Source organism: Bradyrhizobium sp. B117 (assembly GCF_038969555.1).
Taxonomy (GTDB): Bacteria; Pseudomonadota; Alphaproteobacteria; order Rhizobiales; family Xanthobacteraceae; genus Bradyrhizobium.
Genome location: NZ_CP152414.1, coordinates 1252204 through 1306682 on the forward strand (window position 1 = coordinate 1252204; position 54479 = coordinate 1306682).

The following is a 54479-nucleotide window of genomic DNA, read 5'->3' on the forward strand; positions in this document are numbered from 1 at the left end:
GCCGGTGTTGGTCCACAGGTCGAAATGGCCGACCCATAATTGCTCGTTGACCGCGGCGACGAGCCGCTGCACCTCGCTCCGGCGCGGAAGCGGAATCTTCATGTCGAACGCGCACGCCAGATGCAGCGCCTCGATCTCGCCCATCCAGGTGAAGGAGATCTGATAGTCGGTCCATTGTCCCTTCGAGACAATGGTGAGCTCGTCCTCGCCGGAGCGTTCGAACGGCCAGTTGTTGCTGGCGGCGATATCCTCGACCACCGCGAGCGGGTGATTTCGGGAATCGATATTGCCTTCGAGCAGGGACATGCCGTCTCGACCTCTTGCCTTCTTGTTGTCTTTGATACGCACGCGGTTGGGTCCGGCGCGCGCTCCCTAAACGTCGTCGATCCCGGGAGTCGCTTTCGCGATCTCCCTCGGATCGGCGCGGCCTGTCGCGGATCAAGTGATGTGATTTGCGGAATCTGCGCAACGGGGTCGCGAGTCCGTCCACAAGCCAGGACTCCTTCGTCCACAGCTCATCTGTTGGCCACAATTGTTAACGACGAGAACAAACCGGAATCGGATTCCCTGAAAGCGCCAATCGTTAATTCCGCCGCGCGATGTCCGGGCTGCCATCGCGGCATGGGACCATGCGGATTTTCCGTGCGGAACACGCTTGCTGCGGCCCCGAACCGGCGTCATATTTCCTTCTAGGTCGCTCAATCCCGAGCGGCCGATGTTCTCAGGGCGGGGTGAAAGTCCCCACCGGCGGTAAGGGCCGAAAGGCCCAAGCCCGCGAGCGCCTTCCGTGAGGGTTATCCCGAAGGGAAGGGTCAGCAGATTCGGTGCAACTCCGAAGCCGACGGTTAAAGTCCGGATGAAAGAGAACGGTCGGTGGCAGACGCATCGCAAGATGCGGCTGTTTGTCGTTCCGTGTGCCCTGATTCTGGTCCTTAACTGAGGAAAGCCATGAATCAGATGTTGCAAGATCCCCAAACCGAAACGTCCCAAGCGAAGACGTCCGAAGCCACCCGACCGCTGGTTCCACAGGACCCGGTGACGGAGCATCCGCGCTTTGCCAAGCCGCAGCGGGTGGCCTTCGTGCAGGCCTGCTGGCACCGCGACGTTGTCGCGGAAGCCCGCATCGCCTTCATGAAGGAGGCCGAGGCGCGCCACCTCACCCATGTCGACGTGTTCGAGGTGCCGGGCTCGTTCGAGATCCCGCTGCACGCGCAGATCCTCGCCAAGACGCGGCGCTACACCGCGATCGTCGCGGCCGGCCTCGTCGTCGACGGTGGCATCTATCGCCACGAGTTCGTCGCCGACACCGTGATCAAGGCGCTGATGGACGTGCAGCTGCGCACCGAGGTGCCGGTGTTCTCGGCGGTGCTGACGCCGCAGCAATTCCACGAGACCGAGGTGCACTACGATTTCTTCCGCAGGCACTTTGCAATCAAGGGCGTCGAGGTCGCGGCGGCCTGTGCAGAGACGTTGCATGGCCTGGAGCGTCTACGCGGCCAGGTCGCGGCGGGGATCGTCGGCTAGGCAGGCTGCCCTCGGGTGGGCAAAGCGGCTTGTCCGCCGTAGCTCGAGGAGCGAAGGCGGAAAGCGTGCCCACCATCCTCGCTACTGAAGTCATTTCGGGGCTCGCGAAGCGAGAACCCGGAATCTCGAGATTCCGGTTCGGCGCTGGCGCGCCGCCCGGAATGACGGTGGTAGATCAAATCAGTCGAAGAGGCTCGACACCGACTCTTCCGCGGCGGTGCGCGCGATAGCGTCGGAGATCAGGCTGCCGATCGGCAGCGTGCGGATGTTCGGCGCCTTGGTCACCGCTTCCGTCGGCAGGATCGAGTCGGTGATCACGAGCTCCTTCAGCCTGGAGCCGGCGATGCGCGCCGCCGCGCCGCCGGAGAGCACGCCATGGGTGATGTAGGCGTAGACGTCCTTGGCGCCCTTGGCGATCAGCGCGTCGGCCGCGTTCACCAGCGTGCCGCCGGAATCGACGATGTCGTCGACCAGGATACAGGTGTGGCCGGCGACGTCGCCGATCACGTTCATGACCTCGGACTCGCCGGGGCGCTCACGGCGCTTGTCGACGATGGCGAGCGGTGTGTTGATGCGCTTGGCAAGGCCGCGCGCGCGAGCCACGCCGCCGACGTCGGGCGAGATCACCATCACCTTGGAGAGGTCGAACTTCTCCTTGATGTCGCGCACCATCAGCGGCGCCGCGTAGAGATTGTCGGTCGGGATGTCGAAGAAGCCCTGGATCTGGCCGGCATGGAGGTCGAGCGTCATGACGCGGTCGACGCCGGCCTGCGTGATCAGATTGGCGACGAGCTTCGCCGAGATCGGCGTGCGCGAGCCGGACTTACGATCCTGCCTTGCGTAGCCGAAATAGGGCAGCACCGCGGTGATGCGGCGCGCCGAGGAACGGCGCAGCGCGTCGGTGATGATCAAGAGCTCCATCAGATGGTCGTTGGCCGGGAACGAGGTCGACTGGATGATGAAGGCATCCGAGCCGCGGACGTTCTCCTGGATCTCGACGAAGATCTCCATGTCGGCGAAGCGCCGGACCACCGCCTTGGTCAGCGGCAGGTCGAGGCCTTGCGCGATCGCCTGCGCGAGAGCCGGATTGGAGTTGCCGGCGACAAGCTTGATGGAGCCGTTCTTGGCCGACATGGACGCTTCCTCCCGCGCTTTGCTGGATACGACGTTCAACATCAGAGAATACCCACTGGGAGCACGGTTACGACGAGCGAGCAAATATCAGGCCGAAGCGTGCAATGGCAACCCGGGATGCTACGTTTTCCCTTCGAAAATCCTGAGTCGGGCCAACGGCTTGGCCGCAAACTGAGCCCGTGGTTTAGCGGGGGTTATTGCTCGGCATAGCCGAGTGCCGAGGCCGGCATGTCCGGCACCGGGACTGGGCCCTCCTTGATCGCGCTCGCCACCGCTGGTCCCCGCGGGGCTGGAGCGGCGCCCGGGGCATCCGGCGTGCCGTTGATCATGTTGGAAAGTCCGCTGAATCCGGCCTGGGCGATCTTCCGCAGCACCAGGTCGTCGGCCGCTTGCCAAGGGTCACGGGCAGCGTCGCGGCCGCCCTTGGCGGAGGTCGGTTCCTCGCCGGAGAGGCGCAGCGCCCGCTGCTGGTTGGCGTCGTAGACGTCCCAGACCCAGGCGATCACGGTCTTGCCGCGCACCACCTGGGCGGAGAGGTAGCTGCGCACGCGGTAGGCGGCCGTCCCCTCGCGGGAGATCACGGACAGGCTGCGCAGCTTGGATTCGCTGTCGAGCACGCCGACCATGCGGTCGAACACCTGCGGCGGCGGCCCGTCGATGGATTCGAAGGCGACCGTCGCGCCGGAGCCGGCGCTCGGCGCCATCGCATAGGAGTTGGCGGCACCGCCGCCACCGGCGCAGCCGCCGAGCGCGGTCGCCGCGGCCAGCAGCATGACCGCCAGCACGCGCGAACCCGCGCGGCCCAAGATGAATGACGCATCCCTCATTATGGAGGGCAGCGATATCGTTAAAATGCATTAACGTCTAGGGCAGCGGCGACATAGACCACTGTCGTCGCGTCTACCCACACTCATTCCGGGCGTCTGACGGACGGACTATGGTGCGCAATTGCGCACCTGAGAATCTCGAGATTCCGGGTTCGATGCTTCGCCTCGCCCCGGAATGACGCGGGGTTGCCCTTGTGTTCACCCCTCCAGCGCGATCGCGTGGATGTGCCGGCCGTAATCCGGCTCCTTGCGATGCACCGAGCGGCGGTAGCTGAAGAAGCGTTCGTCGGCGTAGGTATCGAGGCCGAGATCGTCGATCATCAGGATGCCGGCGGCCTCGAGCCGCTTGCGGATGAAGCCGGCGAGATCGAACATCGCGTGTCCGTCGCGGATTGACGGGATGAAGAACATGGCGTTGTCCGCATCTGCCTCGATGAAGCGCGCCACGAACTCGTTGCCGACCTCATAGCTCTCTTGCCGGATCAAGGGACCGATCGCGGCGATGATGCCGCTGCGCCTGGCGCCGAGTTTTTCCATCGCCGAGATCGTTGCTTCCAGCACGCCGGTGAGCGCGCCCTTCCAGCCGGCATGGGCGCCGCCGATCACGCCCGCGTTGGGATCGACGAACAGCACCGGTCCGCAATCGGCGGTGGAGACGCCGAGCGCGATGCCCGGCGTCTTCGTCACCAGCGCATCGCCCTTCGGCCGCGGGCCGCTCGGCCACTGCGCGTCCGCAACGCGCACGTCGGGCGAATGGATCTGGTGCAGGCTGAGAAAGCGCTCCGGGGCGACGCCGACATGCTCGGCCATGCGGCGGCGGTTCTCCGCAACGAGGGCCTGATCGTCGTTCGAGCCGAGCCCGCCGTTCAACGCCGAATAGATGCCGCTGGAGACGCCGCCTTCGCGGGTGAAGAAAGCGTGGCGCAGGCCGGGCACCGCCGACAGCAGCGACGAAGTGAGGGTCATCAATTGCCTCCGGCGTGCTCGAGGTCGCTGAGGCCGGCGATGCCCCTCAGCCGCGGCTCGGAGATGCCGAGCACCTTGAACATGGAGCCCATGCCGCTGCGCCCGGTATCGGTCAGGCGCTTCAGCGCCACGGAAATGTCGGTGGCCACTTCCGGCGTCGCCTTCTGCATCAACGCGGCGGCCCGGGTGTCGATGCCGACACGCTTGAGGAAATCGCCTTGCGTCACCGGACCGTGCACGCGCGCGCCGACGTCTTCTGCTGCACGCGCCAGCGCCTGGAAATCGACATGGGCGGTGACGTCGGCCTGGCCCGGTGCCTTCAAGGGGTCAGTGAAGGTGTGGCGCGCGATCGCCTGGAAAGTGTCGCCGGCGTCGCTGCGCAGATGGCCATAGTCGATGATCAGCGCCGCGCCGTCCTGGTCGCGCACGCGCGTGGCGAGCTTCATGATCTCGGCGTCCGGCCGCCATTCGAACACCGCGCCGATGGGCGCGGCGCGCACCAGCGGCGGCAGTAGCACATCGAAACGCGGCGTCGGCTCGGCCGCCGCGCCGAATTGAAGCTTGCCGTTGGGGTCGAGCTCGATCACGCGCTCGTGCCAGCCGCTCTCGTGGCGAACCATCTGGTGGATCGGCAGCACGTCGAAATATTCGTTGGCGAGGATGACGCTGGGGCCTTCGGGCACGTCGTCGATGCTGTCGTGCCAGGCGATGTTGCGCACGCCCGACAGCGTCGCGCTCTGCCGCTCGCGCAGCACGGGATTGACCTCGACCATGTGGATATGGAGCGCCTGATACAGCGGCGGCAGCACGCGGAGCGCGCGCAGCGCATCCGCCATCATGGTGCCGCGGCCGGGGCCGAGCTCGATCAGACGCAAAAATTCCGGCGAGCCCATCTGCTTCCACACCGAGGCTGTCCACAGGCCGAGCAGCTCGCCGAACATCTGGCTGACCTCGGGCGAGGTGGTGAAGTCGCCTTCACGCCCGAGCGGGTCGCGCGAGATGTAATAGCCGTGGCGCGGATGCATCAGGCACAGTTCCATGTACCGCCAGACCGGCATGGGGCCTGAGGATTTGATCAGCGCCTTGATCTCGTTGAGTAGCGGCTGGTCGGTCACGGCGTGCTTTCTCGAAATGAATTAACGAACGGCCTTGTTCGGCCTCGGCGCACCGCGCCGCACTGCCCATACAATAAGTATGCCCCCGACAATAAGCATCGGGATCGACAACAGCATGCCCATGGTTAACCCGCCCCAGAGGAAGCCGAGCTGGACGTCCGGCTCGCGGAAGTGCTCGCCGGCGATGCGGGTCAAGCCATAGATCAGGATGAAAGCGCCGAGGATCATGCCGGGCCGTTTCAAGGCACCGAAGCGGATCATGATCGCGAGCACGGTGAACAGCAGGATGCCCTCCATGCCGGCTTCATAGAGCTGGCTCGGATGGCGGGGCAGCTGGGTGGGATCGTTCGGGAAGATCATCGCCCAGGGCAGGCTGGGATCGGTGGCGCGGCCCCACAATTCTCCGTTGATGAAATTGGCGATGCGCCCGAGCAAGAGTCCGATCGGGGCGACCGCGGTGGTGATGTCGCCGAGCGACAGGATCGAGATGCTGTTGCGATAGGCAAACCACATCACCGCGACGACGCAGCCGAGGAAGCCGCCATGGAACGACATGCCGCCCTCCCACAACCGGATGATCGCGGCGGGGTGCTCCATGAAGAAGGGCAGATTGTAGAACAGCACATAGCCGGTGCGGCCGCCGAGGATGATGCCGAGCGTGACCCACAGGATGAAGTCGTCGATCTGCGCCAGCGAGATCGGCGCCGGTCCGCCCCACAGCCGCTGGTTCTTCAAGAGCGAGCGCGCATAGAGCCAGCCAAACACGATGCCGCAGATATAGGCCAGCGCGTACCAGCGGATCGCGAACGGACCGATCTCGATCGCGATCGGTTTGAAGGCGGGGAAGTCGATCAGCAGAAAGGGCATCAGGCCTTCTATGTCTAGACAAGATTGCGGCGATAGAGCGCCAGTAGGCGCTCCCAATGCCGCTCGGCGGCGTCGCGGTCGTAGACCGGGCGCTTGGGAAAGGCAAAGCCGTGATGCGTGCCGGGATAGATCTCGACCTCGGCTTTGGCGCCGCTCATGCCCTGCCTGACTTTCTCGATGATCTCCGTGGGCGCGTAGATGTCGGTCTCGGCGCAGGCGAAATAGAGCTCGGCCTTGGTCTTGCTTGCCGCAAGATGCGGGCTGTCGTCCTGGTCGGTCGCAAGCTGGGTGCCGTAGATCGAGGCGGCGGCCTTGACGCGATCGGGGAAGTGCGTGGCGGCGTTGACCGCGTAGCGGCCGCTCATGCAATAGCCGACGGTGCCGACGATTTTGGTGTTCGCGGCGGCCTGGCCCTCCGCATAGGTGAGCAGGGCGCGGGTGTCGTCCATGATCATGGGAATCGTGAGCGAGCCCATCAGGGCGAACATGCGCTTGCGCTCGGGCGCGTTCGGATCGGCCGGCAGCGGGCCGAGCTCCATCACGCCGGAGCGATAATAGAGGTTCGGCAGCATCACGTAATAGCCTGAGGTCGCGAGCCGGCGCGCCATGTCGCGCAGCTCCTCGCGGATCGCCGGCGCGTCCATGTAGAACAGGATGACCGGAAACGGTCCGGCGCGTTCGGGATGGGTGATGAAGGTTGCGGTGTGGCCGTCCTTGGTGGGGATCGCGATCTGCTGGTCGATCATCTCGTGCGCCTTCTGATGCTTCTTATGGCGGGACGTTGAATACGATTGCAAGTAAACCGCGGCGTGACAAGGATACCGCCGCTTCGCTCTTGAACCGTGCGGCGCGGATTGCCATTGTCTTCTCGCGAGTTCGCGCAAAGTTTATCGGCGGCGCCAGGAGACCGACATGACCCAGACCAGCAACCGGTTTTTCGACGAGATCGGCCGCCTGATGAATGACGCCGCCGGTGCCGCCCAGGGCGTCAAGCGCGAGTTCGATACGGTGATGCGCACCCAGGCCGAGAAATTCCTGCGCGACATGGACCTGGTCAAGCGCGAGGAGTTCGAGGCGGTCAAGGACATGGCCCGCCTGGCGCGCGAGGAGAACGAGGCCCTGAAGGCGCGGATCGCGGCGCTGGAGGCCAAGCTCGGCGGGTAGGTTTTGTCGTTCCGGGGCGCGACGAAGTCGCGAACCCCGGTGCGCAATTGCGCACCTGGGAACCTCGAGATTCCGGGTTCGGTCGCTGCCGCGACCGCCCCGGAATGACAGCTGATCCGGTCCCTTCCGGTCGCCCATTCTCCTTGTCATTTCCACATCTTCCGGGTAAAAGCCCGCCACGTCCGCGGCCCCCGCACCCCTGGAGGCTTGCTGTGGACCATGCCATGGGCCGCGCTGCGGCCCATTAACTTTTGCAAAAACAAGGACTTAACGACATGGCGACGACCGTCAAGGAATTGAAGGCGACCGCACGTCCGAAGAGCGGCAAGGGGGCCGCCCGGGCTGAGCGTCGCGCCGGGCGAGTTCCCGGAGTGATCTATGGTGACAACCAGCCCCCGCTGACGATCTCGATTGCAGATCGTGAACTGCGCCAGCGCATCCTCGCCGGCCGGTTCCTGACCACGCTGGTCGACATCGACCTCGACGGCAAGAAGCACCGCGTGATTCCGCGCGACTATCACCTTGATCCGGTCAAGGACTTCCCGATCCATGTCGACTTCATGCGGCTCGGCGAAGGCGCCACCATCCGCATCAGCGTGCCCTTGCACGTGGTGAAGGCGGAAGGCTCCCCGGGCGTGAAGCGCGGCGGCACCGTCAACATCGTCGCCCACGCGATCGAGCTCGAATGCGGCGTCGAGAGCATTCCGCAGTACATCGAGGCCGACGTCGGCTCGCTCGAAATCGGTCACTCGCTGCATCTGTCGGACGTCAAGCTGCCGGCCGGCGTCAAGGCGCTGACCCGCGAGGACGCGACCCTCGTCACCATCGTGCCGCCGTCCGGCTACGCCGAAGAGCAGAAGGCCGCGGCTGCGGCTGCTGCTGGTGGCGCGGCTCCGGCTGCGGGCGCTGCTGCTCCGGCGGCCGGCGCGGCTGCTCCGGCGGCTGGTGCTGCTGCTCCGGCGGCTGCCAAGGCTCCCGCCGGCGGCGACAAGAAGAAGTAATCTCTCAAAGCTGGCGCGTGGTCTCTGACCGCGCGCCGAGCGAGGGGCGCGCCGCGTCATGCGACTCTTTGTTGGGCTCGGCAATCCCGGCGCGAAATACGCACGTAACCGGCACAATATCGGCTTCCTGGCCGTCGACGAGATCGCGCGGCGTCATGGTTTTTCACCATGGCGCCGTCGTTTTCAGGGCGAGACCTCGGAAGGTGCGCTCGGCACTGAGCGCGTGATCCTGCTCAAGCCCACGACCTACATGAACGATTCCGGCCGCGCCGTGCAGGAAGCGGCAGGCTTCTTCAAGATCGCGCCGGGCGACGTCACCGTGTTCCACGACGAACTCGAACTGCCGCCGGGCAAGGTGCGGGTGAAGATCGGCGGCGGCATCGCCGGCCACAACGGCCTGCGCTCGATCTCCGCGCATATCGGCAACGACTACCGCCGGGTGCGGCTCGGCATCGGTCATCCCGGCGTCAAGGAACTGGTGCACGGCCACGTGCTGTCGGACTTCGCCAAGGCCGACAACGACTGGGTGACGACGCTCTGCGACGCGGTCGCCGAGCACGCGGCACTGATCGCCAAGGGCACGGACGCGACCTTCGCCAACAGGGTGCATCTCGCCATGCAGGCGAAGGGATTTTTGACCAAGGACGAGAACGGCAAGGAATAGGGGCGCCGTTTTGTCCGTCATGCCCGGGCAGAAGCGCGAAGCGCGTCTTCGCGCTAGATGTCCCGGGCATCCACGATCTTCGTTCCGCGCGTTAAGGCGTGGATGGCCGGGGCAAGCCCGGCCATGACGAATACGGATAGAGGACGACCATGGGATTCAAATGCGGAATCGTCGGATTGCCCAATGTCGGCAAGTCGACCTTGTTCAACGCGCTGACCGAGACGGCCGCGGCGCAGGCTGCGAACTATCCGTTCTGCACCATCGAGCCGAATGTCGGCGAGGTCGCCGTGCCCGATCCGCGGCTCGACAAGCTCGCGGCGATCGCCAAGTCGGGCCAGATCATCCCGACCCGGCTGACCTTCGTCGACATCGCCGGCCTCGTGCGCGGCGCCTCCAAGGGTGAAGGCCTCGGCAACCAGTTCCTCGCCAACATCCGCGAGGTCGACGCCATCGCGCATGTCGTGCGCTGCTTCGAGGACTCCGACATCACCCATGTCGAGGGCAAGATCGCTCCGCTCGCCGACATCGAGACCATCGAGACCGAGCTGATGCTCGCCGACCTCGACAGCCTCGAGAAGCGCGTCGACAACCTCAGCAAGAAGGCCAAGGGCAACGACAAGGACGCCAAGGAGCAGCTCGACCTCGTCAACCGCACCCTGGTGCTGCTGCGCGACGGCAAGCCCGCACGCCTCGTCGAGCGCAAGGCCGAGGAGGAGCGGGCGTTCTCGATGCTCGGCCTGTTGTCGTCCAAGCCCGTGCTCTATGTCTGCAACGTCGAGGAAGGCTCGGCCGCGACCGGCAACGCCTTCTCCAAGGCGGTCGAGGAGCAGGCGGCGAAGGAGGGCGCGGTCGCCGTCGTCATCTCCGCCAAGATCGAATCCGAGATCGCCACCATCTCGCGCGAAGAGCGCGCCGACTTCCTGGAGACGCTGGGTCTGGAAGAAGCCGGCCTCGATCGCCTGATCCGCGCCGGCTACTCGCTGCTTCAGCTCATCACCTATTTCACGGTGGGCCCGAAGGAAGCGCGCGCCTGGACCATTCATCGCGGCACCAAGGCGCCCGGCGCGGCCGGTGTGATCCACACCGATTTCGAGAAGGGGTTCATCCGCGCCGAGACCATCGCTTATGACGACTACGTCGCGCTCGGCGGCGAAGCCGGCGCCCGCGATGCCGGCAAGCTGCGCCTCGAAGGCAAGGAATACGTCGTCGCCGACGGCGACGTGATGCATTTCCGGTTCAATACGTAAGGCACCAACACCGGTGCCGTAGGGTGGGCAAAGCGAAGCGTGCCCACCGATCTCTCAAATCGCGGAATGATGGTGGGCACGGCGCTTTGCGCCTTTGCCCACCCTACGGCACTTGCGACTGCCTCACTTCATCCCGCCGCCCTGATCCCGGATCGCGCCGAGATGCTCGTTGATGCGGAATACGATCAGGATCAGCTCGGCGGCGATGCGCGAGAACACGACGCCGACGACGACGCTGGCGATCGACGACAGCAGCACCAGGAAGCCGCCGAACGGACTGATCGCCATCGTCGCCAGACCCGAGAAGATGCCGGAGAGGCCGAACAGGCAGATCAGCGCGATCACCAGCCAGTAGAACGTCTTGATGATGGTCGGCGTGATGAAGCGGTCCCATTGAAACAGGTCGCTGAATGAAAACATTGCTCTCCCCAGGGCAAATCGGGACTTTCGGATCGGGACGTCACTCGGGCCTCGGCCTTGACCCGACTCAAATCAAGACAGCCGCCTCCTGTGTAGCACGAGCCATGCGGGCCGGCGGGTTGAGATTGCCGCAAACTGCGGCCACAATCTGTCATTTCCGCAACGCACTCCCAAGATGACCCTGACCTTCGAAGACTTCCCGACCGGCCGGTTCGGCACATTCGGCCCGCGCCATGTCACCCGCGACGAGATCCTGGCCTTCGCCGCCGAGTTCGATCCGCAGCCGATGCATCTCGACGAGGAGGCCGCCAGCAGGAGCATGCTGCGCGGCCTGTCCGGCTCAGGCTGGCACCTCTGTTCGCTCATGATGCGGATGATGGCCGACGGCTTCATCACCCGCGCCGCCTCGCTCGGCTCGCCCGGCGTCGACGAAGTGCGCTGGCTCTCGCCGCTGCGGCCCGGCGACGACCTCATGCTCGACGTCGATGTCGTGGAGGCGCGCGCCTCGAAGAGCCGGCCCGAGCTCGGCATCGTCAAGTTCAAATGTACCGTGTGCAACGCGGCGGGGGAGGCGCTCGCCGAGATGACCTCGCCGATCCTGATCAAGCGGCGCGAGGGGGCAGCCTGATGCGGTTCTTCGAGGACATCGCGATCGGCCAGCGCCGCGAGCTCGGCGCCTATACGTTCACGGCCGAAGCCATCAAGACCTTCGCTGCAAAGTTCGATCCGCAACGCTTTCACCTCGACGAGGAAGAGGGCAAGAACTCGCTGTTCGGCGGGCTCGCCGCCTCTGGCTGGCATGTCGGCTCGGCCTGCATGAGCTTGGTTGTCGCCGACGGCCAGCGTCTGGCGCGCGAGGCCGCGGAGCGCGGCGAGGAGGTTGCGGTATGGGGCCCATCGCCTGGCTTTCGCGACCTGCGCTGGATCAAGCCGGTGCTTGCCGGCGATGTCATCTCTTTTGCCAGCGTCGTCATCGACAAGCGCACCTCCGCCTCGCGTCCCGGCTGGGGCATTCTGACAGCCCGCACCACCGGCACCAACCAGCGCGGCGAGGAGGTCTATTCGATCACTCCCTCGGCCTTCGTGCCGATGCGGAAGACGGGCTGATTTAGAATCGATCGAGCCGGCTGCCTCTTCACCTCTCCCCGCTTGCCGGGAGAGGTCGGATCGCTCTTGCGATCCGGGTGAGGGGGTACAGGTCCTTCGATGAATCTCATCCGCGGAGAGAGGCCCCGCACCCCAACCCTCTCAGCGCGAGCGAAGCTCGTCGCGGCCCCGTAAGAACGGGGAGAGGGAGAGGAGAAACCGAGCGAGTGTTGCCCCCGCGCTATGGACGCGATTCCGGGTCGCTGCCATAAGCCTGCTCAACATGGTTACCCGCGAAGCAGTTGGCGGAACCATCGAGTTGCTAACCAATTATGAACCTGTCGCTGTCTAATTGAAACGAATTAGCAGAGGACAGGGGACGAGGACCATGGCAGACCGCGGCGCACTCAAGCTGGTCGGATTCATTTTTGCTACTGCCACGCTGGCCGTGATGCTGGTTGCCGGCATGGTGGTGAAGGGCTACGCCGACGGCGCCTACACCCTGGAAGCCTCGACCGTGGAAGCGGCCAGGTAAGATCTCCAGTAAGATCTCCAGGTAAGATCTTAAGTCTTCGCGGCCGGGATCGGCCTTTCGCTCAGCGACTATAGACGAACGCCAGGACGGCGATCGCAACCACGAGCAGCCCGACAAAGCGCAGCATGATCGTGCCGAACTGGTTCGGCGCGGGCTGCAGCGGGATGGGGTCCGTGTTGTCGGGCCGAATGCTTTCCATCTGACATGTCCCCGGCCCGGCCGTGACGGCACGGGCGCCTGGCATTGGTCGCGGGGGAGGGGGCGTGGGTTCAAAGCGTACACTGCTTCACCTCTCCCCGCTTGCGGGGAGAGGTCGGATCGCTCTTGCGATCCGGGTGAGGGGGTACAGGTCCCACGCTTATCTCGCGTGTGGAGAGAAGCCCCTCACCCCAACCCTCTCCCCGTAAGAACGGGGAGAGGGAGAGAGACATCCCTCCAGAATCAAAACCGCCGCGCTCCCTTCCGGGAACGCGGCGGCCGGTGATGCTTGGCGCTGGTGCTTAGCTGTTACGCAGGCCGTCGGCGGCGCGCTTCCACTGCGCGACGTTGTCGGAAATCATGCGGGTCGACTTCATTGCGGCCTGGCTGAGCTGGGCGTAGCCGGAGATCTCGCGCTGGACGCGCTGGCCCTCGGCATGGAGCAGGTCGCGCAGGCTCTCCAACTCGGAGATCAGGTTCTCGATCTCGGCGAGCGAAGTGCCGGCGACGCGCTGGATCAGCGAGTTGACGTTGGTGACGGTGGCTTCTGCGCTCGGATCGAGCGGCGGCGCGTCGGTGGTCGGCGTCGCCGGGCGGCGCAGATAGGCGATGTCGTTGCGGACGAAGTCGCGAATGCCGGCCTCGACCTCGGTCACGGCGGCGAGGTCGTTGTCGACCGTCTCGGTCTCGGTGGATTCGATCTTTTCCGGACGAGTAGCGTTCATCGTTGTTCCCCTGATCGCGTTGAGCGCAGCGCGAGTGTCCCCGCACGACGGCGTTCTGTGAGGGGACTAGGGCGCCCGATTTTGGCCGCAACTGGGCCAAGATGCGGCAAGGGCGGACCATTCGGGGGCTTTGCCGTGGCGTATGGTTAGGGAAGTGTGAACGACTGCTGTGAAGATGATCCTATCTCTCATCGCGCCTCGATCCTTCGAGACGCGCTCCTTCGGAGCGCCCTCAGGATGAGGGGAAAGAAAGAGTGGAGGCCTACCAGCTCTTCTTGAAGCCCGCCGTCACGCTCTTGTTGATGGTGCCCTGCGAGGTCTCGCCGACCGAGCCGGAGACGGTGACGTTGTCGAACAGTTTTTGCTCGGCGCCGACCTTGCGCAGCCATTTGTCGTCGGTGGTCGACAGCGACTGGCCGGCGCTGATGCTGGTGCCGGTGTCGGTGATGGTGACCTTGGCGGTCTGGTCGGTCTCGTAATTGCGGGTGATGTGGCCGCCGATGCCGGGCACCGCGGTGGTGCCGTGCTGATTGACGCTGTAGCCGTTCTGGAGCGTCAGCGAGGTGTCGCCCGACAGCGGCACCGACTTGGTCAGCGACGCCCCGAGCTTGCTCTGCTCGGAGCCGGGATCGACGCGGGCTTCCACCGCAGTCTTGTCCCAGATCGAGCCCGCGCCCGGCGCGGTCGCGGTCGCCCAGGCACTGCCCGAGGATTGCGGCAGGCTGCCGCCATTGGCGGCCTTCTGTGCCAAGAGCTCGGACATCGTCCTGGGCTCGCTCGTCACCGTCATGTCGGCGCCAATTCGCGTGTCCCAGAACTCGAACACCGACTGCTTCACGGTCACCGCCGAGGAGCCGTTGGCGTTGGCGTTCGACGACCAGTTCAGCCCGCTATTGGCCGCGGCCTGGGCGCGCTTCTTGGCGGCGATGATGTCGTTGAGCGTGCCGGCGTCGATCGCGAGCTGGCTCCAGTCGAGCTTGTCGACGTCGATGCCCTTCATCACGTCGGGATCGTTGACGTCTGGGGCCTCGGCCGCCTCAGCCTCCTCGTCGGGCGCTGCGGCCGGGCCGGGCGAGAAGGGCGGAATGATCTGCGCCGAAACCGTCAGCGCCGAGCCAAAAATGAACACGGCCGCCAGCACCGGCAGCCTGGTCCAGCCAAAACCTGTCGAGAATTCCATCGTCCTGCCCGCGAGCCCCGGCGCATGCCGTCCGCCAATAATATAAGGCGGCCTTCGGTGATGACCATGCGCCATTCGGTCCGCCGGCATAGATGCTGATCTATCGTTGCGAAATTGTGGCAACTCGCGTGAGGACGCGAACCAACGGGCCGCGCGAAAAGGCGCGCGCCCAATGACGAGCTCGTGACACGACGGCATCCGGCGGGGCTGGAGGCCAGGACGTCGCGTCAAGCGTCGTCATCGGTCCCGGAGAGCGGGACCCGTTGGCGTCCCCCTCAGCCGGCGCTGGTCATCTTCGGCAGATGAATGGCGCGGCCGAGTGCCTGCTCGACCAGGTCGAAGGTGTCGATCAGCACGCGCATGCTGATCAGCTTGCCCGCCCTGAACTGCGCGAATTGGGCGACCCGCAAGGAGATCGGCTTGTTGGAATCGAGCGCCGTCAGCGAATAGCGCAGCATCGACGCCGCGGAATCGACGCCCAGCATGATGCTCTCGCGGTCGAAGCGGCGGACCTGGAAATTGTCGGCAAGCTGGCGGATGACCTCGAGCACGGCATCCCGGCCCTGGCGCGCGCCGAGGAACGGAAACATGTCGATCGGACCATAGAGCGCCCACTCGACGTCCTCGTCGATCAGGGCCTCGATGTCATCGAAATGCCGGTCGTTGATCGCGCGGTGCAACGCGCGCGAGAAACGCCAGAGGCTGTGCTCTGTCATTTGGGGCAATCCTGAAGCTGGCTTGCAGAAAAAACGGAAAACAGCCCCATGCACCGCAATGTGCCCCGGGGCGTTCAACTCATTTGTATGCGAACAAGGTACGGGATTTCGGCCAAAACGCAATTCACGTTTTTGCAATGCACAATTGATTGCGTTTTGTGAGATTTACAACAGAACCCCGTAGTTTCCCGGTTTCTGCCTCACCTCTCCCGCTTGCGGGGAGAGGTCGGATCGCTCTTGCGATCCGGGTGAGGGGGTACAGATCTCACGGCGACCTGATACGTGGAGAGAGCCCCTCAGACTCAGTCCACCCGCTGCCCCATGATCAGGGGCCCGATCTCGCGCTCCAGCACCTGCTGCACCAGGTCGTAGGAATCGATGATCTCGCGGATCTGCGAGACCTGCCCGCCGCGGAAGGTGTAGAACACCGCCATGTCGAACTGCACGATGCGGTCGTTGCTGCGCTTCTTGAAGTAGCCGTGCAGGTAGGTCGCGACCTCGTCGCCGTCGGCGAGGATGTGCGGCGCCTTGTAGCGGATCTCCGAATAGCGCGACCAGATCGTCTGCCAAAGCTCGCGCAGCTCGGCCTTGCCGTGACGCGGCACCATGTGCGGCAGCACGTCGATCGGCGCATGGGTGAGGAAGTCGACGTCCTCGGTGCAGCACGACAGCGCGGTCTCGAGATCGCCGCGCGCGAAAGCGTCGAGCAGATGCAGCACACGCTGCTTGTTCAGCTTTTCAACCGTCATGCCGCGCCGCCTTTCCTCGGCCGTGGATTGCAAGGCTATCGCGCGGTGCGCGCGCTTCAATCCGCAAAAACACAGGAAAAAAACAGGACAAGCACACAAGGTATGACGCGCGAGCACAATGCCCGGTTCATGGGGTGCAATTGCGGGTTGCCTCTGCATTCACATGCGCGAATTCGGCCGCGCCCCGTGACACCCCTGCACACACCGGCGGGCGCGCCGCGTCAGGGAACCCGGCCCGCTTGCGCCCGTTGAGAACTGGACATCGCATCCGGAGACATCGATCCATGAAATCCCCGCTTCCCGCCATCGCCGCCGCACTTCTGATGCTCGGCGCGAGCTCCGCCGCCAACGCTAAGGGCTGCATCAAGGGCGCCGTCGTCGGCGGCGTCGCCGGCCACTATGCCGGCCATCACGGCATGCTCGGCGCCGCTGCCGGCTGCCTCTATGGAAGGCATCATGCGAAGGAGCAGGCGAAGCAGCAGCAACAGCAGGGTCAGGTGAACGGGCAGGGCAAGCTGTAGCGCTGGTCGTTCTCGTGCGAGTCAGGCGGCCACCACTCTCTCACTCCCTCCCCCCTTGCGGGGGAGGGGCGGGGAGAGGGGTGGCCACGAACGCTGACCTCTCCCGGAGCCACCCCTCTCCCTAGCCCTCCCCCGCAAGGGGGGAGGGAACGCAGCGGAGTTCGTCGCTACATTCGCGCGAACGGCGAAGCCGTAAGACTCTGAAGCATCCACACTTGTTCGGCGCCCAAAGGCACGTGACCCATCTCACATCACCTCTCCCGTGGAGCAGCTAACGTCACGTGCATGTCATCAGGGAGACATGCCATGGCCGCCACCATCGCCGCCGCGAGAAAGTCCCGCCTCCACAACGCGCTCGAAGGCCTCGCGCTGACCGCGACGCTGCAGAGCTTCCCGACCTTCGCCGCTGCGGCCTTCCTGCTCAAGCTCGTCGGCAACCACGACCTCGTCGGCGACCCCGGCGTCGCCATCTTCGTCGCCGTGGCATCGCTCGCCCACGCGATGTTGGCTGTGACCCTCGGCCCGAGCTTCCCGGCCTTCTTCAAGACCGTCTACGAGCCGAAATTCTTCGAGGCCCATCTGTCGCTCTCCGACAAGATCACCGCCTGGCGCACCCAGCCGGTCGCCTCGCTCCAGCTCGTGACCATCGTGCTTCTGCTGTCGGTGATGGCCGTGGTGACGGCGAGCGTGGGGTGAACGCGAAAATCTGTGCGCCCGTCATTCCGGGGCGCCGCGAAGCGGCGAGCCCGGAATCCATAACCACGACTGGCGCCGCTGCGCCCCCTACCTCTTCTTCCACCCCCCGCGTCGCCCCGGGGCACCACCTGTCGACTTCGGCGCCGGCCCGAACTCCGGCCCCGATTGCCTCGAATCCGTCGGCTGGATGATCCGGCTGGTGGTGCCGAACGGCTTTGCCGGCAGCGCCGGGCTTGGCCGGTAGGGCAGGGACTCCGGGCCGTGCATCTCGTCGAGATGCGGCTTGTGCACGCGTGAGCCCTTGCCGCCGCCGGCCTTGAGGGCTGTTGCTGCGCTCTTGTTCTTCATGGCGGTGACCGGCAAGTTCGCGGCGTCGCCGTACTTCTTGGTGCCCGCATAGGCGCCGGCCTTGCTCTGCACCGCGCGCTGTTTTGCGGTGGGATCGTCCACCACCGCGAGCTCGGTGGCGCGCAGGCGCTTGACTTCGTCGCGCAGGCGGGCGGCTTCCTCGAAGTTCAGGTCGGCGGCGGCCTCGCGCATGCGCGTTTCCAGGTCAGCGAGCACGGCTTCAAAATTGTGACCGATCGAGATGACGTCGTCGGTCATGTCGTGGCCGCCGACCTCGACCAGCACATGGTCGCGCTCGTAGACGGAGTTGAGGATGTCGCCGATCTGCTTCTTCACGCTCTCCGGCGTGATGCCGTTGGCGTTGTTGTACTCGACCTGCTTCTCGCGGCGGCGGTTGGTCTCGGCGATGGCGCGCTCCATCGAGCCGGTCATGCTGTCGGCATAGAGGATCACCTTGCCGTCGACGTTGCGCGCGGCGCGGCCGATGGTCTGGATCAGCGAGGTCTCGCTGCGCAAAAAGCCTTCCTTGTCGGCATCGAGGATCGCGACCAGCGCGCATTCGGGGATGTCGAGGCCCTCGCGCAAGAGGTTGATGCCGACGAGCGCGTCGAACGCGCCCAAGCGCAGATCGCGGATGATTTCGATGCGCTCGATGGTGTCGATGTCCGAGTGCATGTAGCGGACGCGAATGCCCTGCTCGTGCAGATATTCGGTGAGGTCCTCCGCCATGCGTTTCGTCAGCACCGTGATCAGTGAGCGATACCCGGCCTGCGCGGTGGCGCGCACCTCGCCGACGAGATCGTCGACCTGGGTGCGGGCGGGGCGGATATCGACCGGCGGGTCGATCAGCCCGGTCGGACGAATGACCTGCTCGACGAACACGCCGCCGCTCTCGTTGAGCTCCCAACCGCTTGGCGTCGCCGACACCGCGACGGTCTGCGGACGCATCATGTCCCACTCCTCGAAACGGAGCGGGCGGTTGTCCATGCAGGACGGCAGGCGGAAGCCGTACTCCGCCAGCGTCGCCTTGCGGCGGAAGTCGCCGCGGAACATGGCGCCGATCTGCGGGATGGTGACGTGGCTCTCGTCGGCGAAGATCAGCGCGTTGTCGGGGACGTATTCGAACAGCGTCGGCGGCGGCTCGCCGGGGCGGCGGCCGGTGAGATAGCGCGAATAGTTCTCGATGCCGGCGCAGCTTCCGGTCGCCTCCATCATCTCGAGGTCGAAGGTGGTGCGCTGTTCCAGCCGCTGGGCTTCCAGCAGACGACCCTGATCATGCAGCTGGTCGAGCCGCTGCTTCAATTCGAACTTGATCGACTTGATCGCCTGAACCAGCGTCGGGCGCGGCGTCACATAGTGCGAATTGGCGTACATCTTGATGAATTCGAGCTCGTCCTGCTTGTGGCCGGTGAGCGGGTCGAACTCCTCGATCTGTTCGATGGTGTCGCCGAACAGATTCACGCGCCAGGCGCGGTCCTCATAGTGCGCCGGGAAGATGTCGATGACGTCGCCGCGGACACGGAAGGTGCCGCGGGTAAAATCGGCCTGGGTGCGCTTGTACTGGAGCGCGACCAGGTCGGCGATCAGCTGGCGCTGGTCGATGCGCTCGCCCTTCTTCAGCGCGAAGGTCATCGCGGTGTAGGTCTCGACCGAGCCGATACCGTAGATGCAGGACACCGACGCCACGATGATGACGTCGTCGCGTTCGAGCAGCGCGCGTGTCGCCGAATGGCGCATGCGGTCGATCTGCTCGTTGATGGACGAATCCTTCTCGATATAGGTGTCGGTGCGCGGGACGTAGGCTTCCGGCTGGTAATAGTCGTAATACGAGACGAAATACTCGACCGCGTTGTCCGGAAAAAAGTTCTTGAACTCGCCATAGAGCTGGGCGGCGAGCGTCTTGTTCGGCGCGAGGATCAGCGCGGGACGCTGCGTTGCCTCGATCACCTTGGCCATGGTGTAGGTCTTGCCGGAGCCGGTGACGCCGAGCAGCACTTGGCTGCGGTCGTTGCGCTCGATGCCTTCGACCAGTTCCTTGATCGCGGTCGGCTGGTCGCCGCGCGGCTCATAGGACGACTTGATCTCGAAGCGCACGCCGCCCTCGGACTTTTCCGGGCGCGGCGGGCGGTGCGGTGTCCACACCTTCATGGAGCCGTCGTCCTTGCGGAACTCCGGCCGGCCTTCGCGGATCAGCGATTCCAGCGCATCCGCGGTCGCCTTGACGCCAAGCGCCTCCATCTTGGAGCGCGGCGGACGCGCAAGCGCTTCGGCGTCATCCTCCTCGGTGGGCAGGCCAAGCTGCCGCGCCAGTTCCGGATCGAGCGTCGGGATCGTGGCGGCGGTGCCGTAATTGGCCTGCGGCGCTTCTTCAAATCCTTCGGTCGAGGTGCGGGCCCCTGGCGGCTGCGGGTTGGGCCGCAGTGGCATCGGCTTGGCCGTATCTTTGGCGGTGTCTTGCGGAAACTCCTTCGGCGTCGAGGCGCGCGCGCGATGCGCGGCGGCCTCGCCGCCGGCGCGGCGGTCGCGCGAATTGTCCGGCGGCGGCTGCAGCCCGGTGCCTGATCCCAGCCCGGCATCGCCGCGATTGATCGCGGGATTGAGCAACTCGGCCAGCGCCGGCCCGATCGGCTGCACATCGGGCCGATGAGCCTTCGAATTCGGTGCTTTGGATTTCGGGGATTTCGGGGGAGCAGGTTTCTTCGCCATGAGCCGAATATGGGACGAGTCCGCCCCTCAATAAAGGGCGAATGACCCACCATGCTCAGGCTGCTGACAGCAGGTTGGCAGCAGGACCCGCTCACGCCGCCGGCAACGGGCCCTCGTCGCCGCCGGCCGCCTGATGCGGTTTCAGGATGTCGAGGTGGATGCCTCCGCAATCGGTGCAGCGCATGGTCCAGTACTCGCATCCGGCGCGGCCGCCGATCACACGGAGCACCGCGAGATCGCCGTCGCATTCCGGGCATTTCGACAACACGCTGCGGGTGTGGATCCGAGGCCGCGGTGTGTCTTCGAATTCCATGACTGACATGACCGGTTCCCTGCTTTACCCCGCTGCTGGTCCCTCGGAAATCCGCCTATTCGTCGTCGCTGTCGGCGCGCCGGCGGAAGCGATCGATGTGGTGCTTGGCGTCGGCAATCGCGGCGTCGCTGTTGGGCCAGGCGAAGCCGACTTCCATGGCCGGAAACAACACGCCGTCGATGGCAAGCGGGCTGAAATCGGCGCGCCGGATCCGGGCATGCCAGAGGCCTTTGCCTGCCTCGAAGGATTCAATGTCAAAGCCGTCGTAGAGGGTCGTCATTTGTAGTCCCCAAATGCTCTTGTCGGAGGGTTAGAGGACCACGTTTGCCGATTTCGGTATGTGAAGCCGTTCACATGCGGTCCGGCTTTTTCACCCGTACGGGTGAGGGGCCGGAGCGTTTGGAAGCTGGAACTAGCCGCGTGCGGTAGCCCGGCCGAGCCGCCGCGGCCGGGCTGCGGGTTCCGATGCGGCGCGCATGATCCAGCGGCGGAACGCGGCGAAGTCGCGCTGCTCGGTCTGGAAGCTGCGATAGACGAGATACCAGCGCATGCCTTTGGGCACCGAGAGATCGAATGGCGCGACCAGCCGGCCGGCGGCGATGTCGTCGTCGATATAGGGCCGGATGCCCATGGCGACGCCGAGCCCGTCGGCGGCAGCTTGCAGCGCCTGGCCGTAGAACTGGAACTCGGGTCCGCGTGGATTGATGCGCGTGAGGTTCGCGGCCTTCAGCCAGATCGGCCAGTCCTCCGGCGAATGTTCGACGCGGATCAGGCTTGGACCTTTGAGGTCGGCCGGGCGCTTCAACGATGTGGCGAGGCGTGGCACGCAGACCGGCGTAAGGTCGCCGGCGAACAGCGGCTCCGCGACCAAGCCCGGCCAGTCGCCGGTGCCGAGCTTGATGCCGCAGCTCCAGTCCTCGCCGAACGGCACCGAGGCGCCGCCGGTGGTGAAGCGCACCTCGATGTCGGGCTCCTCGTTGCGAAACTCCGACAGGCGCGGGATCAGCCAGCGCATCGCGAAGGTGTGGCCGACACCGATGGTCAGCACGCGCATGCCGGACGGCGCCGTCACCTGCGCGGTGAGGCTGGCCAGCGCGTCGAAGATCGGCGTCAGCCCGCTTTGATAGGAGCGGCCGGCCTGCGTCAGCACCAGCCGGTTGGCCTTGCGCTCGAACAGCGCGACGCCGAGCCGCTCTTCGAGCAGATGCACCATGCGGCTGACCGCGGCCGCCGACACGCTGAGCTCGAGCCCGGCCGCAGCAAAGCTGCCGGTCCGCGCCGCCGCCTCGAATGCCTTGATGCCGTTGAGAAACAGCAGCCGCCGCAAATGACCGACCCTCAGGAAAGCTGATGCCAGGCCAAGATAACTCAGTTTGCGCGAGGTGAGCAAGCGAGGCAGAAATATCAACGTAATTCGGGCTGATTTGTTGAAGGCGGAGCGCGGCCCCTTCGCCTCTCCCCGCGCGCGGGGAGAGGCCGGAATTTGCGCAAGCAAATTCCGGGTGAGGGGGACTCTCCGCGAGTCTCACTGCTTCCGTCCCCGCGGAGACTCCCCCTCACCCCACCCTCTCCCCGCAAGCGGGGCGAGGGAGTGAAACAGTCTGCGTCCCTTACGTGCCCTCTACAGGAGAACCCCTACGTGACGCCCATCATGATCGCTGCCCTTGGATTGCTGATGGTGGCCACCGCGTTCCTGTCGGGGCTGTTCGGCATGGCGGGCGGCCTGATCCTGATCGGCGTGCTGCTCGCCTTGATGCCGCTGCCGACGGCGATGGTGCTGCATGCGATCACGCAGATGGCCTCGAACGGCTGGCGCGCATTCCTGTGGCGGTCGCATATCCGCTGGCGGCCGGTCGCGAACTATATGGTCGGCGCTGCCATTGCGCTCGCGGCCTGGTCGATCACGCGCTACGTGCCGGACAAGCCGGTGGCGCTGCTGATGCTGGGTGCGACGCCGTTCATGGCGCGGCTGCTGCCGTCGAACATCAAGCCGGACCCTAATAGGCTCTGGCAGGGAACGGTCTACGGCACGATCTGCATGGGCCTGATGCTGATGACCGGCGTCTCCGGCCCACTGCTCGACACCTTCTTCCTCGGCGGCGATTTCGGCCGGCGCGAGAAGGTGGCGACCAAGGCGATGTGCCAGCTGGTCAGCCATTTCACCAAGCTGATCTATTTCGGCGGCGTGATCGACCAGGCCGCAAGCCTCGACCCCGTGCTCGCCGGCGTCGCGATCGCGGCCTCGATGCTCGGCACCACGCTGGCGCGGCGCATCCTCGAAGCCATGACCGATCAGCAATTCGTGGCCTGGTCGAACAAGCTGATCACCACAATCGCCTGCTATTATATCGCCTATGGCGGCTGGCTCCAGCTTCGCGCGCCGGTGCTTGCCGCCTTTGCCAAAGGTGGCTTGCAGTAAAGGGAGGTTTGCAATGAGCGGTAACGCCGATCCGCTGGTGCTGGACTTCGTCGAATGGGTCGCGCGCGAGCCGCGCGCCTATGCCGAGGTGATCGCGACCTGGAAGACCTCGTGCCCGCGTCTCACCATCTGGGAAGACGCCACTGAGCGCGGCTACGTCGCCCGCGAGACGCTGCCCGGCATCGGGCTGGTCATAGCCGTGACGGAAGGCGGCGAAAGGTTGCTCCGAACGAACGGGCGGTGAGCGCGTTGCTTCCGACGGGCTCTTGCCGGAGTGCTAGCGCGAAGGCGCCGCCAGCCGTGGCCGGATGATCTCGACCATGCGCTCCGCCGAAGTGCCCGGCGGAAAGAAGCCGAGATATTTTCCGTCGCGGTCCATGAGATAGATGAAGGACGTGTGGTCGACCGTGTAGTCGCCGGCATCCTTGCCGATCGGGACCTTGGCAAAATAGACCTTGTAGGCCTCGGCTGCCGCCGCGATGGCGTCGAGGCTGCCGGTCAGCCCGAGCAGCCGCGGATGAAACATCGGCACGTATTCGGCGAGATGCTCGGCCGTGTCGCGTTCGGGATCGAGCGTGATGAAGACCGGCTGCACGGCGTCGGCATCCGGCCCGAGTTGCTCGAGCGCCTGTCCAATCGCCATCAGGTCGGTCGGACAGACGTCGGGGCAGTAGGTGAAGCCGAAATAGACCAGCATCAGCCGTCCGCGAAAGTCGCGATCGCTGCGATGCTTGCCGGTCTGGTCGATCAGCTCGAACGGCCCGCCGACCGGCTCCCGATTCCACATCAGGATGTCCATGGTCTCCGCGGCCGAGCGCGCCTGCGCCACTCCCGCGCAGGCGAGCGCCAGCATCACGCAAAGCCAGCGGCTGGCGCCTCGCATCACAGCCCGAAGGTGAGGCGGCTGCCCGTCGTCGTCACCACCACCTTGCCCTCCATCTGGGCATTGGCCTCCTGTGCGAAGTTGAGCCCGCTGCAATGCATGGGCACCACGACATCAGGATTGAGCGCCTTGATCTCGCTCACGACCTGCGTGAGGTAGTCCTTCGGCGCGGGGCCGAGATGGAAGCCGCCGACGATGGCGTGCACCTTCTCGACGCCCGACACCTCCTGCGCCTGCTTCACCGAGTTGACGATGCCGACATGGCCGCAGGACGAGATCACGACGAGGCCGAGATCCCGCACGTTGAAGCAGGTGGCGTGCTCGTGGATGTGCTCGTCCGGGACGATCTTGCCGTCCATCTCCGCGGGCAGATAGTGGCCGACATTGCAGCCCAGCCCGTCCTTGATGCCGAACTCGACCAGCGTGTTCGGCAACACGCGCTCGCTGCTGCGGCGGGTGATCTTGCCGGTGGTGAAGGCATGGTCCGCGATCACGGTCGGCGTTTCGCACAGTACGGTCGTCACCTTCTGCGCCGCGAGCTGGCGGCGGTCGAGGGTGCCGAAATCGGCGAACTGCCCCTGCGTCGGCGTCGGGGTGACGCGGTGGCAGAAATTGTCCTCGCCACCTGCATAGAGCTTGAGGTCGGCGGGCAGCTTGTCGCGGAACTTGTCGAGGAAGCCGTTCAGTCCGCCGAAATGATCGTAATGGCCGTGGCTGACGATCAGCGCATTGAGCTTGGCCGGATCGACGCCGATCAGCGCTACGTTGTTGAGCAGAACCTCCGGCGTGTAGCCGTAGTCCAGCATCAGCGTGCGCTGATTGCCGCCGCCTTCGGATTCCAGCCAGAGCGACAGGCCCCATTCATTGTGCAGCGACTTGCGGAAATCTCCGCTGCGTGCAGCCGGCGCGATCGAGACGCCATTGATCTGCTTGGGGCGGAAGAACAGGTCGAAGCTCGAATCCACGAGAACGCGGATCGAGAGCTTGTCGACGGTCGGAACGGCGATCGGCGCGGCGCGCGCGATCTCGACACAGGTGAAGGCGTTTGCGGCTGCGGCTCCGGCGAGGGCCGCTGAGCCGAGAAGGAAATCGCGCCGTGGAAGGGTCCTCGTCATGGCAATGCCTCCCGCTTTATGAAATGCCCGAGCTTAGGTCCAATCCGGGGCCGGCTCAACAAGCAGCGGCCGGTCCGGCGCGAGGGCGAGGCCATCGGTTTGCCGGGTCACACCCCGACACCGGCGACGGGACGGCTTTCTTGCGCTGCCTGTCACGAAGGCTACTCTGTTCGGCAGTTGCAGCAATGGGATTGATCATGTCACTCAAACTGTTCGAACTCGTCGGCACCGACGCCGCGCGCCCCTTCAGCCCGTATTGCTGGCGCGCGCGGATGGCGCTGGCCCACAAGGGCCTTGCGGCGGAATCGCTGCCGTGGCGCTTCACCGAGAAGGGCGCTATCGCGCCGCACGGCTCGGAAAAGGTTCCGGTGCTGCTGCATCACGACAAGCCGGTGGTCGATTCCTGGGCGATCGCGAATTATCTCGAAGACACTTTTCCGGATCGCCCGTCGCTGTTCGGCGGCGAGGGCGGCCGCGCCATGGCCCGCATGATCAACGCCTTCGGCGACATCGCCATCGTCGGCGGCATCTTTCCGCTGATCGTCGCCGACATTCCCAAGAACCTTGCCGAGACCGACGCCGCCTATTTCCGCCAGTCGCGCGAGGCGCGTTTTGGCGGCAAGAGCCTGGAAGAGGTGATGGCGAGCCGCGACACCGGCGTCATCGCGTTCCGCAAGTCCCTGGAGGTGATGCGGCAGACCCTGAAGAAGCAGCCCTTCATCGGTGGCAGCGCGCCGAACTATGCCGATTACATCGTGTTCGGCGGCTTCCAATGGGCGCGGGTGACGAGCCCGTTCAAGCTGCTGGAGGCGGATGATCCGATCTACGCCTGGCGCGAGAAGCTGCTCGATGCGTTCGACGGCATGGCGCGCAAGTCACCGGGGCACGCGGTGTAGGGCACACTGTCGTCCCGGTGAAAGCTTCGTAGGGTGGGCAAAGGCGCGAAGCGCCGTGCCCACGTCTTTCCCGCACAGGCAGTGACAATCGTGGGCACGCTTCGCTTTGCCCACCCTACGATGCTGGAGAATGTCGCGCGTTCTCGCGCTTAACGAGCGCCTGCCGCCGCCTTCCGCAAGCATTCCCGGCACAGACAATCCTCGCCCTTGACCGGCATCGGCAGCTTTGCCGTTTCCTCCGCGCACCAGCAATTGCCCGAGAGGTCGCAGCCGAACTCGGTGCCGCAGCGGGAGCAGGCGAGGCGGCGCGGTTCCGGCAACGGAAATTCTTGCGGAATTGTCATGATTTGCCCAAAAGCTGCGCCGTCATTTTCATGTCGGGTTCATCTGTCGCTGCGGTATATTAGGCGCCGCGCAGCTATCAGGAAAGCGGCTGGCAAGGCGCGAAGGACAAATCGATGGCCCGCGATTCGCAAGCCGCGCTCGTCGCGCTCAACCGCTTCGGCTTCGGCGCCCGCGGTGGCGCCTCGGGCGATCTCATCAATGCAGCCTCCGATCCCCGAGGTTTCGTGAAGGCGGAACTGGCGCGCCCCAATGGCGTGCTGCTCGAGGCGCCGGGCCTGCAATCGACGCCGCAGCTCGGGCAGGCGGTGTTTGCCTATCAGGACCAGGTCAAGCAGGCGCGTGAGGCGGCCGCCAAGGCCGGCACGCCCCCCGAAGCGCAGGCGCCATCAGATCAGAAGCCGGGCCTCCGCCGAAACCTCTCGCTGAATGCGGTCGCAACCGAGATCGCGGGCCAGATGACGGATGCGAAGCCGGCCGACATTGCGGCAAAGCCCGAGACCATGCAGCCGGGCGCTGCCGCGCCCCCGGCCGCAAAGCCTGCACCGCAGCCGCTCAACGTCATCCAAAAGACCTTTCGCGCCGAGGCGCTGGCGCGGTTGCAGCGCGCGACGCTGGTGGAGTGCGGCTTCACCGAGCGGCTCGTCGTGTTCTGGTCCAACCATTTCTGCATCTCCGCCAGCAAGGGCGAGCTGGCGCGGATCTGGGCCGGCGCGTTCGAGCGCGAGGCGATCAGGCCGCACGTGCTCGGGCGTTTCGCCGACATGCTGAAAGCCGTCGAGCAGCATCCGGCGATGCTGTTCTTCCTCGACAACCAGCAATCGCTCGGCCCGGACTCGCGCGCCGGGCAGAACCGCAAGCGCGGGCTGAATGAAAATCTCGCGCGCGAGATCATGGAGCTGCATACGCTCGGCGTCGGCGGCGGCTACACGCAGGAGGACGTCACCTCGCTCGCGCGCATCATCACGGGGTGGACCTTTGCCGGCCGGCAGGGGCAACTGGGAACGCCCGGCTCCTTCGTGTTCAACACCAATGCGCATCAGCCCGGGCCGCAAGTGCTGCTCGGCAAGACCTACGAGCCGGCGGGCCTCGCGCAGGGCGAGGCCGCGCTCGCCGACATCGCGCGCCATCCCTCGACCGCGAATTTCATCGCGACAAAGTTCGTCCGCCACTTCGTCGCGGACGATCCGCCGCCGGCGCTGGTGGCGCGGCTGCGCGACGTGTTCGTCAAGACCGACGGCGATCTCAAGGCGCTGGCCACCGCGCTGGTCGATTCCGACGAAGCCTGGAAAGCGCCGCTGACCAAGATGCGTAGCCCTTACGACTTCCTGGTCGCGAGCGGCCGGCTGCTCGCGCGCGTGCCGGAGGACCCCGGCGCCTATCTCAACAATCTCAATCTGCTGGGACAGCCGCTGTGGTCGCCGGCCGGCCCCAACGGTTTCCCGGATACCAGCGCCGCATGGGCTGCGCCCGAAGGCATCAAGCTCCGGCTCGACATCGCCGCGCAAATGGGCGCGCGGCTCGGCAACAACATCGATCCGCTCGACCTGCTCGAATTCGCCGCTGCGGACGCGGCGTCCGTCGAAACCCGCAAGACCATCGAGCGCGCCGAGTCGCGCCAGCAGGCGCTGGCGCTGCTGTTGATGTCGCCGGAAATGCAGAGGAGATGATGATGATCGACTGCGTCGAGAACCGGCTCCTCACCTCGCGCCGCAGCCTCCTGCTCGGCGGCGCCTCGTTCGCGGCCTGGGCCTATTTGCCGAAATTCGCGCGCGCGGCCGACGGGCGCGATCCCAGGTTGATTGTCGTGATCCTGCGCGGCGCGCTCGATGGGCTCTCGACCGTCGCGCCGGTCGGCGACCCCGACTATGCCGGCCTGCACGGCTCGATCGCGCTCGCGGCCGACGGCGCGCATCCCGCGATCATGCTCGACAGCTTCTTCGCGCTGCATCCGTCGATGCCGGAATTCGCGCGCATGTATCGCGACATGCATGCCGCAGTGATCCACGCGGTCGCGACGCCCTATCGCGACCGCTCGCATTTCGACGGCCAGGACGTGCTCGAAAGCGGCTATGCCGGCCCGGGCCGCGTGCAGTCCGGCTGGCTCAACCGCGCGCTGGAAGCGCTGCCGCGCGGCGAGCGCGTATCGAGCGGGCTTGCGGTCGGCCCGACCACGCCGCTGGTGCTGCGCGGCAATGCGCCGACCGTCGGCTGGGCGCCGGTCGCACTGCCGCAGGCCGATGACGACACCGCGATGCGGCTCGCCGATCTCTACCGCCACCGCGATCCCGCGCTCGCCGCGGCATTGTCGCAAGGCCTCCAGCTCGAGAAGGCCGCGAACGGCGACGACATGAAGCGCAAGCCCGGCAACCAGGTCGTGCAGATGCGCCAGGTCGCGCGCGGCGCGGCCAAGCTGATGGCGGCCGACGACGGCCCGCGCATTGCCGCGCTCGCCTTCGACGGCTGGGACACGCATGCCAATGAAGGCGGCCCGGTCGGGCGTCTCGCCTTCCTGCTTGGCGGTCTCGACGGCGCGCTCGCCGAATTCGAAAGCGGCCTCGCTGATCGCTGGCACGACACCGTCGTTGTCGTCGCCACCGAGTTCGGCCGCACGGCGCGCATCAACGGCACCGACGGCACCGATCACGGCACCGGCACCATCGCGCTGCTCGCCGGCGGCGCCGTGAAAGGCGGCCGCGTCATCTCCGATTGGCCCGGTTTGAAGCCCGCAAACTTGTATGAGGGCCGCGACCTCAAGCCGACGACAGATCTGCGCTCGGTGATCAAGGGCGTGCTCCAGGCGCAGTTTGGCTTGTCGGATCGCGTGCTGGCGGAAACAGTGTTCCCCGACAGCGCGGCGGCACGGCCGATGAAGGGATTGGTGGCCTAACCCACAAGCGCCGTCATTCCGGGGCGCGCGTAGCGCGAGCCCGAAATCCATACTCCCGATTGGGGTTATGGATTCCGGGCCCGCGCCTTGCGGCGCGTCCCGGAATGACGACATGATGAGCCGACATCAGGAGATCACCGCATGTACATCGCCATGAACCGCTTCCGCGTCGCCAAAGGCTCCGAGGCCGATTTCGAGCAGGTCTGGCTCACGCGCGACACGCATCTGGACAAGGTGCCGGGCTTCGTCGAATTCCACCTGCTGCGCGGGCCGGAGCTGGAGGACCACACGCTTTACGCCTCGCACACCGTGTGGGCGAACCATGCCGCGTTCGAGGCCTGGACCAAGTCGGAGGCGTTTCGCGCGGCGCATCATCGGGCGGGCGACAACAAGCCGCTTTATCTCGGCCATCCCCAGTTCGAGGGCTTTGAGGTGATGCAGACTGTAGGGCGCGGCGCCAAGTAGGCCGCGCCGCAGAGATCAGCGCCGCAAAAATCAGCCCAAGGTGATCCGGTCGATCTCCGCCATCTCCTCCGCGCTGAGCTTCCAGGCGATCGCGTTGACGTTCTGCTCGATCTGCTCGACACGGGTGGCGCCCGCGATCACGCTCGACACCTGCGGGCGCGCGGCGAGCCAGGAGAAGGCCAGCTCCAGCATGCTGTGCCCCCGCGCGGTCGCGAAGGCCTGCAGCTTCTCGACGATCGCCTCGTTGCGCGGCGTGACGTAGCGGTCGCGCAGCCGCGGCGTCTGGCCGAAGCGGGTATCGCCGGGCGCGGCTTCGCCCTTTTTGTACTTGCCAGTCAGAAGGCCGCTGGCGAGCGGGAAGAACGGCAACAGGCCGAGCTTGTACTCCGTTGCGGCCGGCAGCAGGTCCTTCTCGATGTCGCGCACCACCAGCGAATATTCGTCCTGGCACGAGACGAAGCGCGTGGTGTTCATCGCGCGCGCGACATACTCCGCTTCCGCAATGCGCCAGGCCGGAAAGTTCGAATTGCCGATGTAGCGCACCTTGCCCTGGCGGACGAGGTCGTCGAGCGCGCGCAGGCTCTCCTCGATCGGCGTCAGCGGGTCGTAGTCGCGCTGCTGGTAGAGGTCGATGTAGTCGGTCTTCAGCCGCTTCAGGCTCGCTTCCACGGCCTCCATGATGTAGCGGCGCGAGGCGCCCTGCTTGGTGCCGTCCTCCGCCATGGGCTTCGAATATTTCGTCGCCAGCACGATGTCCTTGCGGCGATCGCCCAGCACGGTGCCGAGCACGGTCTCCGAGCCGCCCATGTTCGAATAGATGTCGGCGGTGTCGAACAGCGTGATGCCGAGATCGAGCGCGCGATGGATCACCTTGCGCGAGGCCTCTAGGTCGATGCGCTGGCCGAAATTGTTGCAGCCGAGCCCGACCGCGGACACGCGAAGGCCGGAGGCGCCGAGATTGCGAATTTCCATGGGAGGTCCCTGTCAGAAGTCAACAGCGGTGTATTGTGACCGCGGTGCACTCGACCGGCAAGGAGCCCACCTGCGCTGCTGCCATGCGGGCAAAAAAATGCGGCCCCTGTCAGACGCGGCGACTGACGGGGACCGCTTGGGGCGCTTGATCGGTGACGGGGGGCCTGATCAGACGCAGCTGCAACTTAATCCCGCTGTGTTACGTGCCGGTGACAGGCAAAGTTATCCACAGGCTGCGTGGTCCGGGAAAAGGCGGCTAAAATCAGAAGATCTTGCGATAGACGATGAAGCCGGAGCGCTCCGCGACCTTGTCGTAGAGACTCTGCGCGGTGACGTTGGTCTCGTGCGTCTGCCAGTAGACCCGCGGGGACCCCGCGAGTTTGGCGCGCTCGTAGACGCCGTAGATCAACGCCGAGGCGACGCCCTTGCCGCGCGAAGCTTCCAGCGTGAACAGGTCCTGCAGATAGCAGGACGGCTCGATCGCTGTGGTGCTGCGGTGGAACAGGTAGTGCGTCAGCCCGACCAGCTTGCCGTCGCTCTCGGCGACCAGTGCATGCACCGGCTCATAGGCATCGAAGAAGCGCTGCCACGTGACCTTCGTGATCTCGGGCGCCAGCGCGGTCGGGCCGGAGCGGCCGTAGAAGGCGTTGTAGCCGTCCCACAGCGGCAGCCATTGATCGTAGTCCTGCCTCGTGACGGCGCGAATGGTGAGCGACATGTGAGAATTCCGCAATCGATGAAGCGTCCTTCATACGTGATAAAGGGCGAGTCGATCAATTGTCTGCCGCTCTACTCCGCCACGCGCAGATATCGGATCAGCTTGCGGTTCGAGGGATCGCGCAGCGAGCGGTAGTAGTCGGCGCGCTCCGGCGCGTCGGTGTGGCGGACGAGGTCGGTGACCGGCGTGTAGCTCAGCATGCGGCCGCCGTCGGGCAGCGCGTTGCAGACGAAGCGCAGCACCTCGCCATTGCGCAGCTTGATGTTGATCGGCGTGGCATCGCCGATCCGCACCATCTCCATGCGCTGCGCGATGAAGGTGCCGAGCTCGTCCTTGGGCAGCTCGAACGCGCCGGTGTCGCGGCCGTGATACATCAGCGCGATGAAGGGCGGCTTGCCGTCGGCGATCTCGTCCGGCAGCGCAAAATAATCGCGGAAGGCGCGGTTGATGAATTCGGCCCGCGTCTCGGCATCGAGCAGCACGATGCCGATGTCGACCTGGTCGAGCGCGGCCGACAGCCGCGCGGCAGTGGCGTGGCTCTGGCGCTCGGCGGCGAAGCTCGCGAGCAGCCGCTCGCGCATCAGGCCGGTGATGCCAGCGGTGCCGAAGGCGGTGACGGCGAGAAGGCCGACCAGATCGGCCGCGGCATGGAGCGACATGGCGCGGTGGCCGAGGCAGAACAGCGCCGCGCCGATCACGGCAAGCACCGCGCTGGTCATCGCGGAGCCGAAACCCGACAGTGCGCCCGCAAGCGCGACGACACCGACGAACACCGGCGCAGGCGAGGAAAGAGGAATGGTGCGATCGAGCAGGATCGCGAGCAGCGCAACCGCTACCGTCAGCACCGGACCGGAGATCGCACGCCATCCGAACCGCATCTCGTTCCTCCCTGAACGAGTAAGGCGGTCAGACTGACCTACCGTTGCGCCAGCGCAATCCGATTTCGTGCGGCGCGCTTAAGAGGCGCTTGCGGTTCCAGGAAAAGCTTTCGGATGATTTAGAGCGTTTTCGAGCGAAGTGGATACCGGTTCGCGTCAAGAAAACGCGTCGATACAAGAATCTGGAGCCCCGTTCCGATTCCCGCGGAGCGGGGCTCTAGCCCAAATGCGCGTGCTTCATGCGCTCTTGCTGCGCGGGGACATGCAGCGTCGACGTTCCCGGACCCTTGCGCGTGCCGACCAAGATCAACAGCGACGCCGCGACCAGGATGGCCGCAGTCAGGGTGATTGCAACGATGACCACAGGCGATTTCATCGACGTCCTGTCGCGATGCCGGTTGGAGCGGGCCACGCGGCGCCTTGAAGGCTAGTCGAGGATGAGACGGGAATCAGACCGGCAGGCCCATCGCCATGGTCGCCTTGGTCGACAGCACCGTCAGGGTGACGATCAGGCACAGCGAGAGCGCGGCGACGGCGAGCGAGGCCGCGACCGCGTTGGTCAGCCGGGAAGACGAAACGGTATCGGTTCGGCTTTGAAAGCCCGCCGTGCCGGACGCCCGAATCATGGTCTAAATCCTTCAATGTGCGAGCGAATCACCCGCGACATCGAACAATTTCACTATTTCAACGGGCAATATTGGGGCGGCTATCGCGCCGAAAATGGCGAGATTGCGGCGAGGATGAACCTTATGCCCACTATTCGCCAGCGCGGGCGAGCCCTCAGGCGCCCGCGGCGATGCTGGCGGGATTGTCGATGTCGGCCGGCCGCCAGTCCATCGATACATAACCGGGCGTGGCTTCCACCCGCTTCAGCCAGTCCCGGATCGCCGGGAAGGCCTGGAGATCAAAGTCGCAGCGCTCGGCGAGGTGGGTGTAGCCGTACAGCGCGATGTCGGCGACCGTGAGCTGGCGGGCGGCGAAATAGGCGTTGGTCTTGAGGTGGTTCTCCATCACCTGCAGCGCGCCATAGCCGCGCTCCATCCAGTCCTCCAGCGCGTGCGTCTGCAGGTCGCGGCCGCCCTTGACCAGTGACAGCCAGAAATAGGCAGCGCCGATGTTCGGCTCGAGCGCGTGCTGCTCGAAGAACATCCATTGCAACGCCTCGGCGCGGTCGATGCGATTCTCCGGCGCGAGCGGCGTGCCGACGGCGACGTACCAGAGGATGGCGTTGGACTCGGCGAGAAAGCGGTCGTCGCCGACATCGAGCAGCGGCACCTGGCCCGACGGATTCTTGGTCAGAAAATCCGGCGTGCGGCTTTCGCCGCGCAGAATGTCTACCTCGATCGCTTCGTAGGGCACGTTGAGCAGCGCCAGCGCAAGGCGGACCTTGTAGCTGTTGCCCGAGCGTTGCATCGAATAGAGCTTGTACATTCGGGGAGTTTCGAATCCGTGGTTGGGAATGGCGCGGCACGTGTTGCCCCGCAGCGCGGGTAAACAATGATGCCGATGCGAATCCGCCGCAAGGGCCAGCCGATAGAAAAACTCGAAAACCCTACCGCACTGCAACGCCGCGGAAGATCATTTCCGCGCGACGATGCAAATGAGTTCACGCTTGCGTCAACGCACGGGATGCATTCGACCGTGCATTGGTGAGACGGTTGAGCAGTCAGAGCTGGGACGCCGAGATCCTCCACATCGTCATGGCCGGGCATAGCCGTCCGAAGGACGGCGTCGCTTCCGCTCGCCTATGACCCGGCCATCCACGTCTTAGCGACGCCGCACGAAGAACGTGGATGCCCGGGACAAGCCCGGGCATGACGACCTTTGGTCTCATCGCAACACGCAAAATTGCTCCGAGGACAAGCCTTGCGGGATATGAGCGGTTTGCCCGACAAAGTTGCGGAAAATTGCGGGAAATCGCGCCTTGAAACGCTCCAAATCTGTAAACTTTTGCCGGATCGGGCCGAAGTTTCTTGCGGCGCAGCGATACACGTTTTAGGGTGGCTGCATTCCCACAATTGGAGTCGTGAGGCCCAAGTGCTCACGACGCTTGTCAGGAGATGACGATGTCCTTCCTTGCCGCTGCGCTCGACCGTGTGAAGCCGTCCGCGACCATCGCGGTCACGGATAAAGCACGCGCGCTGAAAGCGGCGGGCCGCAACGTCATCGGCCTCGGCGCCGGCGAGCCCGACTTCGACACGCCTGCGAACATCAAGCTGGCGGCGATCCGCGCCATCGAAGCCGGCAAGACCAAGTACACCGCGGTCGACGGCATTCCCGAGCTGAAGGACGCCATCATCGCGAAGTTTCAGCGTGAGAACGGCGTCGCCTACAAGCCGAACCAGATCATCGTCGGCACCGGCGGCAAGCAGGTGCTCTACAACGCGCTGATGGCGACCATCAATCCGGGCGACGAGGTGATCATCCCCGCGCCCTATTGGGTCAGCTATCCCGAGATGGTGGCGCTCGCCGGCGGCGAGCCGGTGCCGGTGGTCTGCACCGCCGCGACCGGCTTCAAGCTCGGGGCCGAGGCGCTCGAGCGCGCGATCACGCCGAAGACCAAATGGGTGATCCTGTGCTCGCCGTCGAACCCGACCGGTGCCGCCTACACCAAAGCCGAGCTGAAGGCGCTCACCGACGTCTTGGTCAAGCACCCGCATGTGTGGGTCATGACCGACGACATGTACGAGCACCTCGTCTATGACGACTTCCAGTTCACCACGGTCGCGCAAGTCGAGCCCAGTCTCTACGACCGCACGCTCACCGTGAACGGCGTGTCGAAGGCCTATTGCATGACCGGCTGGCGTATCGGCTATGCCGGTGGTCCGGCGCAGCTCATCAAGGCGATGTCGACCATCCAGTCGCAGTCGACCTCGAACCCCTGCTCGATCGCGCAGTGGGCTTCGGTCGAGGCGCTGAACGGTCCGCAGGACTTCATCCCCGCCAACAACAAGGTGTTCAAGGAGCGCCGCGACCTCGTCGTCTCCATGCTCAATCAGGCCAACGGCATCGAGTGCCCGCGGCCGGAAGGCGCGTTCTACGTCTATCCGTCCTGCGCCGGCACGATCGGCAAGAAGGCGCCGTCGGGCAACGTGATCTCGAACGACGAGCAGTTCGTCACCGAACTGCTCGAGACCGAAGGCGTCGCCGTGGTGCAGGGCTCGGCCTTCGGCCTCGGCCCCGCCTTCCGCATCTCCTACGCGACCAAGACCTCCGACCTCGAAGACGCCTGCAAGCGCATCCAGCGCTTCTGCGGCAATCTGCGTTGAGCCGAAGACAGTGCGAATTGGAAAGGCCCGCTTCGTGCGGGCCTTTTTGTTTGTGTTTCGATGAACGGAGTCGGATGGACCTCTGCTCTGGTCGGCGTTGTGCATGGCCCCTCACCCGGATCACATCTGCGATGTGATCCGACCTCTCCCCGCAAAGAGCGGGGAGAGGTTAGTCCGCCGATAGCGCGAATTTTTGCTGTGAGGGATGCACGATTCTCTCACTCGCTCTCCCGTTCTTACGGGGAGAGGGAGTGAGGGGCCTCTCTCCAAGCGTTCATTTCAGATACGTCCGATCTGGCAACTCCAAAATTCCTGTGGCATAGACCATCACGCAACACGGGTGGGGCGCTCTCTCTGCTCGCATCACATTCATAGCCGGAGATCTTTCATGCGCCGTTCGTTCATCTTCGCCGGGCTCGCTGCCGCCAGCCTCGTTGCCTCCGTCGCAAACAGCGATGCGCAGCAGCAGCGGATGGTCCGCGTCGGCGTGCTCGAATGCCGCGGCGGCGCCAGCGTTGGCTTTATCGTGGGATCGGTGACCAATCTCGGCTGCGTGCTGCGCGCCGAGGGCGTGCCTGAAGATCGTTATGTCGCGACGATCCGTAAGGTCGGCCTCGACATCGGCATCACCCAGGAGACCACGCTGGCCTGGGGCGTGTTCGCGCCGGTCGACCGGCTCGGGCCCGGCGACCTCTCCGGCAATTACGCGGGCGCGCAGGGCAGCGCCTCGGTCGGCGTCGGCCTCGGCGGCAACGTGCTGGTCGGCGGCTCCAACAATTCGATCGCGCTCCAGCCGCTCAGCGTGCAGGGCCAGGTCGGCCTCAACGTCGCCGCCGGCCTCGAAAGCCTGGAACTCCGCCCGGGCCGTTAAAATTTTCGGTCATCGCGGATGAAACGCTCTCCTCACCTCTCCCTTCGGGAGAGGTGGAACGGGCGGCCGATAGCCGTGTCAGTCATCAAGACTTGTTCTAATTGATTTTCTAACCGACGACGCACCGCAGCGACGTTTGATGCTTGCCAAAACTCGGCGACGGGCAGAGCATCACCGTTTGCCGACCCAATCATGGGCCGAGCTCCACACCAAGGAGGCGGCGAATGGGACAAGACGTCAGAAGTCCCCGAGGTCCACGGTGCATTGCGCTGGTGGGCCCTTTCCAAAGCGGTAAAACCACACTTCTCGAAGCAATCCTGGCGCGAACGGGCGCAATCCCGCGTGCCGGCAGCGTCGATGCCGGAACATCCGTCGGCGACGCCACACCCGAGGCCCGTCATCACAAGATGACCGTCGGCCTCACTGCCGCCACCACGAGTTTCATGGGCGACAGCTACACCTTCCTCGATTGTCCCGGTTCCGTCGAATTCGCCCACGACATGCGCGCCGCGCTGCCCGCGGTCGATGCCGCGATCGTGGTCTGCGAGGCCGACGAGAAGAAGCTTCCGCAGCTTCAGATCATCCTGCGCGAGCTGGAAGAGTTGAAGATCCCGCGTTTCCTGTTCCTCAACAAGATCGATCGCGCCAGCCAGCGCATCCGCGAGACGCTCGCGATGCTCCAGCCCGCCTCGCGCGTGCCGCTGGTGCTGCGCCAGATCCCGATCTGGAAAGGCGATCTGATCGAGGGCTTTGTCGATCTCGCGCTGGAGCGCGCGTTCGTCTATCGCGAGCACAAGGCCTCCGAGGTGGTCGCGCTCGAAGGCGGCGATCTCGATCGCGAGAAGGAGGCGCGCTTCTCGATGCTGGAGAAGCTCGCCGACCATGACGATGCGCTGATGGAGCAGCTGCTCGAAGACATCCAGCCGCCGCGCGATGCCGTGTTCGATGATCTCGCCCGCGAACTCCGCGAAGGGCTGATCTGCCCCGTGCTGCTCGGGGCCGCCGCGCGCGAGAACGGCGTGCTGCGCCTGATGAAGGCGCTGCGCCACGAGGCGCCCGGTATCGCGGAGACCGCAAAGCGGCTCGGCGTTCCCGACACCAAGGATGCGCTCGGCTACGTCTTCAAGACGTTGCATTCGCAGCATGGCGGAAAGCTGTCGCTGACGCGACTGCTCGCCGGCCATCTCGACGACGGCGCGACGCTGCAATGCTCCTCCGGCGGGATCAGCCGCATTTCCGGCATCCTTGCCGTTAACGGCGCCTACGACACCAAGCGTGCCGCGGCGGACGCCGGCGACACCGTCGCGCTCGCCAAGCTGGACCCGTTCAAGACCGGTGACACGGTCTCGAACGGCAAGACCCCGCCGGCTGCGCTCACCGCCCCGGAGCCGACGCCGCCGGTGCTCGCGATGTCGATCGCGTCCACCGACCGCAAGGACGATGTGAAGCTCGGCCAGGCGCTGGCGCGCCTGCACGAGGAGGATCCCTCGCTGGTCATCGTGCAGAATCCCCAGACCCATGACACCGTGCTGTGGGGGCAGGGCGAGATGCATCTGCGCGTCGAGGTAGAGCGCTTGCGCGATCGCTTCGGCGTCAAGATCTCGTCGCATCCGCCCGCGATCGGCTACCAGGAGACCATCCGCAAGCCGATCACCCAGCGCGGCCGCCACAAGAAGCAGTCCGGCGGCCACGGCCAGTTCGGCGACGTCGTGCTCGACATCAAGCCGCTGCCGCGCGGTGACGGCTTCAAATTCGCCGAGAAGGTGGTGGGCGGCGCGGTGCCGCGCAACTACATCCCGGCGGTGGAGGAAGGCGTCGTCGACGGCTTGACGCGCGGCCCGCTCGGCTTCCCCGTCACGGATGTACAGGTGACGCTGACCGACGGCTCCTATCACAGCGTCGACAGCTCCGATCTCGCCTTCCGCACGGCGGCGCGGATCGGATTGAACGAAGGCCTGCCGCAATGCCAGCCGGTGTTGCTGGAGCCGATCCACGTCGTCGAGATCGTCTGTCCGACCGACGCCACCGCCAAGATCAACGCGATCCTGTCGGCACGGCGCGGCCAGATCCTCGGCTTCGACACCCGCGACGGCTGGAGCGGCTGGGACTGCGTCCGCGCCATGATGCCGGAAGCGGAGATCGGCGAGCTGATCGTCGAGCTGCGTTCGGCCACGGCCGGCGCCGGCAGCTTCACCCGCCAGTTCGACCACATGGCCGAAGTCACGGGGCGCGCCGCCGACCAGATCATCGCCGCGCATCAGCACGCGGCGTGATTTGGCTTTCGCGCAGTGAGGGGCGCGCACTCTCTCACTCCCTCTCCCCGCTCTTCGCGGGGAGAGGGTGGGGTGAAGGGCTGTCTCTAGGCGTGCGGCGTTTTCATTTAGCTCGAGCTCGCGCCCAAATCTCCGTCATTGCGAGCGCAGCGAAGCAATCCAGACTGTCTCTGCGGAGGCAGTCTGGATTGCTTCGTCGCAAGTGCTCCTCGCAATGACGGTGGGGACAGACGGGCTCGTAAGCGAATTCCCTTGCCCTCCTCGCTAAATGATGTATTTTACATCATTGTAAATGCTCCAGACATCACTTATAAGATCTAATACGTGAGGCCAAGGTGATCACGTCGTTCCAGATGCGGGCAGCCCGCGCGCTGCTCGGCATTGACCAGAAAACCCTGGCCGAGCTCGCCGGCGTGTCGCTGCCGACCATCCAGCGGATGGAGGCCTCGACCGGCAATGTTCGCGGCGTGGTCGAGACCTTGATCAAGGTGGTCGAGGCGTTCGACCGGGCCGGCGTCGAGCTGATCGGCGAGCAGACGCGCAGCGACAGCGGCGGGCGGGGCGTTCGCCTGAAGGAGCCGGGGCCGCCGCGCCGCGTGGGGGCATGATCGCGTTGGTCGTGCTTGGGATCAGGATGAGCTAGCGCATCGCTGCGCAACGCGCCGCACGATGCATGGAGCATTGTGGGGGCAGCGGAGCACTTTGCCGACATGAGCATCACAAGCGATCACGCAAGCGGGCTGCATCGGCTGCGCCGGCCGACCTTCGCCGAACTGTACTTGCCAAAACTCGTTACCGTCTGGCGCGAGGGCTATGGCCCATCGGATTTCCGCGCCGACGTCTTTGCAGGCCTCACGGTTGCGATCGTCGCGCTGCCGCTGTCGATGGCGATCGCGATAGCCTCGGGCGTGACGCCGGACCGCGGCCTCTACACGGCCGTCGTCGGCGGCTTCATCGTCTCGCTGCTCGGCGGCAGCCGTTTCCAGATCGGCGGGCCCGCCGGCGCCTTCATCGTGCTGGTCGCGGTGACCGCGGAGCGGCACGGCGTCGACGGCGTCATCCTCGCCACCATGATGGCGGGCGCCATCCTGATTGCCGCGGGCCTGCTGCGGATCGGCACCTACATCAAGTTCATTCCCTATCCCGTCACGGTCGGCTTCACCGCCGGCATCGCCGTGATCATCTTCGCCAGCCAGCTGCACGATCTCGGCGGCATCACGCTGGCAGGGAAGGAGCCCAGCGAATTCGTGCCAAAACTGGTCGCGCTCGCCGGCGGCCTGCACACCATCAATCCGTCCGCGGTTGCGGTTGCGATCGCCAGCATCGCCATCATCGCCGCATTGCGGATCTGGCGGCCGTCCTGGCCGGGCATCCTGATCGCGGTCGTGTTCGCGGCGATCGTGTGCGCGGTGTTCTCGCTGCCGGTCGAAACCATCGGCAGCCGTTTTGGCGGCATCCCGCGCGAATTGCCGTCACCCGCGCTGCCTGCGTTCTCGCTTGCGAAGGCGAAAGGCGTGCTGCCCGATGCGATCGCCTTCGCGCTGCTCGCCGCGATCGAATCGTTACTCTCGGCGGTGGTGGCCGACGGCATGACCGGACGACGTCACCGTTCCAATTGCGAGCTGGTGGCGCAGGGTGTCGCCAATATCGGCTCGGCGCTGTTCGGCGGCATCTGCGTCACCGGCCTGATCGCGCGCACCGCGACCAACATCCGCGCCGGCGGGCGCGGGCCGGTCGCGGGCATGCTGCATGCGGTGTTCCTGCTGCTGTTCATGCTGATCGCGGCGCCGCTCGCGAGCTACATCCCGCTCGCCGCGCTCGCCGCCGTGCTGGTGGTGGTCGCCTGGACCATGGCGGAGAAGCAGGAGTTCGCGACGCTCTTGCGCTCGTCCTGGGGCGACGCCATCGTCCTGCTCGCAACCTTCCTGCTCACGATCTTCCGTGATCTCACCGAAGGCATTCTGGTCGGCTTTTCGCTCGGCGCGGTACTGTTCATCCATCGCATGGCGGAGATGACCGGCATCGAGGAGCGCATGCCGCTGGTGGCCGCCGACCGCCCCGATGACGGCAATGGCGAGCGTGTTCCCTACGATCCCGCGCTCGCGGTCGATCGCGACGTGCTGGTCTATCGCATCACCGGCGCGTTCTTCTTCGGCGCGGCCTCGGCGATCGGCAACGTGCTCGACGGCGTCGCCGACAAGCGCAAGGGATTCGTGGTGGATTTCGCCGCGGTGCCGTTCCTGGATTCGACCGCGGCCAACGTGCTCGGCCGCGTCGCCGCCAAGGCGCATCGCCAGGGCATCCGCCTGTTCATCACCGGAGCCACGCCCGCGGTCCGCCGCGCGCTGCTCACCCATGGCGTGACGCCGCCGCGCGCCCGCTATCGCGAGACCATCGCGCGCGCGGTCTCGGACATCAAGGGCGGTGCGGCGAAGCCGGCGCCGGGCGATGTGGCCGGGAGCTGATGTCGCACTGAGCCTCCCGGCTTGACAGAGCCCGCGGGACGCGAAATGGATCGCCTCCAAATACGACCCCAAGGAGGCGACGACAGTGACCAAGGCTCCCGCAGCCTGCTTGATCGGATGGCCGGCCGCGCATTCGCGCTCGCCGCTGATCCATCGTTACTGGCTGCGCACGCTCTGCATCGCAGGCGGCTATGTCATCGAGGCGGTTCCGCCCGACGATTTGCGCGATTTCGTGCTGCGGCTGTCGCTGCGCGGTTTTGTCGGCGCCAATGTCACCATCCCGCACAAGGAGGCGGTGCTGGCGCTCTCGACACCCGACGCGCGCGCGCGGGCCGTCGGCGCCGCCAACACGCTGTGGTTTGCGGACGGCGAGCTGCGTTCGACCAACACCGATGTCGAAGGTTTCATCGGCAATCTCGACGCCAGCGCACCCGGCTGGGACAGGGCGGACGAAGCGCTGGTGCTCGGGGCCGGCGGTTCCTCGCGCGCGGTCGTGTTCGGCCTGCGCGAGCGCGGCATCAAGCGCATCCATCTCGCCAATCGCACCATCGCGCGGGCCGAGACTCTCGCAGAACAGTTCGGGCCGAACGTGCATCCTGTTGCGTGGGACCGGATCAACGACGTGCTGCCGCGCGTAAAACTTCTCGTGAACACGACCTCGCTCGGCATGCACGGCCAGCCGTCACTCGATGTCGATGTCGCAAGCCTGCCGAACGAGGCCGTCGTCGTTGATCTCGTCTATGTCCCGCTGGTGACGCCGCTGCTTGGGGCCGCGCAAGCGCGCGGGCTCGAGACCGCCGACGGGCTCGGCATGCTCCTGCACCAGGCGGTGCGCGGCTTCGAATTGTGGTTCGGCCGCAGGCCCGAGGTCACGGCCGAGCTGCGCGCATTGGTCGAGGCCGATCTCACAAAGACTTGAGAGAATAGTCAGAGGTCTTCGGCGTTCTCCATCCGTGGGGACAATCGGAGACCGTCATGACCGTTCAACGCCAAACTTTCACGCGCCCGCTCATCGCTGTTGCGATGGTGGCCGCTTCCACCTTCTATGCTTTCGCGCAGAAGGCGCCGGTGCCGACGCGCGTGCGCGGCACGATCGAGAGCGTCAACGGCGATACCATGCAGGTCAAGTCGCGCAGCGGCGAGGACGTCAAGCTGCGCATCGCTCCTGACGTGAACGTGTCAGGCATTACAAAGATTTCACTCGCCGACATCAAGGTTGGCTCCTTCGTCGGCGCCACCACCGTGCCGGGACCGGACGGCGGCCAGAACGCGGTCGAGGTGCACGTCTTTCCGGAGAGCATGCGCGGCACCGGCGAGGGCTCGCGGCCCTATGACCTCAAGCCCAATTCCAGCATGACCAACGCCACGGTGTCGGAGAGCGTGGTCGGCAATGACGGCCACACGCTGCTGGTGAAATACAAGGACGGCGAGAAGAAGGTGTTCGTCGCCGACAACACGCCGGTGGTGACCTTCGTGCCCGGTGACAAATCCGATCTGAAGGCCGGCGCGAAAGTCATCGCCTTCATGAAGCAGCTGCCGGACGGCTCGTTCGAGACCAACCGCGTCAGCGTCGGCCGCGACGGGCTGACCCCGCCGATGTGATCGGCCGAGCAGGGAATAGCGGCGGTCGCACGGGGTTGCCGTGATGTACCGCCGCAACGTCCTGGAGGGACAAGGCCATGCCGACACTGATCAACTGGATGCCACGCGCCGCCGTGGCTGCATTCGTCACCTTTATTGCCGTTTCATCCGCCTCGGCGCAGCAGGCGCCGACGGTCCGCATCCGCGGCACCATCGAGAGCGTCGACGGCAACATGCTCGGCATCAAGACCCGCGAGGGCAGCGACGTGAAGGTGCGCATGACCGACAACGTCGCGGTCTTCGCCGTGGTGAAGACCGAGCTCTCCGAGATCAAGGAAGGCTCCTATATCGGCGTCACCGCCATGCCCGAGCCGGACGGCACCCAGAAGGCGATCGCCGTGCACATCTTCCCGGAGAACCAGCGCGGCGCCGCCGAAGGCTTCCGCCCCTGGGACGCCCGCGCCAATTCGACGATGACGAATGCGACCGTGGCGCAGACGGTGAAGGGCACCGACGGCCAGAACATCACGGTGAAATACAAGGACGGCGAGAAGAAAGTCGTGGTGCCGCCGGACACCCCGATCGTCACCTTCGTTGCCAGCGACACGTCGGAGGTGAAGCCCGGCGCCAAGCTGATCATCTTCGGTGCGGCGAAGAAGGACGACGGCTCGCTGGAGGCGAACCGGGTCAATGTCGGGCGGGACGGGATCACGCCGCCGATGTGAGTGATCGAGCGCTGGACTCGTAGGGTGGGCAAAGGCGCACTTGCGCCGTGCCCACGTCTTCTCTCGCTTCGGGAGAATTGGTGGGCACGCCTCGCTTTGCCCACCCTACGGCACCGTCGCTGCGGCTACACCGCGATGATATGATCGTCGATCTCGTCGATCCGGTTGACGCCGCACAGACCCATTGTGGTCAGCAGCTCCTTCTGGATGATGTCGATCGCCTTGGCGACGCCGGCCTGGCCGCCGGCGCCAAGCCCATAGGCATAGGCGCGGCCGATCATGCAGGACTTGGCGCCGAGCGCGAGCGCGCGCATCACGTCCTGGCCGGAGCGGATGCCGCCGTCGAACATGATCTCCATCTTGTCGCCGACCGTGTCGACGATCTCCGGCAGCGCCTCGATCGAGGACGGCGCGCCGTCGAGCTGCCGGCCGCCATGGTTCGACACCACCAACGCCTGCGCGCCGGTCTTGGCGGCTTCCTCGGCGTCCTCGACGTCCAAAATGCCCTTGATGATGAGCTTGCCCGGCCAGATGCTGCGGACCCACTCGACGTCCTTCCAGTTCAGCGTGGTGTCGAACTGCGAGTTGATCCAGGTCGACAGCGACGTGATGTCGTCGCTGACCTTCAGATGACCGGCGAGATTGCCGAAGGTGCGGCGCTTGCCCTGCAGCACGCCCGAGACCCAGGCCGGCTTGGTGGCAAAATCGATCAGCTTCGCCAGCGACCACTCGGGCGGCACCGTCATGCCGTTCTTGATGTCGGCGTGGCGCTGGCCGATGACCTGCAGGTCGACGGTGAGCACCAGCGCGCTGCACTTCGCGGTGATGGCACGCTGGATCAGCTCCTTGATGAAGCCGCGGTCCTTCATCACGTAGAGCTGGAACCAGAACGGCTTCTCGACATTGGCGGCGATGTCCTCGATCGAGCAGATCGACATGGTCGATTGCGTGAACGGGATGCCGGCGGCCTGCGCCGCGCGGCAGGCGTAAATTTCGCCGTCGCCATGCTGCATGCCGAGCAGGCCCACGGGCGCGAGGATCAGCGGCATGGTCGAGGGCTCGCCCAAAATCGTGGTCGAGGTGTCGCGCTTGGAGACGTCGACCAGGATGCGCTGGCGGAATTTGATCGCCTGCATGTCCTCGCGGTTGGCGCGCAGCGTTTCCTCGGCATAGGAACCGCGGTCGCAATAGTCGAAGAACGCCTTCGGCACGCGGCGCTTATGCAGCGCGCGAAGATCGTCGATACAGGTGATGTGCTTCATGAACGTGTCCCCGGCCCGTCGTAGCGGAAGTCTTGCGTCGGAAGATTGAGGGGTCATCTAGCATGGTTGGATGCACAGCCAAATCGTTTGAGAGGAGGGCGCCATGACGAAGCCACACGCGGGACCGTCGCCGGAACAGATCAAGGAGAAGCAGGCTCTCGAGGAGGCCCTGGAAGAGGGGCTGGAGGAGACCTTCCCGGGCTCTGATCCCGTCAACGTCACCCAGCCGCCGCCGAGCCGTGACGACGGCCATGTCAAGCGCTCCGGCTAGGCCGGGTTCCGCCCCCGTTTCGGCGCTGCGGCAGGAAATATAATGTTAACAACCCCTTATCGACGCAGGGAGTACCCCTGTTCCGTAACGATTGATCACATTTTTTGAAGCCAATTTGACCGCGTTGGGCTTATAAGACCCTCAGCAAATCAGGGATGCGGGGCCCGAACGGGCAGCCCGTGGTTGTAGAGGGGATCCCTGGTTGTTGCGCTGGGGGACGATATGAGTCGCAAATATTTCGGGACGGACGGGATCCGGGGCCGCGCCAACGGACTGATCACGCCGGAGCTCGCGCTCAAGGTCGGCCAGGCCGCCGGCCTTGCATTCCAGCGCGGCGACCACCGCCATCGCGTCGTGATCGGCAAGGACACCCGCCTGTCCGGCTACATGATCGAATATGCGATGGTCGCGGGCTTCACCTCGGTCGGCATGGACGTGCTGCTGGTCGGCCCGATGCCGACGCCGGCGGTCGCGATGCTGACCAAGTCGATGCGCGCCGACCTCGGCGTGATGATCTCGGCCTCGCACAATCTGTTCGAGGACAACGGCATCAAGCTGTTCGGCCCGCAGGGCTTCAAGCTCTCCGACGACGTCGAGAAGCAGATCGAGCAGCTGCTCGACGAGCCCATCGACAAGCGTCTCGCACAGAGCGCGAGCCTCGGCCGCGCCCGCCGTATCGACGGCGTGCATGACCGCTACATCGAATTCGCCAAGCGCACCCTGCCGCGTGACCTCTCGCTCGACGGCCTGCGCGTCGTGATCGATTGCGCCCACGGCGCCGCCTACAAGGTGGTGCCGGAAGCGCTGTGGGAGCTGGGCGCCGACGTGGTGCCGATCGGCGTCGACCCCGACGGCTTCAACATCAACAAGGATTGCGGCTCGACCTCGCCGGAAGCGCTGTCGAGGAAGGTGCGCGAGATGCGCGCCGACATCGGCATCGCGCTCGACGGCGACGCCGATCGCGTCATCCTGGTCGACGAGCGCGGCCACCTCGTCGATGGCGACCAGCTGCTCGCGGTGATCGCGCAGAGCTGGAAGGAAGACGGACGGCTGTCGCGGCCCGGCATCGTCGCCACCGTGATGTCCAATCTCGGCCTCGAACGCTTCCTGAAGGGGCACGGGCTCGATCTCGTGCGCACGCCGGTCGGCGACCGCTACGTGCTCGAGCAGATGCTGAGCGGCGGCTACAATCTCGGCGGCGAGCAGTCCGGCCACATCATCCTGTCCGACTATGCCACCACCGGCGACGGCTTTGTCGCCGCGCTGCAAGTGCTCGCCGTGGTGCAGAAGCTGCGCCGTCCGGTGTCGGAAGTCTGCCACCGCTTCGATCCGCTGCCGCAGATCCTCAAGAATGTCCGCCACAAGGGCGGCAAGCCGCTCGATGATTCCGAGGTCAAGTCGGCGATCTCCGACGGCGAGAAACGCCTCAACGGCCACGGCCGCCTCCTGATCCGCTCCTCCGGCACCGAGCCCGTGATCCGCGTCATGGGCGAAGGTGAGGACCGCATCCTGGTCGAGGACGTCGTCGACACCATCGTCTCGGCGCTCGGCCAAGCCGCGGCGTAAGCGAGCCGGATCAGGGGTCTCTGTCCGCGCCACAGATATCGTAGGGTGGGCAAAGCGAAGCGTGCCCACGCATCTGTCGCCGTATCGGAAAGACGGTGGGCAGGGCGCAAATGCGCCTTTGCTCACCCTACGATATCGGACGCGCGGAGGGGGTTCTTCCTTGTGGGAGAAGGTGGCGCGAAGCGCCGGATGAGGGGTTGTCTCAGCCAGCTCAAATCGAGAGGTCCATGCGCGGAGAGATACCCCTCACCCGTCTCGCCGCTACGCGGCGAGCCACCCTCTCCCACAACAAGGGGAGAGGGTAAGACCCACGCATTCCAGCCATTTGCGATTGGCGCTGGTTCTACCGCGCGTTGCATCGTAATGAGCAGCTGCGGCGGTTCGCCGCGCCCGCCGGGATGCTCCATTGAACAAGCCTGTCGTCGTACCTGCGGAAACGCTGACCGAGCCCGTTGTCGTCGGCGACGTCGTGCCCGTTGCCAAGGCGGCGGCGGGGCCGGCCTATATCGTGCTCGCCGGCATCAGCTTCTCGCACTTCCTCAACGACACCATGCAGTCGCTGATCGCCTCGGTGTATCCGATCCTGAAGGACACCTACGCGCTCGACTTCGCGCAGATCGGCATGATCACGCTGGCCTTTCAGTTCACGGCCTCGCTGCTGCAGCCGGTGGTCGGACACTACACCGACAAGAAGGCGCAGCCTTATTCGCTGGCGATCGGCATGGCCTCGACCTTCTTCGGCCTGTTGCTGCTCAGCGCCGCGCACCAATATCTCGTCATCCTCGTCGCCGCCGCGCTGGTCGGTCTCGGCTCGGCGGTGTTTCACCCCGAATCCGCGCGCATCGCGCGGCTCGCCTCGGGTGGCCGCTACGGCTTTGCGCAATCGGTGTTTCAGCTCGGCGGCAGTTTCGGCACCTCGATGGGGCCGGTGCTGGCCGCGCTGATCGTGGTGCCGTTCGGGCAGGGCAGCATCGCCTGGTTCTCCTCGATCGCGTTCCTCGCGATTCTCATTCTCTGGCGCATCGGCCGCTGGTATGCGCCGCAGATCACGGCGAAGAAGGCTGCGCCGATCCATACCCGGCCCGGCGGCCCGAGCTCGCGCCGCGTCGCGATGGCGCTGCTCGTGCTGGTGGCGCTGCTGTTCTCGAAACAGCTCTATGTCTCCAGCCTGTCGAGCTACTACATCTTCTACCTGATCGACCGTTTCGGCGTGTCGACGCAGGCGGCCCAGATCTATCTCTTCATCTTCCTCGCCGCGAACGCGGTCGGCGCCTTCTTCGGCGGTCCACTCGGGGATCGGTTCGGCCGCAAGATCGTGATCTGGATCTCGATCCTCGGCGCGCTGCCGTTCACGCTGGCGCTACCCCATGCCGGGCTCTACACCAGCGCGGTGCTGTCAGTGATCATCGGCCTCATCATCTCCTCGACGACGTCGTCGATCATCGTGTTCGCGCAGGAGCTGGTGCCGCACCGCTTCGGCATGATCTCCGGCGTGTTCTTCGGCGTCGCCTTCGGCATCGGGGGCTTAGGCGCCGCCGTACTCGGCAAGCTCGCCGATCACACCTCGATCGCGTTCGTCTATCAGGTCTGCGCGTATCTGCCGGCGATCGGCCTGCTTGCCGTGTTCCTGCCCAAACTGCCGCAGCACGCGCGTTAACAAAACCTGCTCCGCTGTATTGCTGCTTCATACATCGTTAGCAATTGCGGCGCCCACAAAGCCTCTTCCAGCGAAGTAGGCACTTCCTGCTGCCGCATTTTTGCAACGCTCTCACCGCATCCCGCGTGTGCGCTCAGAAAAAATCAACCTTAAAAATTAGGGTTAAGTGGCGCTTAAGCATTTGATGCCATCGTCCTCCCGTGAGTTTCCAGAACGTGAGGCGTCTGCATTTTGCCTCACCGGCCATAAGGACGAAGCCAATGCGTAGCGTTAAGTCTCTTCTTGCCGCGGGTGCGGCATCCCTGATCTCGTCGATGGCGTTTGCCGCCGACATGCCGATCGCTGCCCCGCCTCCCATGTACTCGCCGCCGGCTCCGCCCGCCGATTTCGGTGGCTGGTATCTCCGCGGCGACATCGGCTTCAGCAATCAGAGCGTGAAGAGCGTTCGCAAGTCTGACGAGGCAGCCTATTCTCAGCTGAGCTCCTTCAGCCAAACTACAGATTTTGATACGGCCGGGATCTTCGATGTCGGCGTCGGCTATCGCGTGAATAGCTGGTTTCGGACGGACGTCACCGCTCAGTATCGCGGCAAGTCAAACTTCAAAGGTACAGATCTTTTGACTGGTTCGGCGTACGGCACTCCCTATTCTGGGATCGACAATTACAACGGCAGCAAATCCGAATTGCTGTTCTTGGCGAACGCGTATGTCGACCTGGGTACTTGGTGGTGTGTAACTCCGTTCATCGGCGCCGGCGTCGGTGCATCGCGAGTTAACATTTCCAGCTTCACTGACTCGGGTGCGGTCAATCCGCTCGTCTCGCCCGGCGCCACCCCGTCAGGTTTTCCCCCGGTCGTGACCGCTGGAACGCACTCGAGCTACGCAACAGCTGCAAGCGGATCGAAGTGGAATTTCGCCTGGGCGGCGCACGCGGGTCTTGCTTACAAAGTCAACCCCAGTCTCACGCTTGAACTTGCCTACAGCTACGTCGATCTAGGCAGCGGAACTACCGGTGCGCTTGCAGCGTACGACGCCGCCTCCCTCGGCAACACATTCAAGTTTAAGGACATCACCTCGCACGATCTTAAGCTCGGCGTGCGCTGGGATCTCAGCAGCCCGCCGGCCTACATGCCGCCGCCGCTCGTCACCAAGGGCTGATCTTCGAGCCCATCGGTTAAAGTCTCTTAACGGCGCGGGATCATCCCGCGCCGTTTTGCTTTGCGTATTTTTCATGGCTTCGCGGCGGCGAAGAGCTCCGGCGCAACCATTGGTTAAGGTTAACGAGCCATGATCATGGCGAAAGTTCGAGTTTATTTGGAGCGTTGCGATGCGTGGGCTTTTGTTGGCGGCGGCGATGTTCGGGACGGTATCTGCCGCGCATGCGGCCGACATGCCGGACCTGCCGATCCTGCGCGGCAGCGTCACCGACGGTCTGTCGAGGACGAACCACAATTGGGACGGCTTCTATGTCGGCGGCACCGCCGGCTACACGGCCGATGCGACCGATTTCGGCCAGAGCGTCGTCGGCCTGACCAACTACATCTTCCGCGACAGCGTGCTCCAGGGGCCGACGTCCACGTGGTCGCTGCTGCAAAAGGCCAACACGCAGGGCGTCAATTACGGCGGCTTCATTGGCCGCAATTGGCAGTGGTACGATGCCATTCTCAGTCTCGAAGGCACCTACAGCTATTTCGGCAACCTCTCGACCGGGTCGACCGGCTCCAATGCGCTCGTGATCGTCAACCCGCCCGGCGAGGTACGGCCCGACGGCATCACCCACAATTATGCCGTGTCGCTCACCGGTACCGCCACGGCCCAGGTCAAGGACATGGTCACGCTGCGCGGTCGCGTCGGTTGGGATGGCGGCCCCTTCATGCCCTACGCGTTCTTTGGCGCTGCCGTCGGACGGATGGACGTCACCCGCACCGTGACGAGCGACGTGAGATTGCGCACGGACACGACGATCACGAACGGGTTGGGCGGTTTTACGACCATCATCGGAACGACGTGGGATCCCGTTCCGACGCAGTCGGGGACGCAGGGCCAGCACAGGACCAACACCTTCGCGGTGGGTTGGACCGCCGGCCTCGGCCTCGAATATTGCATCTGGGACGGATTGTTCGCACGCGTGGAATACGAATATGTGAGATTCTCGCCTGTGATGAACACGGTCGTCACGCTGAACAATGCGCGCGTCGGGCTTGGCTACAAGTTCTAACGCTGCTTCGTCGCGTCGCGGTTGACAGGTTCGCTGCGGCCTGATGCTCTGTGGCCCGACATGGGGTGATAGCGATGCAGATCTACGGCGACAGCAATTCCGGCAATTGTCTGAAGGTGAAGTGGGTCTGCGACAAGCTCGCGGTGCCCTATCAGTGGATCGAGATCGACACGCGCAAAGGCGAGACGCGCACGCCGCAATTCTTGGCGATGAACGGCGCCGGCCAGGTGCCGACCGTCGCCTTCGACGACGGCCGCACGCTGGCGCAGTCCAATGCCATCATCCGCTATCTCGCCCGCGACAGCGCGCTGATCCCGCGCGACGCCTTCGCGGCGGCCAAGATGGACGAATGGTTGTTCTGGGAGCAATACAGCCACGAGCCCTACATCGCGGTGTGTCGCTTCCTCATCGTCTATCTCGGCAAGGCCGCCTCCGAGCTCGACCCTGAAAAGGTCAAGCGCGGCTATGCGGCACTCGACCGCATGGAGCAGCATCTTTCCGGCAACCGCTTCTTCGCCGGTGAGGCAATGTCGCTCGCCGACGTCTCGTTGCTCGCCTATACCCGTGTTGCCCACGAAGGCGGCTTCGATCTCGGTCGTCATGGGGCCACCCGCCGCTGGATCGGCGAGGCCGAGGCCTTTCTCGGCCTGCCGCCGGCGCGCTAAGGCATGATCCGGACCCGGAGGGCCGCGTTAGCGCAAGTGCGCAGCGGTTTTCCCTCGCGACAAACGCGGAACGCGTTTGCGCGGAGATCATGCGCAAACAACAAGCTGAGCGCGATGGCGATTCATCCTGATCTCATCGCGCTTTAGGCTGGAGTTTTTCGACATGACCGACAAGTCCGTCTCCATCCGTCCCGCGCGCCGATCGTGGCGATGCTTGCCGACGATCATCTCGGGCGCGGGCGCGAGCGCGTCGAGGATCCGCTGCCTGCGGTCTATTACGCGGCATTCGAGCGGGTCGAGCGCGATCCGAACCTGACGCTCGTGGTGGCCGAGAGCGAGGGCAGGGTGGTCGGCTGCCTGCAACTCGCAGTGCTCGGGGGCATCAGCTCGCAAGGCGGCGTGCGCGGTCTGCTCGAGGATGTGCGCGTTGCCGCCGATTGTCGCAGCCGCGGCATCGGCGAGCAGTTGGTGCAATGGGCCGTTGCCGAAGCGAAAGCGCGCGGCTGCAAGCTGGTCGAACTGTTGACGCATCAGACGCGCGTCGATGCGCAGCGCTTCTACAAGCGGCTGGGATTTACCGCGAGCCATGTCGGCATGACTGTCCGCTTTTGAGGCAGTAGGAGCGTTTTCGAGCGAAGTGGATACCGGTTCGCGTAAAGAAAACGCGTCAATACAAATATCCAGAGCCCCATTCCGATTGTATCGGAATGGGGCTCTGGCCCTTGGCGTTGCGCAAGCAACCAAATCGGATCGCGCATTCATTCATCTTAAGAGCTGATAAACTACCCGCCCGTCGTTCACGTTCCCGCAGGAACGAACGGTGCTAGGCAGTCAGACACCGGGCTCGGTCGGTTCGGGGATTTCGATGACAAGCTATTCCATGATCAAGGTCGGCAACGGCTACGTTGTGCAGGCCAATGACAAGTGCATCTTGAAAGTCAGCAGCCGCCGCCGGGCCGCGCAATTGATCAGCGAGGCCACGGACTTGCTGAACGCGCTCGCGGCGGTTGAATCGCCCGATATCGCAGCCGAGCCGCCATCACTCCGCCGTGAGCCGCCGGAACTTTCTTGACTGGTCTGCCCGATTCCCGTATCAGCCGCGGCGGGACACCTCCCCCCAACGGGAGGCTTACTATCTGGAAGGGTAGATCATGACTGTAGCGAAGCCCGCTTCGCGGCCGACCGTGCCGCATTTCTCCTCCGGCCCCTGCGCCAAGCGCCCCGGCTGGAACGCCCAAAATCTCAAGGACGCAGCACTCGGCCGTTCGCATCGCGCGAAGGTCGGCAAGACCAAGCTCAAGCTCGCGATCGATCTGACGCGCGAAGTGCTTGAAGTGCCCGCCGATTATCGCATCGGCATCGTGCCAGCCTCGGACACCGGCGCGGTCGAGATGGCGCTGTGGTCGCTGCTCGGTGCACGGCCCGTCACCACGCTCGCCTGGGAATCCTTCGGCGAGGGCTGGGTCAGCGACATCGTCAAGGAATTGAAGCTCAAGGACGTCACCAAGCTCAATGCGGCTTACGGTGAGATTCCCGACCTCTCCAAGGTGGACCCTGCGAGCGACGTCGTCTTCACCTGGAACGGCACCACCTCCGGCGTGCGCGTGCCGAACGCCGACTGGATCAGCGCGACCCGCGAAGGCCTGACCATCTGCGACGCGACGTCCGCCGCGTTCGCGCAAGCGCTCGACTGGGCCAAGCTCGACGTCGTCACCTTCTCCTGGCAGAAGGCGCTCGGCGGCGAGGCCGCGCACGGCATGCTGATCCTGTCGCCCCGCGCTGTCGAACGGCTCGAAACCTACAAGCCGGCCTGGCCGCTGCCAAAAATCTTCCGCATGACCAAGGGCGGCAAGCTCAACGAAGGCATCTTCGTCGGCGAGACCATCAACACGCCGTCGATGCTCTGCGTCGAGGACTATCTCGATGCGCTGAACTGGGCCAAGTCGATCGGCGGCCTCAAGGCGCTGATCGCCCGTGCCGACGCCAACACCAAGGTGCTGGCCGACTGGAAGGCGAAGACGCCATGGATCGACTTCCTCGCCAAGGACGCCTCGATCCGCTCCAACACCTCGGTGTGCCTGAAGTTCACCGATCCCGCGATCACCTCGCTCTCCGACGACGCGCAGGCGGAGTTCTCCAAGAAGCTGGTCGCCCTCGTCGAGAAGGAAGGCGCCGGCTACGACTTCGCGTACTACCGCGATGCGCCGGCCGGCCTGCGCATCTGGTGCGGCGCCACGGTGGAAGCAAAGGACGTCGAGCTGCTGACACAGTGGATCGACTGGGCCTTTGCCGAGACCAAGGCTTCGCTTGCGAAAGCCGCGTAGTTGTTTTCTTCGCCTGTCCCCGTTCTTACGGGGAGAGGCCGGGTCGCGCAGCGATCCGGGTGAGGGGCTCTCTCCGCGAGCACTTCGCCTGTGGCTGCCCCTCACCATAGCCGATGCTCCACATCGGCGTCCTTTCTAGGAACGGCGGCCGAAGGCCGCCTATGCCCTCTCCCCGTAAGGACGGGGAGAGGGAGAGCAACAAGCTTCCAAGTCACTCACGCATTTCCGGCTCTCGGGCCGATCCTCCCTTAGGGACGGTGAAGGACACATCCCCATGACCAAACCCAAAGTTCTCATTTCCGACGCTCTGTCTCCCGCCGCCGTTCAGATCTTCAAGGACCGTGGCGTCGAGGTCGACTTCCAGCCCAACCTCGGCAAGGACAAGGACAAGCTCGCCGAGATCATCGGCAATTACGACGGCCTTGCGATCCGCTCCGCGACCAAGGCCACCGCAAAGATCCTGGAGAAGGCGACCAACCTCAAGGTGATCGGCCGCGCCGGCATCGGTGTCGACAATGTCGAGATCCCGGCCGCGACGGCCAAGGGCATCATCGTGATGAACACGCCGTTCGGCAATTCGATCACGACCGCCGAGCATGCGATTACCCTGATGCTGGCGCTGGCGCGCGAGATCCCGCAGGCCGATGCCTCGACCCAGGCCGGCAAGTGGGAGAAGAACCGCTTCATGGGCGTCGAGATCACCGGCAAGGTGCTCGGCGTCGTCGGTTGCGGCAATATCGGCTCGATCGTTGCCGACCGCGCACTCGGCCTGCGCATGAAGGTGGTCGCATTCGATCCGTTCCTGTCGCCGGAGCGCGCCAAGGACATCGGCGTCGAGAAGGTCGATCTCGACGAGCTCCTCAAGCGCGCCGACTTCATCACGCTGCACACGCCGCTGACCGAGAAGACGAAGAACATCATCGACGCGGCCGCGATCGCCAAGATGAAGAAGGGCGTGCGCCTGATCAACTGCGCCCGCGGCGGGCTCGTCGACGAGCAGGCCGTGGTCGAAGCGCTCAATTCCAAGCACATCGCGGGCGCTGCCTTCGACGT

General features: G+C 65.1%; 60 protein-coding genes, 1 pseudogene and 1 riboswitch (2 of these 62 only partly in view). Of the genes and pseudogenes, 34 read left to right on the forward strand and 27 right to left on the reverse strand.

Annotated elements, in window-relative coordinates; translation table 11 throughout:
- Positions 1-306 carry the 5' portion of a YbjN domain-containing protein gene (locus AAFG16_RS06070; RefSeq protein ID WP_283083964.1) on the reverse strand. It extends 195 nt beyond the left edge of the window, so the window shows 306 of its 501 coding nt (coding positions 1-306); its start codon is at positions 304-306; its stop codon lies beyond the left edge, outside the window.
- Between the two features lie 407 nt (positions 307-713).
- A riboswitch (FMN riboswitch) is annotated at positions 714-872 on the forward strand.
- 76 nt (positions 873-948) lie between these two features.
- On the opposite strand from AAFG16_RS06070, the gene AAFG16_RS06075 reads away from it, so the two are divergent.
- Complete coding sequence (locus AAFG16_RS06075; protein WP_283083965.1) at positions 949-1524, forward strand: 6,7-dimethyl-8-ribityllumazine synthase; 576 nt, start codon at positions 949-951, stop codon at positions 1522-1524.
- Positions 1525-1704: 180 nt separating this feature from the next.
- Here the strand turns inward: AAFG16_RS06075 and AAFG16_RS06080 are convergent, their stop codons facing one another.
- The 6 genes from AAFG16_RS06080 to AAFG16_RS06105 form a co-directional block, all read right to left on the reverse strand.
- A complete protein-coding gene (locus AAFG16_RS06080; protein WP_283083966.1) occupies positions 1705-2658 on the reverse strand; it encodes a ribose-phosphate pyrophosphokinase in 954 nt (317 codons plus the stop codon).
- 194 nt (positions 2659-2852) lie between these two features.
- The gene (locus AAFG16_RS06085; protein ID WP_342738038.1) at positions 2853-3485 is read right to left on the reverse strand and encodes a hypothetical protein; all 633 of its coding nucleotides are present in this window, start codon (positions 3483-3485) and stop codon (positions 2853-2855) included.
- 198 nt (positions 3486-3683) lie between these two features.
- On the reverse strand, positions 3684-4451 hold the full coding sequence (gene pgeF / locus AAFG16_RS06090) for a peptidoglycan editing factor PgeF (RefSeq protein ID WP_283083968.1): 768 nt from the start codon (positions 4449-4451) through the stop codon (positions 3684-3686).
- Positions 4451-5566 (reverse strand): SAM-dependent methyltransferase, encoded by a 1116-nt coding sequence (locus AAFG16_RS06095; RefSeq protein WP_342738040.1) that lies wholly within the window; start codon positions 5564-5566, stop codon positions 4451-4453. Before AAFG16_RS06095 ends, pgeF begins: the two co-directional genes overlap by 1 nt.
- Before the next feature lie 21 nt (positions 5567-5587).
- Positions 5588-6433, reverse strand: coding sequence for a prolipoprotein diacylglyceryl transferase (gene lgt / locus AAFG16_RS06100; protein ID WP_342738042.1), 846 nt, complete (start codon positions 6431-6433; stop codon positions 5588-5590).
- A gap of 14 nt (positions 6434-6447) precedes the next feature.
- The gene (locus AAFG16_RS06105; protein WP_342738044.1) at positions 6448-7179 is read right to left on the reverse strand and encodes a dienelactone hydrolase family protein; all 732 of its coding nucleotides are present in this window, start codon (positions 7177-7179) and stop codon (positions 6448-6450) included.
- 166 nt (positions 7180-7345) lie between these two features.
- On the opposite strand from AAFG16_RS06105, the gene AAFG16_RS06110 reads away from it, so the two are divergent.
- The 4 genes from AAFG16_RS06110 to ychF all read left to right on the forward strand — a co-directional run bounded on the left by AAFG16_RS06110 (position 7346) and on the right by ychF (position 10509).
- On the forward strand, positions 7346-7597 hold the full coding sequence (locus tag AAFG16_RS06110; RefSeq protein WP_018648337.1) for an accessory factor UbiK family protein: 252 nt from the start codon (positions 7346-7348) through the stop codon (positions 7595-7597).
- 275 nt (positions 7598-7872) lie between these two features.
- Complete coding sequence (locus tag AAFG16_RS06115) at positions 7873-8598, forward strand: 50S ribosomal protein L25/general stress protein Ctc (protein ID WP_027563015.1); 726 nt, start codon at positions 7873-7875, stop codon at positions 8596-8598.
- A gap of 58 nt (positions 8599-8656) precedes the next feature.
- The gene (gene pth / locus AAFG16_RS06120) at positions 8657-9262 is read left to right on the forward strand and encodes an aminoacyl-tRNA hydrolase (RefSeq protein ID WP_342738048.1); all 606 of its coding nucleotides are present in this window, start codon (positions 8657-8659) and stop codon (positions 9260-9262) included.
- Between the two features lie 149 nt (positions 9263-9411).
- Positions 9412-10509: a redox-regulated ATPase YchF gene (ychF, locus tag AAFG16_RS06125; RefSeq protein WP_342738050.1), complete on the forward strand. Its 1098-nt coding sequence runs from the start codon at positions 9412-9414 to the stop codon at positions 10507-10509.
- A 123-nt stretch (positions 10510-10632) separates the two neighbouring features.
- Here the strand turns inward: ychF and AAFG16_RS06130 are convergent, their stop codons facing one another.
- Positions 10633-10929, reverse strand: a complete 297-nt coding sequence (locus tag AAFG16_RS06130) for a DUF4282 domain-containing protein (protein ID WP_074119364.1) — start codon at positions 10927-10929, stop codon at positions 10633-10635.
- A gap of 175 nt (positions 10930-11104) precedes the next feature.
- Here AAFG16_RS06130 and AAFG16_RS06135 point away from each other — a divergent pair, with 175 nt between their 5' ends.
- The 3 genes from AAFG16_RS06135 (at position 11105) to AAFG16_RS06145 (ending at position 12550) form a co-directional block, all read left to right on the forward strand.
- Positions 11105-11557, forward strand: a complete 453-nt coding sequence (locus AAFG16_RS06135; protein WP_342738054.1) for a MaoC family dehydratase — start codon at positions 11105-11107, stop codon at positions 11555-11557.
- Entirely contained in the window at positions 11557-12036 is a 480-nt protein-coding gene (locus AAFG16_RS06140; protein ID WP_283083976.1) for a MaoC family dehydratase, read from the forward strand. The genes AAFG16_RS06135 and AAFG16_RS06140 overlap by 1 nt, the downstream gene beginning before the upstream one ends.
- Positions 12037-12403: 367 nt before the next feature.
- Positions 12404-12550 carry a hypothetical protein gene (locus AAFG16_RS06145; protein WP_007596790.1) on the forward strand — a complete coding sequence of 49 codons (147 nt, stop codon included), beginning with the start codon at positions 12404-12406 and terminating at the stop codon, positions 12548-12550.
- Between the two features lie 61 nt (positions 12551-12611).
- Here the strand turns inward: AAFG16_RS06145 and AAFG16_RS06150 are convergent, their stop codons facing one another.
- The 5 genes from AAFG16_RS06150 to AAFG16_RS06170 all read right to left on the reverse strand — a co-directional run bounded on the left by AAFG16_RS06150 (position 12612) and on the right by AAFG16_RS06170 (position 16118).
- Positions 12612-12749: a hypothetical protein gene (locus tag AAFG16_RS06150; RefSeq protein ID WP_283083977.1), complete on the reverse strand. Its 138-nt coding sequence runs from the start codon at positions 12747-12749 to the stop codon at positions 12612-12614.
- A 301-nt stretch (positions 12750-13050) separates the two neighbouring features.
- Entirely contained in the window at positions 13051-13473 is a 423-nt protein-coding gene (locus AAFG16_RS06155; RefSeq protein WP_283083978.1) for a hypothetical protein, read from the reverse strand.
- Between the two features lie 262 nt (positions 13474-13735).
- Positions 13736-14653 (reverse strand): hypothetical protein, encoded by a 918-nt coding sequence (locus AAFG16_RS06160; RefSeq protein ID WP_342738057.1) that lies wholly within the window; start codon positions 14651-14653, stop codon positions 13736-13738.
- 275 nt (positions 14654-14928) lie between these two features.
- The gene (locus AAFG16_RS06165) at positions 14929-15369 is read right to left on the reverse strand and encodes a nuclear transport factor 2 family protein (RefSeq protein ID WP_283083980.1); all 441 of its coding nucleotides are present in this window, start codon (positions 15367-15369) and stop codon (positions 14929-14931) included.
- 302 nt (positions 15370-15671) lie between these two features.
- Positions 15672-16118, reverse strand: coding sequence for a nuclear transport factor 2 family protein (locus AAFG16_RS06170; protein WP_342738059.1), 447 nt, complete (start codon positions 16116-16118; stop codon positions 15672-15674).
- Between the two features lie 284 nt (positions 16119-16402).
- Between AAFG16_RS06170 and AAFG16_RS06175 the strand changes: the two genes are divergently transcribed.
- Positions 16403-16639 (forward strand): hypothetical protein, encoded by a 237-nt coding sequence (locus AAFG16_RS06175; RefSeq protein ID WP_283083982.1) that lies wholly within the window; start codon positions 16403-16405, stop codon positions 16637-16639.
- 306 nt (positions 16640-16945) lie between these two features.
- Positions 16946-17335: a hypothetical protein gene (locus tag AAFG16_RS06180; protein WP_342738061.1), complete on the forward strand. Its 390-nt coding sequence runs from the start codon at positions 16946-16948 to the stop codon at positions 17333-17335.
- Positions 17336-17422: 87 nt separating this feature from the next.
- On the opposite strand, the gene uvrB is transcribed toward AAFG16_RS06180, so the two are convergent.
- The 4 genes from uvrB to AAFG16_RS06200 all read right to left on the reverse strand — a co-directional run bounded on the left by uvrB (position 17423) and on the right by AAFG16_RS06200 (position 22029).
- Positions 17423-20389 (reverse strand): excinuclease ABC subunit UvrB, encoded by a 2967-nt coding sequence (gene uvrB / locus AAFG16_RS06185; RefSeq protein WP_342738063.1) that lies wholly within the window; start codon positions 20387-20389, stop codon positions 17423-17425.
- 91 nt (positions 20390-20480) lie between these two features.
- Complete coding sequence (locus AAFG16_RS06190) at positions 20481-20711, reverse strand: hypothetical protein (protein WP_342738065.1); 231 nt, start codon at positions 20709-20711, stop codon at positions 20481-20483.
- Between the two features lie 46 nt (positions 20712-20757).
- A complete protein-coding gene (locus AAFG16_RS06195; RefSeq protein WP_283083986.1) occupies positions 20758-20982 on the reverse strand; it encodes a hypothetical protein in 225 nt (74 codons plus the stop codon).
- Positions 20983-21114: 132 nt separating this feature from the next.
- Complete coding sequence (locus tag AAFG16_RS06200; protein ID WP_342738067.1) at positions 21115-22029, reverse strand: LysR substrate-binding domain-containing protein; 915 nt, start codon at positions 22027-22029, stop codon at positions 21115-21117.
- A gap of 312 nt (positions 22030-22341) precedes the next feature.
- Between AAFG16_RS06200 and AAFG16_RS06205 the strand changes: the two genes are divergently transcribed.
- Both AAFG16_RS06205 and AAFG16_RS06210 read left to right on the forward strand, forming a co-directional pair.
- The gene (locus tag AAFG16_RS06205) at positions 22342-23121 is read left to right on the forward strand and encodes a sulfite exporter TauE/SafE family protein (RefSeq protein ID WP_342738069.1); all 780 of its coding nucleotides are present in this window, start codon (positions 22342-22344) and stop codon (positions 23119-23121) included.
- A gap of 13 nt (positions 23122-23134) precedes the next feature.
- A complete protein-coding gene (locus AAFG16_RS06210) occupies positions 23135-23365 on the forward strand; it encodes a hypothetical protein (RefSeq protein WP_283083989.1) in 231 nt (76 codons plus the stop codon).
- Positions 23366-23398: 33 nt separating this feature from the next.
- On the opposite strand, the gene AAFG16_RS06215 is transcribed toward AAFG16_RS06210, so the two are convergent.
- Positions 23399-24004: an SCO family protein gene (locus tag AAFG16_RS06215; protein WP_342738071.1), complete on the reverse strand. Its 606-nt coding sequence runs from the start codon at positions 24002-24004 to the stop codon at positions 23399-23401.
- On the reverse strand, positions 24004-25119 hold the full coding sequence (locus AAFG16_RS06220; protein ID WP_342738073.1) for an MBL fold metallo-hydrolase: 1116 nt from the start codon (positions 25117-25119) through the stop codon (positions 24004-24006). The genes AAFG16_RS06215 and AAFG16_RS06220 overlap by 1 nt, the downstream gene beginning before the upstream one ends.
- Positions 25120-25316: 197 nt before the next feature.
- On the opposite strand from AAFG16_RS06220, the gene AAFG16_RS06225 reads away from it, so the two are divergent.
- Positions 25317-26015: a glutathione S-transferase family protein gene (locus AAFG16_RS06225; protein WP_283083992.1), complete on the forward strand. Its 699-nt coding sequence runs from the start codon at positions 25317-25319 to the stop codon at positions 26013-26015.
- Between the two features lie 149 nt (positions 26016-26164).
- Here AAFG16_RS06225 and AAFG16_RS06230 read toward each other — a convergent pair whose 3' ends face one another.
- Entirely contained in the window at positions 26165-26359 is a 195-nt protein-coding gene (locus tag AAFG16_RS06230) for a cysteine-rich CWC family protein (RefSeq protein WP_283083993.1), read from the reverse strand.
- A gap of 114 nt (positions 26360-26473) precedes the next feature.
- On the opposite strand from AAFG16_RS06230, the gene AAFG16_RS06235 reads away from it, so the two are divergent.
- From AAFG16_RS06235 to AAFG16_RS06245, 3 genes are all read left to right on the forward strand, one after another.
- Complete coding sequence (locus AAFG16_RS06235; RefSeq protein ID WP_342738075.1) at positions 26474-28027, forward strand: DUF1800 family protein; 1554 nt, start codon at positions 26474-26476, stop codon at positions 28025-28027.
- 2 nt (positions 28028-28029) lie between these two features.
- On the forward strand, positions 28030-29247 hold the full coding sequence (locus AAFG16_RS06240) for a DUF1501 domain-containing protein (RefSeq protein ID WP_342738077.1): 1218 nt from the start codon (positions 28030-28032) through the stop codon (positions 29245-29247).
- Positions 29248-29388: 141 nt separating this feature from the next.
- Entirely contained in the window at positions 29389-29712 is a 324-nt protein-coding gene (locus AAFG16_RS06245; RefSeq protein ID WP_283083995.1) for an antibiotic biosynthesis monooxygenase, read from the forward strand.
- 30 nt (positions 29713-29742) lie between these two features.
- Here the strand turns inward: AAFG16_RS06245 and AAFG16_RS06250 are convergent, their stop codons facing one another.
- From AAFG16_RS06250 to AAFG16_RS06275, 6 genes are all read right to left on the reverse strand, one after another.
- The gene (locus tag AAFG16_RS06250) at positions 29743-30684 is read right to left on the reverse strand and encodes an aldo/keto reductase (RefSeq protein WP_342738079.1); all 942 of its coding nucleotides are present in this window, start codon (positions 30682-30684) and stop codon (positions 29743-29745) included.
- Between the two features lie 262 nt (positions 30685-30946).
- Complete coding sequence (locus AAFG16_RS06255; protein WP_342738081.1) at positions 30947-31402, reverse strand: GNAT family N-acetyltransferase; 456 nt, start codon at positions 31400-31402, stop codon at positions 30947-30949.
- 71 nt (positions 31403-31473) lie between these two features.
- On the reverse strand, positions 31474-32280 hold the full coding sequence (locus AAFG16_RS06260) for a PAS-domain containing protein (protein ID WP_342738083.1): 807 nt from the start codon (positions 32278-32280) through the stop codon (positions 31474-31476).
- Positions 32281-32497: 217 nt separating this feature from the next.
- A complete protein-coding gene (locus tag AAFG16_RS06265) occupies positions 32498-32656 on the reverse strand; it encodes a hypothetical protein (RefSeq protein ID WP_283083999.1) in 159 nt (52 codons plus the stop codon).
- Between the two features lie 73 nt (positions 32657-32729).
- Positions 32730-32906, reverse strand: coding sequence for a hypothetical protein (locus AAFG16_RS06270; RefSeq protein ID WP_283084000.1), 177 nt, complete (start codon positions 32904-32906; stop codon positions 32730-32732).
- Positions 32907-33060: 154 nt separating this feature from the next.
- Positions 33061-33711 (reverse strand): glutathione S-transferase family protein, encoded by a 651-nt coding sequence (locus AAFG16_RS06275; RefSeq protein ID WP_283084001.1) that lies wholly within the window; start codon positions 33709-33711, stop codon positions 33061-33063.
- A 635-nt stretch (positions 33712-34346) separates the two neighbouring features.
- Between AAFG16_RS06275 and AAFG16_RS06280 the strand changes: the two genes are divergently transcribed.
- From AAFG16_RS06280 to AAFG16_RS06315, 8 genes are all read left to right on the forward strand, one after another.
- Positions 34347-35549, forward strand: coding sequence for a pyridoxal phosphate-dependent aminotransferase (locus AAFG16_RS06280; protein WP_342738086.1), 1203 nt, complete (start codon positions 34347-34349; stop codon positions 35547-35549).
- A gap of 388 nt (positions 35550-35937) precedes the next feature.
- On the forward strand, positions 35938-36420 hold the full coding sequence (locus tag AAFG16_RS06285; protein WP_027562984.1) for a DUF992 domain-containing protein: 483 nt from the start codon (positions 35938-35940) through the stop codon (positions 36418-36420).
- 224 nt (positions 36421-36644) lie between these two features.
- The gene (locus AAFG16_RS06290) at positions 36645-38693 is read left to right on the forward strand and encodes an elongation factor G (protein ID WP_283084002.1); all 2049 of its coding nucleotides are present in this window, start codon (positions 36645-36647) and stop codon (positions 38691-38693) included.
- 335 nt (positions 38694-39028) lie between these two features.
- Entirely contained in the window at positions 39029-39301 is a 273-nt protein-coding gene (locus AAFG16_RS06295) for a helix-turn-helix transcriptional regulator (protein ID WP_283084003.1), read from the forward strand.
- A gap of 102 nt (positions 39302-39403) precedes the next feature.
- A complete protein-coding gene (locus AAFG16_RS06300) occupies positions 39404-41158 on the forward strand; it encodes a SulP family inorganic anion transporter (protein ID WP_342738090.1) in 1755 nt (584 codons plus the stop codon).
- An 85-nt stretch (positions 41159-41243) separates the two neighbouring features.
- A complete protein-coding gene (locus tag AAFG16_RS06305; RefSeq protein WP_342738092.1) occupies positions 41244-42077 on the forward strand; it encodes a shikimate dehydrogenase in 834 nt (277 codons plus the stop codon).
- Between the two features lie 56 nt (positions 42078-42133).
- Positions 42134-42760 carry a hypothetical protein gene (locus AAFG16_RS06310; RefSeq protein ID WP_283084006.1) on the forward strand — a complete coding sequence of 209 codons (627 nt, stop codon included), beginning with the start codon at positions 42134-42136 and terminating at the stop codon, positions 42758-42760.
- A gap of 98 nt (positions 42761-42858) precedes the next feature.
- Positions 42859-43464 (forward strand): hypothetical protein, encoded by a 606-nt coding sequence (locus AAFG16_RS06315; protein WP_283086820.1) that lies wholly within the window; start codon positions 42859-42861, stop codon positions 43462-43464.
- Between the two features lie 125 nt (positions 43465-43589).
- On the opposite strand, the gene AAFG16_RS06320 is transcribed toward AAFG16_RS06315, so the two are convergent.
- Positions 43590-44726 (reverse strand): alpha-hydroxy acid oxidase, encoded by a 1137-nt coding sequence (locus AAFG16_RS06320; protein WP_342738094.1) that lies wholly within the window; start codon positions 44724-44726, stop codon positions 43590-43592.
- Between the two features lie 103 nt (positions 44727-44829).
- Here AAFG16_RS06320 and AAFG16_RS06325 point away from each other — a divergent pair, with 103 nt between their 5' ends.
- The 10 genes and pseudogenes from AAFG16_RS06325 to serA form a co-directional block, all read left to right on the forward strand.
- Positions 44830-44997, forward strand: a complete 168-nt coding sequence (locus tag AAFG16_RS06325; protein ID WP_283084008.1) for a hypothetical protein — start codon at positions 44830-44832, stop codon at positions 44995-44997.
- A gap of 222 nt (positions 44998-45219) precedes the next feature.
- Positions 45220-46563: a phosphoglucosamine mutase gene (glmM, locus tag AAFG16_RS06330; RefSeq protein ID WP_283084009.1), complete on the forward strand. Its 1344-nt coding sequence runs from the start codon at positions 45220-45222 to the stop codon at positions 46561-46563.
- Between the two features lie 406 nt (positions 46564-46969).
- Positions 46970-48220, forward strand: a complete 1251-nt coding sequence (locus AAFG16_RS06335) for an MFS transporter (RefSeq protein WP_342738097.1) — start codon at positions 46970-46972, stop codon at positions 48218-48220.
- Positions 48221-48480: 260 nt separating this feature from the next.
- Positions 48481-49377 (forward strand): outer membrane beta-barrel protein, encoded by an 897-nt coding sequence (locus tag AAFG16_RS06340; protein WP_342738099.1) that lies wholly within the window; start codon positions 48481-48483, stop codon positions 49375-49377.
- Positions 49378-49546: 169 nt separating this feature from the next.
- On the forward strand, positions 49547-50437 hold the full coding sequence (locus AAFG16_RS06345; protein ID WP_283084012.1) for an outer membrane beta-barrel protein: 891 nt from the start codon (positions 49547-49549) through the stop codon (positions 50435-50437).
- A gap of 74 nt (positions 50438-50511) precedes the next feature.
- On the forward strand, positions 50512-51102 hold the full coding sequence (locus AAFG16_RS06350) for a glutathione S-transferase family protein (RefSeq protein ID WP_342738101.1): 591 nt from the start codon (positions 50512-50514) through the stop codon (positions 51100-51102).
- Positions 51103-51265: 163 nt separating this feature from the next.
- Positions 51266-51714, forward strand: a pseudogene (locus AAFG16_RS06355) (GNAT family N-acetyltransferase).
- A 253-nt stretch (positions 51715-51967) separates the two neighbouring features.
- Positions 51968-52174 (forward strand): hypothetical protein, encoded by a 207-nt coding sequence (locus AAFG16_RS06360; protein ID WP_283084015.1) that lies wholly within the window; start codon positions 51968-51970, stop codon positions 52172-52174.
- A gap of 79 nt (positions 52175-52253) precedes the next feature.
- Positions 52254-53426 (forward strand): phosphoserine transaminase, encoded by a 1173-nt coding sequence (locus AAFG16_RS06365; protein WP_342738103.1) that lies wholly within the window; start codon positions 52254-52256, stop codon positions 53424-53426.
- A gap of 274 nt (positions 53427-53700) precedes the next feature.
- Positions 53701-54479, forward strand: the start of a protein-coding gene (gene serA / locus AAFG16_RS06370) for a phosphoglycerate dehydrogenase (RefSeq protein ID WP_283084017.1). Its footprint extends 811 nt past the window's final position; 779 of the gene's 1590 nt are visible here — the first part of the coding sequence; its start codon is at positions 53701-53703; its stop codon lies off the right edge, out of view.

Excerpts from the sequence above, each read along its gene's own strand:
- AAFG16_RS06075 (WP_283083965.1), top strand. The coding sequence starts at position 949 with ATGAATCAGATGTTGCAAGATCCCCAAACCGAAACGTCCCAAGCGAAG.
- AAFG16_RS06080 (WP_283083966.1), bottom strand. The coding sequence starts at position 2,658 with ATGTCGGCCAAGAACGGCTCCATCAAGCTTGTCGCCGGCAACTCCAAT.
- AAFG16_RS06085 (WP_342738038.1), bottom strand. The coding sequence starts at position 3,485 with ATGAGGGATGCGTCATTCATCTTGGGCCGCGCGGGTTCGCGCGTGCTG.
- pgeF (WP_283083968.1), bottom strand. The coding sequence starts at position 4,451 with ATGACCCTCACTTCGTCGCTGCTGTCGGCGGTGCCCGGCCTGCGCCAC.
- lgt (WP_342738042.1), bottom strand. The coding sequence starts at position 6,433 with ATGCCCTTTCTGCTGATCGACTTCCCCGCCTTCAAACCGATCGCGATC.
- AAFG16_RS06105 (WP_342738044.1), bottom strand. The coding sequence starts at position 7,179 with ATGATCGACCAGCAGATCGCGATCCCCACCAAGGACGGCCACACCGCA.
- AAFG16_RS06110 (WP_018648337.1), top strand. The coding sequence starts at position 7,346 with ATGACCCAGACCAGCAACCGGTTTTTCGACGAGATCGGCCGCCTGATG.
- AAFG16_RS06115 (WP_027563015.1), top strand. The coding sequence starts at position 7,873 with ATGGCGACGACCGTCAAGGAATTGAAGGCGACCGCACGTCCGAAGAGC.
- pth (WP_342738048.1), top strand. The coding sequence starts at position 8,657 with ATGCGACTCTTTGTTGGGCTCGGCAATCCCGGCGCGAAATACGCACGT.
- ychF (WP_342738050.1), top strand. The coding sequence starts at position 9,412 with ATGGGATTCAAATGCGGAATCGTCGGATTGCCCAATGTCGGCAAGTCG.
- AAFG16_RS06130 (WP_074119364.1), bottom strand. The coding sequence starts at position 10,929 with ATGTTTTCATTCAGCGACCTGTTTCAATGGGACCGCTTCATCACGCCG.
- AAFG16_RS06135 (WP_342738054.1), top strand. The coding sequence starts at position 11,105 with ATGACCCTGACCTTCGAAGACTTCCCGACCGGCCGGTTCGGCACATTC.
- AAFG16_RS06140 (WP_283083976.1), top strand. The coding sequence starts at position 11,557 with ATGCGGTTCTTCGAGGACATCGCGATCGGCCAGCGCCGCGAGCTCGGC.
- AAFG16_RS06145 (WP_007596790.1), top strand. The coding sequence starts at position 12,404 with ATGGCAGACCGCGGCGCACTCAAGCTGGTCGGATTCATTTTTGCTACT.
- AAFG16_RS06150 (WP_283083977.1), bottom strand. The coding sequence starts at position 12,749 with ATGGAAAGCATTCGGCCCGACAACACGGACCCCATCCCGCTGCAGCCC.
- AAFG16_RS06155 (WP_283083978.1), bottom strand. The coding sequence starts at position 13,473 with ATGAACGCTACTCGTCCGGAAAAGATCGAATCCACCGAGACCGAGACG.
- AAFG16_RS06160 (WP_342738057.1), bottom strand. The coding sequence starts at position 14,653 with ATGGAATTCTCGACAGGTTTTGGCTGGACCAGGCTGCCGGTGCTGGCG.
- AAFG16_RS06165 (WP_283083980.1), bottom strand. The coding sequence starts at position 15,369 with ATGACAGAGCACAGCCTCTGGCGTTTCTCGCGCGCGTTGCACCGCGCG.
- AAFG16_RS06170 (WP_342738059.1), bottom strand. The coding sequence starts at position 16,118 with ATGACGGTTGAAAAGCTGAACAAGCAGCGTGTGCTGCATCTGCTCGAC.
- AAFG16_RS06175 (WP_283083982.1), top strand. The coding sequence starts at position 16,403 with ATGAAATCCCCGCTTCCCGCCATCGCCGCCGCACTTCTGATGCTCGGC.
- AAFG16_RS06180 (WP_342738061.1), top strand. The coding sequence starts at position 16,946 with ATGGCCGCCACCATCGCCGCCGCGAGAAAGTCCCGCCTCCACAACGCG.
- uvrB (WP_342738063.1), bottom strand. The coding sequence starts at position 20,389 with ATGGCGAAGAAACCTGCTCCCCCGAAATCCCCGAAATCCAAAGCACCG.
- AAFG16_RS06190 (WP_342738065.1), bottom strand. The coding sequence starts at position 20,711 with ATGTCAGTCATGGAATTCGAAGACACACCGCGGCCTCGGATCCACACC.
- AAFG16_RS06195 (WP_283083986.1), bottom strand. The coding sequence starts at position 20,982 with ATGACGACCCTCTACGACGGCTTTGACATTGAATCCTTCGAGGCAGGC.
- AAFG16_RS06210 (WP_283083989.1), top strand. The coding sequence starts at position 23,135 with ATGAGCGGTAACGCCGATCCGCTGGTGCTGGACTTCGTCGAATGGGTC.
- AAFG16_RS06215 (WP_342738071.1), bottom strand. The coding sequence starts at position 24,004 with ATGCGAGGCGCCAGCCGCTGGCTTTGCGTGATGCTGGCGCTCGCCTGC.
- AAFG16_RS06220 (WP_342738073.1), bottom strand. The coding sequence starts at position 25,119 with ATGACGAGGACCCTTCCACGGCGCGATTTCCTTCTCGGCTCAGCGGCC.
- AAFG16_RS06225 (WP_283083992.1), top strand. The coding sequence starts at position 25,317 with ATGTCACTCAAACTGTTCGAACTCGTCGGCACCGACGCCGCGCGCCCC.
- AAFG16_RS06230 (WP_283083993.1), bottom strand. The coding sequence starts at position 26,359 with ATGACAATTCCGCAAGAATTTCCGTTGCCGGAACCGCGCCGCCTCGCC.
- AAFG16_RS06235 (WP_342738075.1), top strand. The coding sequence starts at position 26,474 with ATGGCCCGCGATTCGCAAGCCGCGCTCGTCGCGCTCAACCGCTTCGGC.
- AAFG16_RS06240 (WP_342738077.1), top strand. The coding sequence starts at position 28,030 with ATGATCGACTGCGTCGAGAACCGGCTCCTCACCTCGCGCCGCAGCCTC.
- AAFG16_RS06245 (WP_283083995.1), top strand. The coding sequence starts at position 29,389 with ATGTACATCGCCATGAACCGCTTCCGCGTCGCCAAAGGCTCCGAGGCC.
- AAFG16_RS06250 (WP_342738079.1), bottom strand. The coding sequence starts at position 30,684 with ATGGAAATTCGCAATCTCGGCGCCTCCGGCCTTCGCGTGTCCGCGGTC.
- AAFG16_RS06255 (WP_342738081.1), bottom strand. The coding sequence starts at position 31,402 with ATGTCGCTCACCATTCGCGCCGTCACGAGGCAGGACTACGATCAATGG.
- AAFG16_RS06260 (WP_342738083.1), bottom strand. The coding sequence starts at position 32,280 with ATGCGGTTCGGATGGCGTGCGATCTCCGGTCCGGTGCTGACGGTAGCG.
- AAFG16_RS06265 (WP_283083999.1), bottom strand. The coding sequence starts at position 32,656 with ATGAAATCGCCTGTGGTCATCGTTGCAATCACCCTGACTGCGGCCATC.
- AAFG16_RS06270 (WP_283084000.1), bottom strand. The coding sequence starts at position 32,906 with ATGATTCGGGCGTCCGGCACGGCGGGCTTTCAAAGCCGAACCGATACC.
- AAFG16_RS06275 (WP_283084001.1), bottom strand. The coding sequence starts at position 33,711 with ATGTACAAGCTCTATTCGATGCAACGCTCGGGCAACAGCTACAAGGTC.
- AAFG16_RS06280 (WP_342738086.1), top strand. The coding sequence starts at position 34,347 with ATGTCCTTCCTTGCCGCTGCGCTCGACCGTGTGAAGCCGTCCGCGACC.
- AAFG16_RS06285 (WP_027562984.1), top strand. The coding sequence starts at position 35,938 with ATGCGCCGTTCGTTCATCTTCGCCGGGCTCGCTGCCGCCAGCCTCGTT.
- AAFG16_RS06290 (WP_283084002.1), top strand. The coding sequence starts at position 36,645 with ATGGGACAAGACGTCAGAAGTCCCCGAGGTCCACGGTGCATTGCGCTG.
- AAFG16_RS06300 (WP_342738090.1), top strand. The coding sequence starts at position 39,404 with ATGAGCATCACAAGCGATCACGCAAGCGGGCTGCATCGGCTGCGCCGG.
- AAFG16_RS06310 (WP_283084006.1), top strand. The coding sequence starts at position 42,134 with ATGACCGTTCAACGCCAAACTTTCACGCGCCCGCTCATCGCTGTTGCG.
- AAFG16_RS06315 (WP_283086820.1), top strand. The coding sequence starts at position 42,859 with ATGCCACGCGCCGCCGTGGCTGCATTCGTCACCTTTATTGCCGTTTCA.
- AAFG16_RS06320 (WP_342738094.1), bottom strand. The coding sequence starts at position 44,726 with ATGAAGCACATCACCTGTATCGACGATCTTCGCGCGCTGCATAAGCGC.
- AAFG16_RS06325 (WP_283084008.1), top strand. The coding sequence starts at position 44,830 with ATGACGAAGCCACACGCGGGACCGTCGCCGGAACAGATCAAGGAGAAG.
- glmM (WP_283084009.1), top strand. The coding sequence starts at position 45,220 with ATGAGTCGCAAATATTTCGGGACGGACGGGATCCGGGGCCGCGCCAAC.
- AAFG16_RS06340 (WP_342738099.1), top strand. The coding sequence starts at position 48,481 with ATGCGTAGCGTTAAGTCTCTTCTTGCCGCGGGTGCGGCATCCCTGATC.
- AAFG16_RS06345 (WP_283084012.1), top strand. The coding sequence starts at position 49,547 with ATGCGTGGGCTTTTGTTGGCGGCGGCGATGTTCGGGACGGTATCTGCC.
- AAFG16_RS06350 (WP_342738101.1), top strand. The coding sequence starts at position 50,512 with ATGCAGATCTACGGCGACAGCAATTCCGGCAATTGTCTGAAGGTGAAG.
- AAFG16_RS06360 (WP_283084015.1), top strand. The coding sequence starts at position 51,968 with ATGACAAGCTATTCCATGATCAAGGTCGGCAACGGCTACGTTGTGCAG.
- AAFG16_RS06365 (WP_342738103.1), top strand. The coding sequence starts at position 52,254 with ATGACTGTAGCGAAGCCCGCTTCGCGGCCGACCGTGCCGCATTTCTCC.